The organism is Psychrobacter pasteurii (genome assembly GCF_900162815.1).
Classification (GTDB): domain Bacteria; phylum Pseudomonadota; class Gammaproteobacteria; order Pseudomonadales; family Moraxellaceae; genus Psychrobacter; species Psychrobacter pasteurii.
In genome coordinates this window covers 1-47049 of record NZ_FUGD01000089.1, presented here as the reverse complement: position 1 = coordinate 47049, position 47049 = coordinate 1, and the positions used below count along the sequence as shown (strand labels likewise).

Sequence of the window (47049 nt, the reverse complement as noted above, 5' to 3'; positions counted from 1 at the left end):
TTGAACTTAAACGACAACTGGAATATAAATGCAAGTATGCAGGTTGTCAGTTTGAGATCGTAAATGAGAGTTACACTACCCAGACCTGCTCGTGCTGCCACAAAATAAGTGACAGTAGTCCGAAAGGTAGAGCAGGTTTGCGAATAAGAGGATGGAGGTGTGCTGAGTGTGGCACATGGCATGATAGAGATATCAATGCTGCTAAGAACATCCTTGCGGTCGGGCTTGACCGTCTAGCTGTAGGAATCCCCTCGGTTTAGCGAGGGGAGGAAGTCAACAGTGGTTACAGTAGCATCTCAAGCACAAATTTACTGCCAATAAAGCCTATGGCCAATAGCATAAAGGCTAAGATGGCCATATTAGCCGCTCGGCGACCGCGCCATCCGAATTTCCAGTGTCCGAATAATAACCAGCCAAATAATAACCAAGAGATTACGCTAAATACAGTTTTATGAGCAATGTGCTGAGCCATTAAATCATTGACATAGACGAAGCCGATGGCCAAAGCTAAGGTAAGCAGACTAAAGCCTACTAAGATCATGTCAAATAACAACGACTCCATGCTTTGGAGTGAGGGCAGTTTATTAACCCAAACGCGATGTTTGGTCTTGTGTTTGAGCTCTCGAATCTGAATACGTAAGATCAGCGCCTGCACTGCGGCCATTAATAGGACGCAATAGGCGGCGATGGATAGAATGATATGAGCCTCTAAACCTTTGCTAACATCCGTCAACGGCGCATACGGAGCTACCCCAAAATAACCTAAACTTAAGCCAATAATGGCGGTAGGTGCTGCAAAAATTCCCAGACTTAAAACTGGGCGATAAAAGCAAAACATCACATAAAACAGCACAAAATAAAAGCTGATCAGACTTGCGGTGTTGAACACATTAAAGTTAAGGCCATGCAAAGTGAATATATTGGGGTATAACACAATTGCATGAGCCACCAAAGCTACCAGTAACATGCCCAAAGTAAAGCCTTTAGCGATAGGCTTTAGGCGTAGCAAAGCCCAAGCCAAATGACAGCTTACAAGGGTATAAATAATAAGGGCGATGACATAGGCAAGCAACACGGTGTTTGGGTCCTCAAAGAAATCGAGTTAACAAATTAGGTCTGACAATATTTGATATACTAGGTGTGGTATTCTGTGTGTCAATACATTGCAAGATGATGGCAATAAATCATAGAGCCGATTTATCACAAAGCAATCATACCCTAATTTAGCATAGAATGACTCTTATTTGCGATTGCTATACAGTTAACTGACTGCTTTTGCTAAAATTAATGGTTTAACACAAACAATAAAAGAGTTTACAGAGCAATTTTGCTAAACTTGCCAAACATTAGAATTTTTTAACGGTCTAAAATTATTAGACCAAATGATAGTTACCCAATTATACAGCCCCTTTTATTAGGGGTTTAGTGCCCCATTTAATATTTAATATCCCTAATTTAACAGACGTTTTATTGAGAAAACCTTATGTTTGATACTCTAACCGAACGACTCTCTGGTAGCCTACGCAAGATTTCAGGCTCAGGACAGTTAACTGAAGACAACATTAAAGATACGCTGCGTGAAGTTCGCATGGCGTTACTAGAAGCTGACGTGGCTTTGCCGATTACCCGTGACTTTGTAAAGCGTGTTAAAGAGCAAGCGCTAGGTCAAGAGGTGCTAAAAGAGCTAGCACCTGGTCAGGCTTTCGTGAAGATTGTCTATGACGAACTGACTGAGATGATGGGCAGTGCCAATCAGCAGCTAGAGATGACAGGCAAGCCGCCTGTGGTGTATTTGCTAGCGGGTTTGCAAGGTGCGGGTAAAACCACTACTGCTGGTAAATTGGCAAAGTTCTTACAAGAGCGCCATAAGAAAAAAGTTATGCTGGTTTCAGCTGACGTATACCGTCCTGCGGCTATTAAGCAGTTAGAACAAGTGGCGGGTCAGGTGAATGCTAAGTTTGTTAACTCGACCACAGATGAAAACCCAATTGATATTGCCAAGCGTGCCATTGAAGAGGCTAAACTGCAGTATCAAGACATCTTGATTATCGATACTGCGGGCCGCTTGCACGTTGATGAAACGATGATGGATGAGATTAAAGCTTTGACGGCTGCGGTTAATCCGTCAGAGACTTTATTCGTTGTTGACTCTATGACCGGTCAAGATGCCGCCAATACGGCTAAGGCATTTAACGATGCGCTACCGCTAACCGGTGTTATCTTAACCAAGACCGATGGTGATGCCCGTGGTGGTGCCGCTCTTTCTGTGCGCGCAATTACTGGTAAGCCAATCAAGTTCTTGGGCCGTGGTGAGAAATTAGATGCTTTAGAAGCCTTCCATCCAGAGCGTATTGCTCAACGCATCCTAGGTATGGGTGACGTACTGAGTCTGGTAGAAGAAGTTGAGCAGAAAATTGACCGCGAAAAAGCGGAAAAAATGGCGAAGAAAATCCAGAAGGGTGGTGAGTTTGACCTTGAGGATTTATTAACCCAGTTCCAACAAATGAAAAATATGGGCGGCATGACCGGCTTCTTAGATAAGATGCCAGGTATGAGCGGTGCAGGGGTGAAAGAGGCTTTAGAAGAAGCGAAGCCAGAAGAAAAAGTGAAAGAGATGGAAGCCCTTATCAACTCTATGACCCCTTATGAGCGCAAAAACCCAGATAAGATAAACCCAAGCCGTAAGCGCCGTATCGCAGCTGGTTCTGGTAAGCAAATTCAGGACATTAACCGTTTGCTTAAGCAGCACAAGCAGATGGCAAAAATGATGAAGATGTTGTCTAAGCCTGAAGGCCTAAGTAAGATGATGAAAGCGGTTCAAGGCTTAACCGGTATGGGCGGTGGTGCTTCTGGCGGCGGTGGTCCATTATTTGGTGGGGGTGCTAGCAAAGGCGGCAATCCAGCTGCAGGCGGTATGCCTCCGTTTGGTTTAGACCCTAATAATATGCCAAGCAAAGAAGATATGGAACGTCAGATGAAAGATCTTGAGCAAAGTCTGCCTCCTGAGTTCAAAAAACGCTTCTAAGCCAGTAGGCTGTTTCTAGATTGCTTGATAAATAATAAAGAGAAAGGCCGGGTCGATTGACCTGGCCTTTTTTCCTGTGGAGCTCAGTCGTACTTTTATGTTGGCAGTACTTATAGTCTTAGGATTGGTTTTTGTCTTTACCCACAAAGAAGTTTGCGACTAAAGCACCACTAAAGTTATGCCAGACGCTAAATATCGCACTTGGTAGACTCGCTGCTGGGTTAAAGTAAGTGGCTGCTAGTGCGGCACCAAGTCCTGAGTTTTGCATACCCACTTCTACCATAATGGCACGGCGCTGTGCTTCACTAAAGCCACTCAATTTCGCCAATAGATAGCCCAGTAAGTAACCGATACAGTTATGTAAGGCCACTACGATAAACACCAATAAGCCACTGGTCAAAATGGTATCACGGGATACAGCGATGACCGCGGCGATAATAATTGCGATACCGAGGACTGAAACCATTGGCAGGATATCGTTAGCGATTTGTACTTTAGCACCGAGTATCTTGTGGAATGCCAAGCCTAATAAGATAGGTAGAATGACCATTTTAGTTATGGATATCATCATACTTGCAAGCTCAATCTCAATTAATTGTCCAGCGAATATTTTAAGTAAGATGGGCGTTAAGATGGGAGCAAGCAGGGTGGAGATTGAGGTAATGGATACACTCAATGCCACATCACCTTTGGCCAAGAATGTAATGACATTACTCGAGGTGCCACCAGGACAGCAACCGACTAAGATCACCCCAACCGCAATCATTGGATCTAGTTTAAATACGACGGTAAGAACATAAGCTATCAGAGGCATCAAGGTAAATTGTGCTAATAGACCGACCAAGACGAGCTTGGGGCGCTTGATAATTTCAACAAAATCTTCTGTTCTAAGGGTGGTTCCCATACCAAACATGATGATGCCTAAAATGGGCACAATATATTTGGCAAAAGAGGCGAAGAATTCAGGGAAGATAAAGCCTAATACGGCACTTAATAGTGCCCATATTGCAAAGGTTTTTCCTATCCATTGTGATGCTTTGGCGATTGCTTGCACAAAAAACTCCTAACTCAGTCCATAATAATAAGTTACTAAATTATCATGAAACTAAGATAGGAGTGATAAAACAAATCTTCTTTAGTGCGAGAAATAAGTTACCAATTATAGATAGCTTAAATTCAGCTTAACGGATACTAAGCCAAGTTAGGATTTAACCATTTCTCAGCGGTCTTAATATCCCAATCTTTGCGCTGGGCATAATCCTCTAACTGATCACGGTCAATTTTACCCACATTAAAGTAAACACTCTCAGGGTGTGAGTAATAGAAGCCGCTCACAGAGGAGGCTGGCCACATCGCAAAGCTTTCAGTTAAGTACGTACCGATGGCATTGGTAGTATCTAACCAATCAAACAGCTTGCCTTTTTCGGTGTGCTCAGGGCAGGCAGGGTAGCCTGGTGCTGGGCGGATACCGACGTATTTTTCTTTAATCAGCTCTTCATTGGTTAGTTGCTCTTGTGGCTGATAGCCCCAGTACTTAGTACGGATAAGCTCATGTAAATGCTCAGCAAAAGCTTCTGCTAGGCGGTCACATAAGGCTTGTACCATAATGGCGTTATAATCGTCACCAGCTTCTTTGTAGCTGTCTGATAACTCTTGAGCGCCAATGATAGATACTGTAAAGCCACCTAAGTAGTCGGTGTGCTCGTCAGAAGGCGAGATAAAGTCGGCCAAGCTGTAGTTTGGTTTACCACTTGCTTTGTCAGACTGTTGACGCAGATGCTCAAACACATGCGTTGGCTGACCGCCTTCACTTGGCGCTTTATCATACACAGTGATGGTGTCATCACCTGTGCGCTTGGCCGGCATGATTTTAAATACACCTTTAGGCGTGACTAACTTTTCATCAATAAAGCGCTGTAAAAGCTGTTGAGCATTGGCAAATAAGTCTTTAGCTTCTTCGCCTACAACTTCATCATCGAAGATTTTTGGATACTTGCCCACTAAGCCCCAAGAGATGAAGAACGGTGTCCAGTCAATGTAAGGCAGTAAGTTTTCAATCGGATACTCATCAAAGATAACCTGACCTAATTCATTTGGGGTAGGGGGAGTGTAGTTTTCCCAATCAAACTTAAAGCCTTGCTCGATAGATTCTGCATAGCTTAATTTGGCCGCTTTAGGCTTACGATTGGCCAGACGCTGACGTACTTTCTCGTATTCTTCACGAGTCTCACGGATCAGATCAACACGATGCTCTTTTGACAGCAGCTTAGTTACCACACCCACAGAGCGTGAAGCATCGGCCACATAGATAACCGCATCGTTTTGATAATGAGGTTCAATCTTAACGGCAGTATGCGCTTTAGAAGTCGTCGCCCCGCCAATCATAAGTGGCAAGTCCATACCACGCTCTTGCATCTGCTTAGCGACATAGACCATTTCATCAAGACTTGGCGTAATTAGACCAGAAAGGCCAATAATATCGGCTTTTTCAGCAATGGCCGTGTCCAAGATTTTTTCACACGGCACCATGACACCTAAGTCCACCACGTCATAGCCGTTACAGCCAAGTACTACGCCAACGATGTTTTTACCGATATCGTGTACGTCGCCTTTCACGGTGGCCATGACCACTTTACCTTTAACTTCACCCTCAACCTTTTCAGCTTCGATGTAGGGGTTTAATACTGCCACAGCGCGCTTCATAACGCGGGCTGATTTAACCACCTGAGGCAAGAACATTTTACCGGCACCAAATAAGTCGCCGACCACGTTCATACCGTCCATCAAAGGCCCTTCAATAACGTGTAGGGGCTTTGGATATTTTAGACGAGCTTCCTCCGTATCTTCATCAATATAGGTGGTGATACCTTTGACTAAGGCATGTTCAATACGCTTTTCTACAGACTGTTCACGCCAAGATAAGTCCACGCTACCGTCATTCTTCTTACCGCCAGCCACATATTCTTCAGCAATGGTCATTAAACGCTCGGTGGCATCTTGACCACTTTCACCCTGATTGCGGTTGAGCATGACATCTTCAATGGCTTCACGTGCTTCTTTTGGAATCTCGTCATACACTTCAAGCATGGCTGGGTTGACGATACCCATGGTCAGGCCAGCTTTAATGGCATGGTATAAGAACACCGCGTTAATCGCTTCACGAATGGGGTTGCCACGGAAACTGAACGAAACGTTAGAAACGCCGCCCGATACCATAGCGTTGGGTAGGTTCTCCACAATCCACTGGGTGGCATTGATAAAGTCGGCGCCATAATTGTTGTGTTCAGTAATACCTGTGGCTACCGCAAAGATGTTGGGGTCAAAGATAATGTCTTCAGAGGGGAAGCCTACCTCATCGACTAAGATGTCATAACTGCGCTTACAGATTTCAATTTTGCGTTCAAATGAGTCCGCTTGTCCGTCTTCATCAAAAGCCATGACAATGACCGCCGCCCCATAACGCATACACAGCTTGGCATGCTCAACGAAGACATCATAGCCTTCTTTTAGTGAGATGGAGTTGACCACAGCTTTACCTTGGGTGCGCTTTAAGCCTTCTTCGATGATGTCCCACTTTGAGGAGTCAAGCATCAAAGGCACACGGCTAATATCAGGCTCGCCCGCCACTAAGTTTAGGAAGTGAATCATCGCTCCTTTGGAGTCAAGCATCCCCTCATCCATGTTGATGTCAACGATCTGAGCGCCGCCATCTACTTGGTCTCGTGCGACATCTAGAGCTTCTGTAAATTCACCGGTTTTAATCAAACGTAAGAATTTCTTTGAACCGGTCACGTTGGTACGTTCACCTACGTTAACGAATAAGCTGTCTTTGGTGATGGTAAATGGCTCCAACCCCGATAATCGGCAGGCAGGAGCAATGGTTGGAATCTCACGAGGAGGATACTTCTGCATCACATCGGCAATGGCCTTAATGTGCTCAGGACGAGTACCACAGCAGCCACCGACAATGTTTAAAATGCCTGCTCTACCAAAGCCATCAAGCAGAGCAGCGGTTTCTTCTGGTGTCTCATCATATTCACCAAACTCATTAGGCAAGCCAGCGTTTGGGTGAGCCGAGATATAAGTGTCGGCGATGTCTGATAAGGTTTGGATATGCGGTCTTAGAGCGTCAGCGCCTAACGCACAGTTAAAGCCCACTGATAAGGGCTTGGCATGGCGAATAGAGTTGTAGAAAGCTTCAGCAGTTTGACCAGATAGCGTACGGCCAGAGGCATCAGTAATGGTGCCTGAAATCATAATGGGCAGCTCAAAGCCGATGGTGTCAAACACACCCGTAATAGCAAAAATAGCTGCTTTAGCATTTAGCGTATCAAAGATAGTCTCAACCAAAATCAGGTCAACACCACCTTCTATTAACGCGAATAATGCTTCGGTGTAGTTGTCCACCAATTCATCGAAGGTTACGTTACGATAAGCAGGATCGTTCACATCTGGTGACAGCGAGCAGGTGCGAGAGGTCGGACCAATTACCCCAGCCACAAAGCGTGGCTTATCAGGGTTTTGTTTGGTGAACTCATCGGCTGCTTCACGAGCTAGTCGAGCCGCTTCACGGTTAATCTCTGGAACCAAGTGCTCCATGCCATAATCAGACATCGAGATTTGGGTGGCGTTAAACGTGTTGGTTTCAATGATATCTGCACCAGCCGCTAAGTGATCACTGTGAATGCCCTTAATGATTTGCGGCTGTGTTAGTACCAATAGGTCGTTGTTGCCTTGAACATCTCGCTCGAAGTCTGCGAAGCGCTCACCACGATAATCCGCTTCTTGTAATTTATAGGTCTGAATTTGAGTACCCATCGCACCATCAAGCATTAAGATACGTTGATTGAGCTGGTCAGTGATACGCTGGCGAGCAGTTAGTTGCTGCTCTTTATAAGGGAAGGTGGTGGGAGGCACTAAGTTGAAGTTATCAGGGTTGTGCTCTTTTTTTGCAGAATTTTCTGGGAGGTCTTTTTTGGTATTGTGTTCAGGATGTGAGCAATTGGCCATAGCGCTATCTTATATATTGAGTTAATAGGGGATAGAAATCTCTTCTACATCTATATATATTTGGAACTACGGGTTACCAAATAAGATTTCTAAAATCTAGGTTAGTGTAGCATACTGCTTGCGAATATCTAATTCCCTAGAGGGATAAAGCCATAGCAATATGGAGCAAGGAAGTTAAGTAAATGGACTGGATTTTACTCTAATACGGCTAAGGATAATCATAGAAAACGAGTTGTGTTGAGTAGACAAGGCGATAGACATAACAGATTTTTTTTGTTTAAACTAAAGTGATTTATAAATAAGGACGTTCTTTATCATGAAAACTATGCCCGTATGGACACTGGCTGTGGCATTAATGGCAGTCACTACTGGTCAAAGTAATGCACAATCTAGTGCTGTAGTGACTAGCAGCTCAGTTACAGATTCTGCCAGTACCAAACAAACGCTGCGACAGCCTAATGCTACTTATAGCACCTTCAGCCAACCTGCCACTGTTGTCAATCAACACAAGTCAGCGCCAGCACCTAACTCCGCTACGGCAGCTGCTTCCACTTCTGCCGCGACCTCAAAGACCTCAACGACCTCAATAAGTTATGATGCCTCTGAAAACGCTTTACAGCTGGCAAGACGAAATCCCAACCTATCTATTCTGGTAGAGGCCATAGATGCAGCGGGTTTAACGGGTGTGCTTAGATTTGCAGGCAGCAACTATACGATTTTTGCTCCAGACAATGCGGCTTTTGATGCTTGGTTTAATGAAACCACAATGACCAAACAAAAGCTTATGCAAAATAAGCCCTTGTTGCGTATCTTATTGGCATACCATGTGGTGAAAACGCCGCAGCCTCTTACCGTAGATCAAATGCAGCCAAGTCGATTGACTACTTTTAATAAGCATCAATTGACCATTACCAATCAGAAGACGATTAAAGATGGGAAAGGGCGTACAGCGGTTATCAAGGCGGCCGATATCCCTACGCGCAATGGTACGGTTCATGTAATTGATAAAGTGCTTTTCCCAGCAGGCTAATACTTTAAGGGGTTGTAGGATAAATTATCCGTGAGTTATTAAGTGATAGACATGAAAAAACCCGATACTTAGTATCGGGTTTTTTTTGACTTAATTTAACGGTGTGCTTAGTGACTTATTTAAGGTCGTTTTTACGATTTTCTTCAACATTTTTCTCGTAACGCTCTTCCCAGTAAGTGGCATTTTTGATACCGAACTTCTTAGGATCAAACACGAAGCGTTTTGCTGAAGTACCGCCACCCGCTTTCAATTGGGCTTCGTAGTCTTTAAGCATAGTAAGCGTTGGTTTTGCCACAAAGAAGATAATGATAATACCAATGATGTTCAACCATGCCATTAAGCCAACACCAACGTCGCCAAGACCCCAGATGTAGCCTGATGTGTTTAGTGCACCGTATGCAACCATAAACATGATAACCACTTTTACTACAAACAGACCTGTTTTACTCGCGCCTTTACCCATGAAGCGAGTTAAGTATGAGATGTTAACTTCTGCAATATAGTAGTAGGCTAAGATAGTGGTGAATGCGAAGAAGAATACAGCGATTGCGATGAATGAGTCACCGAATGTACCGTAAACTGATTCCATAGCCATCTGAGTGAATGAAGGCGAGCTAATAGCGGTATCAGCAGGAACGTTCTGTACGATGAACTGACCGTCTGGTAAGTTACCTTGAATGTTGTACATGCCAGTAGACAAAATCATGAAGGCCGTTGCAGAACAAACAAATAGAGTATCAACGTATACAGAGAAAGCCTGTACTAGACCCTGCTGTGATGGATGGTCAACGGCAGCAGCTGCGGCAGCGTGAGGACCAGTACCTTGACCTGCTTCGTTAGAGTAAACACCACGTTTAACACCCCAACCAATAGCAGCACCAAAACCGGCTTGAGCGGTGAATGCATCACCAATAATCATGCCGAATACTTCAGGAACTTTACTGAAGTTAGTGAACATAATTAGTACGGCAAGAATGATATAGCCAAGCGCCATGAACGGTACAGCGTATTCAGCGAAGTTTGCAATACGCTTAATACCACCAAAAATAATGAAACCTAGAACCACTAAAATGATACCAAGTGCAATCAGACGGACTGAACCGACTTCCATGCCCATGAAGTTCACGATTGAACCTTCACCGGCAACTTGGGCAACTGCGTTAACAACACCGTTTGCCTGTACACCTGGTAAGAACACACCACACGCAATGATTGAAGAGATGGCGAACAAGATGCCATACCACTTCTGGCCTAGGGCGCGTTCAAAGTAATAAGCTGGACCACCACGGTATTCACCCGTGAGGACGTCGCGTTCTTTATAGATCTGACCAAGCGTTGATTCTACATAGGCTGTTGATGCCCCTAAAAAGGCCACAACCCACATCCAGAATACAGCACCTGGACCACCAAAACCGATGGCAGCAGCAACACCAGCGATGTTACCCATACCAACACGACCCGCTAGAGAAACAGCCAGGGCCTGGAATGATGAAATACCGTCGTTGTCAGGTTTGCCTCTAAATAAAAGACGCAGCATCTCTTTAAACAGGCGAAGCTGAACAAAGCGGGTCATGATTGAATAAAATAAACCGGCTCCTAAACAGAGATAGATTAGAGCGGGACTCCAAATAATATTATTTAAAGCACTTACGATGCCTTCCATAGTGTGTTTCCTAGTGTTAGCAAATTGAGTAACGTACCTGTCGCTCAATTAATTGTAATATTCTAAAAGTGTGTACAGCGCTTATTTAATTAACAGTTCTGTAGAAAAAACTAACCAATACAATTAGATAAACACAAACACATAAGTAAGTTGTACTCTTAGTCACTGTAAGCTAGTTTGGCTAAATGTTACACAAAAGTACCCCTAAGTAACTGCAATTTGCCACAAAAAAAAGTAAATTGCTAGATGATTTTTCAATATTTGCTAAAAAAAATTATAAAAATTAGCCAGTTGATACTTCTTGTTAAGCCTATTACTATCGTGATATTAGGGTAATGCGGTTGTATTTAGGTAACAAAAAATTGTATTAATTGTGCTTTGATATCATTCAACAGTACAATCGCAGTACCTTACTATTAAATTTAAAAAATCTAAAGTGAGATTATGGGTTTACCCTTTTATTAGAATATTTTTTCGGAGTAGTTATGTCACGTAAATCAATCCTTAAGCCGCTTATGTTATCTACTGTTTTAGGCATGTCGGCAGTGAGCTTATCAGGTTGTGGTTATAACAACCTACAAGCACAAGATGAGCAGGTTAATGCTGCTTGGTCAGAAGTGGTCAACCAATATCAGCGCCGCGATGACCTAGTGCCAAACTTAGTTAAAGTGGTTAAGCAGTACGCTGATCAAGAACAAGAGGTATTCACTCAGGTAGCTGAGGCCCGTTCAAGAGCAGGTAGCATTCAACTGACGCCTGAGACACTAAATGACCCACAAGCCATGGAAAACTACCAAGCGGCCCAAGCTGAGATGACGGGTGCCTTATCGCGCTTAATGGCTGTGTCTGAGCGTTATCCTGAGCTGAAATCAGATAAATTATTCCAAGACTTACAAGCCCAGCTTGAAGGCACTGAGAACCGTATTACAGTGGCTCGTAACCGCTATATCCAAGAGGTTCAAGGCTACAATACGACAGTGCGTCAGTTCCCAACCAATATCACTGCAAAAGTATTTGGTATGGATACTAAGCCAAACTTCACTGTTGAAAATGAAAAAGATATTTCAACAGCGCCAGAAGTTGATTTTGGTGAGTAATTAAAGCTTGGCGAAAGCCTAGACGGTAATTTGGTCTAACGAGTCGTTATCTGTAATAAAGTAGCTTATAAGTCCTTGGCCTATAAGCTACCAATTAACCTGTCTTTTCAACACAGATGGTGGTGTGAGAAGGCAGTTTTAAAATAAGTGTATTAAAGTAAAGTGGTGATGATGCGCATGCAAAAGTTGAAACGTAGCTGGTCAATATTGTCAATCATAGGCGCGGCCCTATTGGTAACGCCTGTCAGTTTTGCCGTTGATGGCGAATCTACAAGTGCGACATCATCTCAATCTTCTCAGCAATTGGGTGACCAAAGTGTTGAAGATTTGGTGGCCATTGCCAAAGCAGGTCAGCAGAACGAAGCCATTAATGATGCCATCTTTGGTAACGAGGCGATTACTGATAACCTGCCTAATATAGGTGAAACCGGTAGTGAAGAGAGTTCTCAAGCAGAAGTAGCCACAGCTGAGCCACGTCAATCTACCGCCCAAGGTGTGGATAGCGATAAGCTGATTTTAAACTCACCTGTGGTAGATCAAGCCAATGTCTTTACTCCACAAGAAAAACAGCTACTAACCCAAAGACTACGTCATATTTATGATCAAGGCTTAGCACAAGCTGCCTTAGTCACTGTGCCTACCACCAATGGTATGGATATATTCCAATACAGTTTGCAAGTGGCTGAAAAGTGGCAATTGGGTAATAAAGATACCGATGATGGCTTACTGATATTGGTCTCAGTAAATGACCGTAACATGTATATATTGTCAGGTTACGGTTTAGAAGGGGTGTTACCTGATGCCGCTTTGAACCGAATTATTGATGAAGAGATAACGCCTTCCTTTAAGCAAGGTGATTATGCGGGCGGATTGATCAAAGGCATCAACCGTATCGAAGAGCGTTTGGTTGCTGATCCTGATGTTTTAGCTCAGTCTGATGCCTTAGCAAAAGAGCGGGCGCAAGCACAAAATCAAGCAGCAGGGGATACGCCTTCGTTGTTTGGTACCTTCCTTATCGCGCTAATTTTTGGATTATTTTTAACCTCCGCATTAGGTCGTATTCTTGGCTCCTTTGTTGCAACGGGCGGCTTTGCTTTAATGGCCTTATCAGCAGGCGCCGGCTTATTCACCACTATTTTTATGGCGATATTCCTATGGCTATTCCTAATTTCACGCGGCGGTGGCGGCGGTGGAAAAGGGGGCGGCAAAGGCGGTAGAGGTCGTCGTGGCGGTGTGGTAGTGTTCCCAGGTGGCGGCTTTGGCGGCGGCGGTGGTTTTGGTGGAGGCGGCTTCGGCGGCGGAGGTTTTGGCGGCGGAGGCGGTGGCTTCGGTGGTGGTGGCGCTGGCGGCTCATGGTAAGCTGATAAGCAAAACCAATATTTAGCGGCTTAGATTTCACAATAAACGCCCTTAATATACAACTCTCTATGGCTACAATAGCCGATATAAAAACAAGGTTTGAGGTAAGACTGACATGCAACAAAAAGCAAAGCCCGACTTAACATCTGTGCATCCCAACGCCGCTCAGGGACATACTGTGGTCAGTGAACCAAGCTTTGCAAGATGGTGGCGCCAAGCAGTTTTTATTCCTATATTGCACAATCGCTGGGTATCTGATGCCGTAATGCAGCGTCTCACTAAGAAGGTCACTGAGGTAGAGAAGGGGCACCGTGGTGAGGTGTTCTTAGTAATAGAAAACCATCTGCCCATTAACTTAGCTTATAGCGTGGGCACTCGTGAGCGAGCTATTGATTTGTTTAGCTTATACCGAGTTTGGGACACAGAAGAAAACACTGGGGTGCTGGTCTACGTTAATATTTGCGAGCATACCTTAGAGATTGTGGCTGATAGAGGAATTAACGCCCATGTCAGCCCAACGGTGTGGCGAGCTATGTGTGATAAGGCTATTGCAGGTATGGCCAAAGGTAATATAGAGCAAAGCTTATTAGATTTATTAGATGAAATCGGACTTCTACTCAGACAGCATTATTATTTAGAACACGACCCAGAAGGGAATGAGCTTTCTGATACTGTGGTGTTTCTAAAATAAAAACAGTGCAATAAAAATAGGGCAAAAGTAAAAAAGCTAGGCTTTGTAATAAAGCCTAGCTTTTTTTATGTCAGTTCAAGTTTGTTTTATTAAAGTAGAGCAGCAGAAAGATTAGGTAATACTTCTCCAGCTTTGCCTGCCAACACCACATCAATTAGTGGGTTTTGAGTTGGGTGTAAGTTAATTTCAATTAGCTTGGCGCCCCTGCTTTTTGCCAATTGTGACAAGGCAGCAGCAGGATAAACTAAGCTTGAAGTCCCGATACTAATGAACACGTCACAATCTGCTGAGGCCTGTTCGGCATATTGCCAAGCACCTGCTGGCAACATTTCACCAAACCAGACAATATCAGGTCGAATATAAGCGTCACATTCAGGGCAGTTAATGAGCGTGTCTTGGTCGTAATTGATCTCACCTTGGTATGCCGTCTCACACTGGCTGCACTTATTTTTCCACAAATGACCATGTAGGTGAGTAACTTGACTGCCTGCTTGCTCATGGAGGTCATCTACGTTTTGGGTAATGAGGCTCAGTGTCTTACCTTGAGTCTCTGCCCACTTTTGTAGAGTGGCTAGGGCGTGATGAGCAGGATTAGGCTGCTTGTCTTTAACCAGATTGCGGCGCCATTGATACCAAGACCAGACCATCTTAGGGTCACGTTCAAAAGCATCAATACTGGCTAAGTCTTCTGCTCTATAGTTCTCCCAAAGCCCCGTTTGTTTGTCCCGAAACGTAGGAATACCACTTTCTGCAGAGATACCTGCTCCGGTTAAGATACAGATATGTTTTGCGTTTTGAAGTAGGGAAATGGCTTGTTGTATATCATTGGTCATAAAACACCTATATAAGCTTGGGTTTGTGTATCATAATATACTATTAATAATAGGAGGACGTATGAATCAGACTTTTAGTGGCGCGATGTTGCTTGGAGCAGTGCTCTTATGTGCTCTGGTATTGTTTGGTATTGCCTTGGTTATAAAGCCAAAGACAGCAGGTGCTCGGTCGAATAAAGCTACCAAGAATAAAATGAATTTAAACAAAGCCAAACCGCAGTTTAATAGTAAGGCTGGAGCCTTTGGTAAGGCATCCAACGAACAATTACTCAAGCTAAAAAATCAAATCAGTAAGAACTTCCCAGATTTTACGGCCTTAATGCGTGAGCATCATTTGGTGTTAGAAAGAAATGCCAAAAAGGTCGCTTTACTGACATTAGATGCCAATGCAGCTCTAGGACGTCGCCGTTTAGGTGAGGTGACGGTTATTAATTTTCACAAGCTTCCTAGTGTGGAGGAGCTGAGAATAGAACTCAGCGGTGTCTAGCTAGACTGTTAACCTTTGTAATAATACAGTAAACTGAATGTTTAAAATAATGCGCGGCTCACTTTCTGAGCTTATGCGGGTTCATTGTTATCTAAGTTATTCTAAATTAATTAAACTTACAGGCTCACGTTATTATGCAATGGCAACAAGAGAAAAACTTACAGGATGTTGAGTTAAGGGACCAAAATAGGCCAGATACCGGTTTTTTATCTTGGTCCAACTATATAAAAAAGCACAGGGAGGATCCTAGCCAAAGATACCAAGTAGCCCAAAAGTTCTTGCCTTGGCCTCTTGGATTTAAGGAATCCGTGCTTGCCCTTAGAGCCATCATTCGGGATAAAAAGAAAGCGGATGTGGACTATGAGTCGGATTTATTGTCTCTTTATCATCTTGCGGCTTGGGAATCTTTTTGTCCAAAACAGTGTGAAAGTATAGACGAGCCCGCTTTTAAAGTATTTGATCAAATTCCAGGTGGGGTAGTTGCCGATTTAGAAGTCGACTATCAGCAATTAGGGTATAAGCAGTTAAAGCTGGTTACCAAAACAGATGCTAAAATGTTGGTCAGTTTATATGGTGAGCCAAAGCAGCACAGCACCTTAAACCAATTATATGCAGAAGTTTGGCAACAAGCAGAGCAAGATTATCTTAATCGCTTACAAACGAGCGAACCTGCCGAACAGCTAGAAGAAGCGAGTGAGCCAAAATTAAAGTATGGGCTTAGTACCGCTTCTAGGAAATATGATGCTAACGGGCAGGTGATAGCCTCGCAGAAGTCTCCTTCTCAAGCAGAAAAGCACATCAAGGCTAGAATAAGATCTAGCCAAAAGGCAGCGCAGGAAACGGAGAAGGAAGATAGATATTCAGCTATGGTGGCTCGTGGTAAACAGTTATCTGGGCTGGTTGTTCAAGCTTTAAGAGAAAGAAGACTGATTAAAGAGAGAGTATTAAACGGCTCGTTCAAGAATATTAAACAGACTTTAGCCAACAAAAAAATGGTGACTGTTTTGGGAGCCAGCTGTCTGGTCATGACTAGAAAGTTACGTTCTCATAATCGAAATAAGTAACTTCATCGTAAGAAGTTAGAAGCAAGTAAAATGAGTCTCTTTAATCCTGCGCTATGCAGTGTTTATCGAGGCTCTTTTTCATAATATAGGCTTTGACAAGATATAAGTAATAAGAGGTATTGAGAAAATACGGGGAGTGGTGCGCTTGGCGGGAATCGAACCCACGACCCTCGGCTTCGGAAACCGATACTCTATCCAACTGAGCTACAAGCGCATATTTTTGGAAATGTTAAGCTAATTAAGTCCATTAAAGTGTTGAAGATGGCCGGACTTAAGCTCGCTAGTCTAGCAAAATCCATCAAAAAAAACCAATGTTATCACGCTTAATAAATGACAAAGCCTACGAAAATTTGATACATTAGACACCATTCGTAATAATAGGGTAACTTAATTAGGCCAAAAACAGCCTTTTGTCGTAAAAGTCACCATTGAAACATGGCTTTTAACCCCATTTTCCCATTATAATATTAGGGAAAAGAATTTATTACTGGTTTTATATTAAAAAGTTAAAACAATTCACTCAATCATACACGACGTTTTGGGATGGCTTAGCCATTATTTAGCAATAGCTGCCCAGAGACGTCGCTCTAAAAAGAGATTGTGACGCATGAAAAAAATCGTGATGTTATCCGCCGCCGCCATTCTTGGTCTATCAGGCATTTCTTTAAGCCAAGCTGAAGACGTCATTGATCCAGCTGCGCAAACAACAGAAGCTGCTGCTGAGACTACTGATGCTTCAGCTGAAGCTCCAGCAGATGCTGAGGCTACTGACGCAGAAGCCGGTGCTGAAGCTGAAGCACCTGCCGAGCCAGTAGAAGAAGAGCCTATTCCTGAAGATACCCCTCAAGTTAAGAAGCTAATCGCTTTATATCCAAAGCTTGTTGAACGTATTCAGCCTTACGGTAAAGTTTGCTTTGAAGGTGATGACAACTGTGACATTACTTTAACAGCTTCAAGCGCTGGTGTTGAAGGTGAAGTTCGTGATGGTAAAGCGGTTTATGACGCTATTTGTCAGACTTGTCACGGCAGTGGTGTGTTAGGTTCACCTAAGCTTGGTGACGCAGGTGCTTGGGCTTCACGTATTGGTCAAGGTACTAGCACGCTATATGATCACGCAATCAATGGTTTCAACGCGATGCCAGCCCGTGGTGGTGCAGACATTCCAGATGAAGAAGTTCAAAACGCCGTTGATTATATGATTGAACAGTCTAGCTAATTGCTGAAGACTTAGCTTCTAAAGTACCCAATTTATAACTAAGACGCTTACTGTAAAGTGAGCGTCTTTTGTCGTTTCAATAATTGATTAATATTATCAATGTCTATGTTTCCTTCAAGGTGGGTTTAATAATAGATTTTCGGCACCATATATAGCAATTATCATCCTCACTATAAAAGCTAATAAAGATGTGAATTTATGACTAATACAACGCCTGCATTACAGATTAACAATCTATCCAAAGTCTATGGCAACGGTTTTACTGCCTTAAAGAACGTGAATCTAACTGTACCTCAAGGCGGATTTTTTGCTTTGCTAGGGCCCAATGGTGCCGGTAAGTCAACCATGATCGGTATTATTAGTTCGTTATTTAAGCCGACTGAAGGTAGCGTTCAAATCTTTGGTACTGACTTATTACAAAACCCTTCGATTGCCAAGCAATACTTAGGTATTGTCCCGCAAGAGTTTAACTTTAACCAGTTTGAGAAGGTTCAAGATATCTTAATCACTCAAGCCGGTTACTTTGGCATTCCTGCTAAAGAGGCGAGACCAAGAGCCAAAAAACTGCTGACCGCACTGGGGCTTTGGGACAAACGTAATAATAAAGCCCGTGAATTATCAGGCGGTATGAAACGTCGACTAATGATTGCCCGAGCGCTGATTCATAAACCCAAGCTGCTTATCTTAGATGAGCCAACAGCTGGGGTGGATATTGAGCTGCGACGTTCAATGTGGGAATTCATGCAGCAAATTAATGAAGAAGAAAAAACCACCATTATTCTAACCACGCACTACCTTGAAGAAGCCGAGCAGCTGTGCCGTTATATCGCCATTTTAGATCATGGTGAAATCCGTATTAATACTGAGATGAAAGAGCTGCTGACCCAGCTGTCTATTGAAACCTTTATCTTTGATTTCAAACAGCCAGTCTCTGGTAAAGTGTCTATTAGCGGTATCACCTCTTATACTCAGCCGGACAATCAAACCCTTGAGGTTACCTTAACAGAAGGCGAGTCGCTAAACGGGGTGTTCGAACAGCTAACACAACAAGGCATCGAAGTATCAAGTATGCGCAACAAAGCCAACCGCTTAGAAGAACTATTTATGCGTCTGGTAGAGCAAGGTGTACAAAGCAAAGATAGTATGAAGGAGGCTGGACTATGAGTAATATCAATGAACAATCGGTGAACAACACACCCATTAATAATGATGGCTTAACTTTTGCTCAAAAGTGGGTTGCCTTTCGTACTATTTTAATCAAAGAAGTGCGCCGTATCTTACGTATTTGGCCACAAACTTTGCTGCCCCCTGTGATTACCATGAGCTTGTATTTTATCATCTTCGGTAAAATGATCGGCTCACGTGTGGGAGAGATGGGCGGTGTGCCTTACATGCAGTTCATTGTACCGGGTCTGATTATGATGTCGGTCATTACCAACAGTTACTCTAACGTGGTCTCCAGCTTCTTTAGTGCCAAATTTACCTCTAGTATTGAAGAGCTGTTGGTATCTCCGGTCTCTAAACACTCCATATTAATTGGTTATATTGGGGGTGGGGTGTTTCGTGGATTGATGATTGCGATTATTGTCTCTATTGTGGCCCAGTTCTTTACTAAGTTAGGTATCGAGCATTTCTTTGTTATGGTATTTACGGTACTGGGAACTTCTATTTTATTCTCATTGGGTGGTTTTATTAACGCCGTATTTGCCCGATCATTTGATGATATCTCAATTATTCCAAGCTTTGTGTTGACCCCTTTGACCTACTTGGGTGGGGTGTTTTATTCCCTAGAGAATTTATCACCATTTTGGCAAAACATCTCACTATTAAACCCAATTGTTTATATGGTTAACTCATTCCGCTACGGTATCTTGGGTTATTCTGATGTGAATGTTTGGTACTCGATGGCCGCGATATTTGTCTTCTGTGCGATATTTTATGCCATTGCTTATCGCTTATTGGATAACGGCTCACGCTTGAGACTGTAAGACGTAACACTTCAAATTTATATTTAGGATAGGACTTACTTATGAGTATTCATGGTGTATTAGGGGAGAGTACCAGCTACCCAAAAACTTATCAGCCAGATACCTTATATGCAATCCCACGCTCAATGGGCCGCAATGAAATTAATTGGCAAGATGATAAGTTACAGGTTGGGGTAGATTGGTGGCATGCCTTTGAAGTGTCTTGGCTTAATCCTCAAGGTATTTCACAGATGGCGATTGCTCGCTTTGGTATCCCTGCAAGCTCACCGAATATCGTTGAATCTAAGTCGCTTAAGCTGTACCTAAATAGCTTAAACTTTACTGAGTTTGAAAGCTGGGAGGCTGTGCAGCAAACCATAGCAAAAGACCTTGCCGCTTGTGTTGGAGCTGACGTTGAAGTATCGCTGTTTGAGCTTGACGCTATTAGCTCTGGCAGTGAAGCAGACACAGGGTTTTTGATTGCTCACCCTAAAGGTAAGTGTATTGATAAAGCACTAGATAACTCAGAAATTAAGGTTGAGTTGGTTGAGCATCCAGATGCTAAGTTTTTAGCAGAAGAGGGTCAGTCGGAGTCTGTGTCAAATGAAGCTGAGAAAGAGTATCAGCTGTACTCAAATCTACTGCGCAGTAATTGTCCGGTGACCAATCAGCCAGACTGGGGTACTTTGGCGATAGATATCACCACATCACAATACATTGATGAGGCAAAACTACTAAGCTATATTCTTAGCTTCCGTCAGCACAACGGCTTTCATGAGCAGTGTGTAGAGCAAATATTTGCGGATCTAAGCCAAAGATATAGCCCTTCAAAGTTAATGGTCCGCGCTTGGTATACTCGTCGAGGCGGGATTGATATTAACCCTTGCCGAGTTAGTGACAGCAGCTTACTGCCTAAGCCAAGCCGCTTGGTGCGTCAATAATGCTTGGTATGTTAATAATATAGGCATACGCGGTATTCAATTAAATTGCATATTGTTAAACCTTAAACCCAAGAGTGATTCGCTCTTGGGTTTTTTTGATGTCTAAAAATTTATCATTTAAATTCAATTGATTAATTTAGGTATGGTGTTGTATTAATTTAATTTAGTTGACATGAGTGACAAAACAACGGATTATAGAATTATGATTAGTCGGTTAACCTTCTCTACCGAGTTAGTTAACTAAAAAGTAGCAACTATTGTTGGATTACCATTCACTTTAGGGTGGCTTCTTTTGATGTGATGAGTTAGACAGTGGGGCATTAACTGTTATTAATTCAGGGACTTATCGGTCTACAGCGACTAAGTAATCATTCTAAATGGTAATCATAGCTTTATGATGCCTTTAGTTTGATGGGTATAATTTTTTATACTTTTTAACCCGATTTGTATGTTTCAACAGTGGCATTTAACCTTGCAACTTTGAGTCAACAGCACACCAATCTTGTTAAATTCTTAAAAATGGTCTTGCTTGTCTAGTAAGATATTGCTTTGTTAAGCGTCGTTTCGTCACCGTATTTTTAAGCTCCCATATCACATGGCTAATGCCTGTTGGTATTTTTTGTCGTGTCTGTAGGGTTATTTAATTTTATGGATATGAGTTGTAAATTATGAATAAAATGAAAGTTTGAATAGAGTTAAAAGTAAGTCAAGAAACTTTTAATAGACTATTTAAAGTATTAGGTGCATACCAAAAGTATGCTTTGCTAACCAGCAACTTTTATTACAAAAGCCTTATCACATCCCGCAATAAAATAGGTGATGACAGTGACTCAAACAACCCAAAGCCCTAATATGACAGGGCATACCCAAACCGCACACGCTGCCATTAACTTCGGCAAGAAGCGTGAACTTTTAGAAAATGGCGATGGGCCAATCATGCTCTCTGGCGGCGAAATGCTGGTCCAGTCTTTAATTGACGAGGGCGTCGAGTATATTTTCGGTTATCCAGGTGGTGCCGTTCTACATATTTATGATGCTATCTTTAAACAAGATGCTATTGAGCATATTTTAGTACGTCATGAGCAGGCGGCGGGTCACATGGCGGATGCCTATTCGCGTCGCACTGGCAAAACGGGTGTGGTACTAGCGACTTCAGGTCCTGGTGCAACCAACACCGTAACTGCCATCGCTACTGCGTTTATGGATTCAATTCCAATGGTTGTTATTTCAGGTCAGGTACCTAAGCATCTAATCGGTGATGATGCTTTCCAAGAAACAGATATGGTTGGGGTGTCTCGTCCTATCGTTAAACACAGTTTCCAAGTGCGCCATGCTAGCGAAATTCCTGAAATTATCAAAAAAGCATTTTATATCGCTCAGTCTGGTCGTCCAGGCCCTGTAGTTATTGATATTCCAAAAGACACGACAGCACCACACGAGAAGTTTGAATACAATTATCCAGAGTCTGTAAATCTGCGTTCTTATCAGCCTTCAGTAAAAGGCCATAGTGGTCAAATTAAAAAGGCGATTGAAACTTTATTGGCAGCCAAGCGTCCTATCTTATATTCAGGTGGTGGCGTTATCTTGGGTAATGCTCATGAAGAGTTAACCAAGCTGGCCCGTCAATTAAATCTACCCGTTACCAATACGCTAATGGGATTAGGGGCTTTCCCAGGCTCTGACCGTCAGTTCGTGGGTATGCTAGGTATGCACGGTACTTATGAAGCGAATATGACCATGCACCATGCCGATGTGATCTTGGCAGTGGGCGCTCGCTTTGATGACCGCGTTACCAATGACGTAAAAAAATTCTGTCCAAGTGCGACGATCATTCATATCGATATTGACCCTGCGTCTATTTCAAAAACCATCAACGCCGATATTCCAATTGTAGGTGATGTGAAGTCAGTATTGACTGATATGCTTGAGCTATTAGAAGGTGATGATAAGCAGTTAGATCAGCCTGCGCTATTAGATTGGTGGTCACAGATTAATGAGTGGCGCAAGCGTCATGGTCTACGTTATGACACCAGTACTGAACATGGCATGAAGCCGCAATCTGTGGTAGAAAAGCTATATGAAGTGACCAATGGTAATGCGATTATTACCAGTGATGTGGGTCAGCACCAGATGTTTGCTGCGCTTTATTACAAATACAATGAGCCGCGTCAATGGTTGAACTCAGGGGGGCTAGGCACCATGGGTGTTGGTCTGCCTTATGCCATGGCAGCCAAACTGGTAGAGCCTGAGCGTGATGTGGTCTGTATCACCGGTGAAGGGTCGATTCAGATGAACATTCAAGAGCTATCTACTTGTTTCCAATATGGATTGCCGGTTAAGATTTTATGCCTAAACAATGCTCAATTGGGTATGGTTAAGCAGTGGCAGGATATGCTGTATGAAGGTCGTCATGCCTCTTCTTACATGGAGTCGTTACCAGACTTCGTTAAGCTTGCAGAAAGCTATGGCCATGTTGGTATCAAAATTACTGATCCAGCCAAGCTAGATGAGCAGTTGGCTGAAGCAATGGCAATGAAAGACAAACTTGTATTTATTGATGTTTACGTGGATCGTCATGAGCACGTATATCCAATGCAAGTTGCAGGGCAGTCTATGCGCGATATGTGGTTATCAAAAGGGGAGCGTACCTAATGCAACAACATCTAATCTCTGTACTAATGGAAAACGAAGCTGGGTCGCTATCACGTTTGGTTGGTCTGTTTTCACAGCGTGGCTACAACATCGAAACCCTAAACGTAGCCCCTACGGAAGACGAAACTATTTCGCGTTTGACCCTGACTACCAATGCCAGTGCTGACAAAATTGAGCAAATCACTAAGCATTTGCACAAGCTAATCGAAGTGGTTAAAGTAATCGACTTAACAGATAACGCTCACGTAGAACGTGAACTGATGTTAATTAAAGTACGGGCTACCGGCAGCGCGCGAGCTGAAGTTAAGCGCAGTGCAGATATCTTCCGTGCTCAAATTGTGGATGTCACTTCAAGTCTTTACACCATTCAAATTGTTGGTGACGAAGCTAAGCTTGATGGCTTTATTGAAGTTATTGGCCGTGACCGTATTCTAGAAGTGGTACGCTCAGGTGTGATTGGTATTCTACGTGGTGAGCGCACGCTTAGCTTGTAGTTTTGTTTGATCCAAGTATTTTATAATAACTCAAGCGCTTGTCGGTTTAAGGAATTAGTTGCAAGGGCTTGAGTTAAATTTAAAAGTTGTAATATTAAAGAGTTGAATTTCAACACCACCCTCTATTTTCAACATGACTTGAAAGTATTTAAAAGGACTAAATTATGAACGTTTATTACGATAAAGATTGTGACTTATCTATCATTCAGGGCAAAAAAGTAGCTATTATTGGTTACGGTTCACAAGGTCACGCACACGCGCTTAACCTTCAAGACTCAGGTGTTGACGTAACTGTAGGTCTACGTGCGGGTTCAGGTTCATGGAAAAAAGCTGAAAACGCTGGCCTAAAAGTAGCTGAAGTTGCTGACGCTGTACAGGCAGCTGAAGTAGTAATGATCCTTACTCCAGATGAGTTCCAAAAATCTTTATACGAAGACGTTATCGAGCCAAACATCAAAGAAGGTGCAACGCTTGCATTCGCCCATGGTTTCGCTATTCACTACAACCAAGTAGTGCCACGTAAAGACTTAGACGTCATCATGGTTGCTCCAAAAGCGCCAGGTCACACAGTACGTTCAGAGTTTGTTAAAGGCGGTGGTATCCCAGATCTAATCGCTATCTACCAAGACGCTTCAGGTCAAGCCAAGCAAGTTGCTTTATCTTACGCAGCCGGTGTTGGTGGTGGTCGTTCAGGTATTATCGAAACTACTTTCAAAGATGAAACTGAAACTGACCTATTTGGTGAGCAAGCGGTACTTTGTGGTGGCGCAGTTGAGCTTGTGAAAATGGGCTTTGAAACCCTAACTGAAGCAGGTTATGCTCCAGAAATGGCTTACTTTGAGTGCTTACATGAGCTTAAGCTTATCGTAGACTTAATGTATGAAGGCGGTATCGCTGATATGAACTACTCAATCAGTAACAACGCTGAGTACGGTGAATACGTAACCGGTTCTGAAGTAATTAACGAACAGTCACGTGAAGCGATGCGCAATGCCCTAAAACGCATTCAGTCTGGTGAATATGCGAAAATGTTCATCGCTGAAGGCGCGGCTAACTATCCATCAATGACTGCTCGTCGTCGTAACAATGCCGATCATCAAATCGAAAAAACAGGTGCTAAGCTACGTGCGATGATGCCTTGGATCGGTGGTAACAAAATCATCGATAAAGAAAAGAACTAATTTTAGTTATTAATGCTAAGCCATAATAGCTGTTGTTACACTTTATCTAGGTAAGCTGTGACAAATTAGTTAGGCTGTCATTACTAAAAAGCTCATGTGTCTATAGACACATGGGCTTTTTTGATGTTTGGCTGTGTGCCCCTTGAAGCCGTTAAAAAAGGCGCTATATAGTATTAATACCCAAAACAAAGATAAAGCTATTTTTAAAACAACAGCTATTTTTGGAATAATGAAAATAAAAAAGGACCGATTTAGATTATGGATACCCAGTGGCTTGCACATATTGATCCTCCTTCCATCTACATTGCCCTAAGTGCAGTGGTGGCGCTGCTAATCTGGACAGAAGGGCAGATGCTAAAGAAAACCGAGGGCAAGCTACCGAAGTCTAAGTTTTTTCATATAAGCTCAATAATTGATACTTCCTGGTTGTTTGTTTCTATCGCTGTCTTTTATTTAATGGATTTCAAATCCATTGAGATGGCGGTGCCTGTGGCTTACTGGATTTATACCATAGCAGGCTGGGTTTATGGCAGCCGCTTATTAAAGCGCACTGGGCTGCCAAACAGTCCTGAAGAGTTGGTTATTCCCAAACCCTACATAGCTTTTAGCCAGTCATTTGCGACAACTTACTTTGCTTTATGTGTCTTTGTTCTGCTGTTTTCTAAGCTAATTGGTTAGCTGAAATTTACATTTTTTACATCAAACCAACTAAAACTACAGATATTGTTAGGACAAGCTGTTTAAAGCTGTTATACTATCCCATAGTAAGTAAGTTACTTTTTGAATGAATAGCACAGCTACTGATTCAAACATGACTGCATTTAATCGTAGGAATGTAACCTAAGTGGCTATTTATTAGAGTGAAGATTAGTCAACATTCTAATCAATACTACTCGATTTACGTTTTCTACTGACTTGATATCTACCTACCTAGAGTAGAGCAGGTCTGTTAAAAGCATCATGACTATAGTTAAATCAATTTTATATTAGGAAAAGTTATGTCAGAACGTGTACAAGGTACTGTTAAGTGGTTCAACGAAGCTAAAGGTTTTGGTTTCATCGCACAAGACGATGGTGGTCAAGACGTATTTGCTCACTACAGTGCTATTCAAGGCAGCGGTTTCAAAACCCTAGCCGAAGGTCAAAAAGTTACTTTCGTATTAGGCCAAGGCCAAAAAGGTCCACAAGCTGAACAAATCGAATCAGCTGAATAATTTATTGTAGGCTTTGACCTACAAAAAGGCAGGAATCATCTATAAAGGTGATCCTGCTATAAAAAGACAACCTTTTGGTTGTCTTTTTTTTGGCCAGAAATTACTATTAGGTACCCAGGAGTCCAAAATTACAAATAATATCAGGGCCACTAGCGACGAAAAATAAAAATTCTAGGTGAAAACTAAGAAATATCGAAAAAATTTATGACCCTTTATTCACGGCAACGGCTTGACCTAATTGGGTTGGTCACGCAATATAAGAGTCGTTTGATAATAAATGTTTATTTGTAGCATGCTGAAACCAAAAAAAAGGTTGTCCAAAACTATTTTTGGTTTAGTAGAATAGATAAGGGATAGGTTAACTGGCCTATAGATGGAATAATATCTGTTAATTAAATCCTACAAATTGTTATATATATTAGTCCCCATATTGGCTAAGATGTATAAGAATTAATTTTTTAGTGCAAGATAAGATATACTTTGCACTTGGTTTGAAATCGTAAGTTTAATTATTCATAACATTAATAAACGAGGAACGTATGAAAGCATTAGTCGCTGTTAAGCGTGTGATTGACTATAACGTAAAAGTTCGCGTTAAAGCTGATAACTCTGGCGTTGATCTGAGCAACACTAAAATGTCAATCAACCCATTTTGTGAAATCGCTGTTGAAGAAGCGGTACGTCTAAAAGAAGCGGGCGTAGTTGATGAAGTTATCGTTGCTTCAATTGGTCCTAAAGAAGCTCAAGAGCAGATTCGTGCTGCTTTAGCACTAGGCGCTGACCGTGGTATCTTAGTTCAGACTGATGAAAAAGCATATCCTCTACAAGTTGCTAAAATCCTTAAAGGTATCGCTGAACAAGAAGGTACGGATGTAATCCTTCTTGGTAAACAAGCTATTGATGATGACAACAACCAAACTGGTCAGATGCTTGCTGCATTAATGGGTATCGGTCAAGGTACGTTCGCATCAGAAGTTAAAGTTGAAGGCGATAAAGTAAACGTTACTCGTGAAATTGACGGTGGTTTACAGACTGTTGCGCTACCACTGCCTGCAGTAATCACTACTGACTTGCGTCTAAACGAACCACGTTATGCAAAACTTCCAAACATCATGAAAGCTAAGAAGAAACCACTTGACGAAAAAACACCAGCTGATTTCGGTGTAGAAATGGTTTCTAAGCAAGAAATTGTGAAAGTAACTCCACCAGCTGAGCGTTCTGCAGGTGTTAAAGTTGGTTCAGTGGATGAGCTAATCGACAAACTAAAAAATGAAGCAAAAGTTCTTTAATTGTTGAACTAACTTCTTATAAATTTGATTAGTTTTGTTGGTTATCAGCCTGTCATAAGGCAAATTAAAGTAAGTTAGACCTAAGATGACAGGCGATAAGGAACAGTTACCAAATCACAATCTTCTATAATTATTTGAAAGGATAATAATCTCATGGCAATTTTAGTATATGCAGAACATGATAATGCCGAGCTAAAAAAGGCAACTCTAAGCACAGTTACCGCTGCAACTCAAATGGGCGACGACGTTCATGTATTAGTAGCAGGTTCTGGTTGTAAGCCAGTAGCTGAACAAGCAGCAAAAGTAGCTGGCGTAAGCAAAGTAATCTGTGTTGATAGCCCAGCATATGAATACCAATTGGCTGAAAACGTATCTTTATTAGTTAAAGATTTAGCTGGCGATTACAGCCACATCGTTGCTCCAGCAACCACTAACGGTAAAAACTTTATGCCACGTGTTGCTGCGTTATTAGACGTGAGCATGATCACTGACGTAATGCAAGTTATCGATGCCAATACTTTTGAGCGTCCTATCTACGCAGGTAACGCATTAGCGACTGTTAAGACTTCTGAAGACAAAGTACTAGTTACTGTACGTACTACTGCGTTTGATGCTGCAGCTGCTGAAGGTGGTTCAGCTTCCATCGAAGAGCTAGACAATGCTCAAGACGCTGGCAAATCAAGCTTCGTTGGCGAAGAGCTAGCTAAGTCTGACCGTCCAGAGCTAACTTCTGCTGAAATCGTTGTATCTGGTGGCCGTGCATTAGCAAACGGTGAAAACTTCACTAAATACATCGAGCCACTAGCTGACAAGCTAGGCGCTGCTATCGGTGCATCACGTGCTGCCGTTGACGCAGGCTATGTACCTAACGATATGCAGGTTGGTCAAACTGGTAAAATCGTTGCACCAAGCCTATACATCGCAGCCGGCATCTCTGGTGCTATCCAGCATTTAGCAGGTATGAAAGACTCTAAAGTTATCGTTGCTATCAACAACGATCCAGAAGCACCAATTGCAACTGTTGCTGATTACTTCTTAGAAGCGGACTTATTTGACGCTTTACCAGAGTTAACTAGCAAGCTGTAAGTTATTGCCGCAAGGTAATTGCAGTTAGCTTCTTATTATCTGAAGAGATAATAAGTAGTTAATAATAGATAGTTAAAAGCCTTCAACTTAGGGTTGAGGGCTTTTTTAATTTTATTGAGTCTAGGGTATGAATTTAATCTCCAAAGCGAATATTATTCAGATTACAGCGGATCAACAGGATCAAAGTTTGCTGCAGCAAGTTGCTGATATTGAGCACAGAGTGCAGTTTGACAGTTGGGATAAGCTACAGATTGAAGAGTTATTACAGCAAGATATCAATCAGTGCTGGGCTATATTGAGCTCTGAAGATAATCAGCCACAGGTTGCGGCATACTGTATTATCAGCAGTGTATTTGAGGTGGCTGAGGTGTTACGTATAGGCACACACCCTCAGTTTCAGCGCCGCGGTTTGGCGCAGTCTTTGTTACAAGCGTTAATCCAGTCCATGCCGGAGAAAAAGTTAGAAAGAGTCTTATTAGAAGTAAGACAGGATAATACACCAGCTATCGCTTTGTATAAAAAAATGGGGTTTGAAGTGATCCATATCCGTAAAGATTATTACTCCATACCAATAGATGAGGCAGGGGGTGAAAGCAAGTGTGATGCGCTAATTATGCAGTATGAGCTAGCCCATCATTAATAGGTTTACTTTCATAGTCTTATACTTCTATCGTCTCACAAAGTTTACGGCTGAAGTACTGATTAGACTTAGTACCTCATCATGATCAGGAGTTTGGGAGAAATAAACCCAATGATTATTTATTAATAATTCAATGGGGGTGTAATCCGTTTTATAACTCATCTTTTTGACCGTAGGAATCCAAAAGCCCAAATAAACATACTCTAGACCTAGGTTTTTTGCCGCTTCAATTTGATTCAAGATACAAAATACCCCCAGGCTGCGAGAATTATAACTGGGGTCAGGGTCAAAGAAAGTGTAGATGCTAGATAAGCCGTCGTTTAGTTGGTCGGTAACAGCCACAGCAATGAGCTTGTTATTGGGCTCTCTGACTTCCATAAATAAAGTGTCTGTTGGACTGTCTACCAAGAACTGCTCAAAAGTATGCAGGCTAGGGGGATACATATCACCATCGGCATGACGTACAGAGATATACTTTTGGTATAAAGCATAGTGCTCTTGAGTGGCCTGGGTCGCAGGAACAAATTTGACGCTCACTTCTTTATTGCGATTGATCACTTTTCGATAGCGCCGAGAAGGGGTAAATTCGTTGACGACCACTCGGCTAGAGATGCACTGAGCACAGTGTTGGCAGCTGGGTCGATAAAAAGCATTGCCACTGCGTCTAAAGCCTTGACTGCTTAGCTGAGTATATAGCTTTGAATCAATGCTTTGAGTGGGCTGTAACAGCAAAAAAGTCAGCTGAGAAATCTGGTTGGACAGATAGCTGCACAGGCTAGGAGGAGAGAGGTTGAAGCTGCTTTGCTTCTCTACATTTTCCCGATGTACTATGCTTTCACGGTTCATAATATTGTCTGCATAAGGATGCATCTAACTTAATCCTTGCGGTTAGGTTGGGTAATGCTGGGGGAGGGCGCGTTAAGTGTCGGCTCAATCGTATGTGCTAATTGATTAACCAAATATCGAGTGTCAGAGAATAAATGCCAATCTAAGCTTGGTTGGGATACCCAGCCACTCAATTCAGCCAAAAACAGCTGTCTTGGCATAATCCCTGCTCCTAAGCTTTGTAAATGTGGATTGGGTAACTGACAATCTATCAGCTCAACGCCTGTATGCTGGCAAAAATTATTTAAGGCCCAAAACGCTACTTTTGAGGCATTACTTTGACGATGAAACATCGACTCACCAAAATAGATTTGGCCGATTTTTAAGCCATATAATCCACCAATCAAGTTATCCTCATCCCAGACTTCAAAGCTGTGTGCGTAACCGAGCTCATGAAGCTCAGTGTAGGCTTGTATCATCTCATCATGAATCCAAGTGTCATCAGCATAGCTACGCGGTAAGCTGCAGGCGTGAATAACCTCTTCAAAGGCTTGGTTGACACTCCAGTGCCAAGAGCTTGATTTGGCTAAGCGCTTTAAGGATTTACTGGGACTAAAGGAGGAGGGATCCAGCACACAACGTGGCTCCGGAGACCACCAGGCAATGGGCTCATCTTCATTAAACCAAGGAAATAACCCTTGTGAGTAAGCCGATAGTAGGGTTTGGGGTGCTAAATCAGCACCAATAGCGATCAAGCCTAATCCTTCAGGGTCTGCCACATCAGGCTTTGGAAACAGGTAGTTGCAGTCAAATAAAGCGGAGGCAGCGTATGACTCTTGCTGACTTTGTGAAAAGGCATTTGACTGGCTCTGATTGTCTGAGGTCACAAAGTTTATCCTCCATTAAAAAAATAAATTAAGCTCCGTAATATGGCACAAGAAGCCTGTTATTTATCAAGTATATCAATTGCATAGGCGTTAGCAATAATTGCGGTTTATTAACATCAAAAAAAGTGCCAATCAATATTTGATCAGCACTTTTATCATGTTAGCTCTTATTTATTATAGAGATAAACGTATTATAGAGATCAGCTTACGCTTGCTTATCTGCTGTCACAGTGGAAGCGTAAGTATGATCTTTGGCGTTAGCTTCACCAATTGAATCCAGATATTTTTCTGCATCTAAGGCAGCCATACAGCCGGTACCTGCAGAAGTAATGGCCTGACGATAGACGTGATCTGCTACGTCACCGGCAGCAAACACCCCTTCAATACTGGTTTGGGTGGCATTACCTTTGGTACCACTGTTCACGGTTAGGTAGCCATCTTTCATGTCTAACTGACCAGCAAACATGTCTGTATTTGGCTTATGACCAATGGCCACAAACATACCCATAACGTCTAGCTGCTTGGTGCTGCCATCTTGAGTTGACTCAATAATCACACCGTTAACACCCATCTCATCACCAACCACTTCTTTTACTTGGTGGTTCCATTCAATGGTGATGTTGCCGTTTTTCTCTTTTTCAAACAGCTTGTCTTGTAAGATCTTCTCAGAGCGTAAGCTATCACGGCGGTGAACTAGAATCACTTCTTTAGCAATATTTGATAGGTATAAAGCTTCTTCGACGGCTGTGTTACCACCACCGATAACTGCAACTTTTTGGTCTTTATAGAAGAACCCATCACAGGTAGCACAAGCAGAAACGCCTAAGCCTTTAAACTTCTCCTCTGATTCAAGCTGTAGGTACTGAGCAGAAGCACCCGTTGCGATGATTAGCGCATCACAGGTATAAGTGCCCGCATTGCCTTCAAGTTTAAAGGGACGTTCAGTTAGAGTCACTGAGTTGATATGGTCGTTGACGATTTCAGTACCAAAGCGTTCGGCGTGCTCTTTCATACGAACCATTAGGTCAGGACCGGTTAAACCATGAGCATCACCTGGCCAGTTATCAACGTCTGTTGTGGTTGTTAGCTGTCCACCTACTTGCATGCCAGAGATGATAACTGGCTTTAAGTTGGCTCGTGCTGCATAAACGGCTGCTGAATATCCAGCAGGGCCTGAACCTAAAATGATTAGTTTTTCGTGGCGAGCAGCATTGGTGTCTTGTGTCATGGTTTTTCCTTATAGTTTGGCGTGTTTTAATAAGAGGGCGTCAGTTGGATAAGGGCGCATATAGCTAGGTCAGTGACCTATATAGCTGGGTTAATGGCCCTTTTTATCGACGTCTGTATTTATAAGAATGGGGGCATTTGTTTACAATAGCAAATGAGTTTAAGTTATCATGTTTATTTATATGATAAATAAGCCAGTCAAGGCTCGAAAATAGAGCGCAATTTGCTATTATAGAGGATTATACAGGCTAGGCTAATACTTTTGCCAAATGCCCATAATCACAAACTACGAACGTCTATTTGCTACCATAGTTAAGTTTCAAATGTTGGGAAAAATTAATGATAACGGCACATCATCTTTATACGCTTAAAAAAATCGTTTTTACCTTGCTTGCCGTCCTTTTGTCTGCATTCTTGTTCGTTATCTTGGTAACTTATACCCCTAATGATCCAAGCTGGTCACGTATCAGCAGCGATATGGGGCAGGTGAGCAATATGGGCGGCTCTGTGGGCGCTTGGTTGTCGGATTTGTTATATACCTTCTTGGGCTGGCCAGCCTGGTGGTTAATGGCATTTTTGTCTTACGAGGCGATATGCCTTTGGTGGAGCCGTGATCAAGCTTTTGGTCCATTACGAGCTATTGCTTATGTGTTTTTGGTATTGGCCAGCTGTGGCCTTACCGCTGTCACGCCACAGCTATTAGGCTTCAGCACTGACAATGGCGCTCGTTTTGGCGGTATCTTAGGGGCCGAAGTGGCTACCCGTTTGTCTAGCCTGTTGACGGTCTACGGGGCAGCGGCATTTTTATTGGTATTTAGCTTAATTACTGTAACCTTTGCCTTTGATATTCATTGGAAGCGAGTGTTTAAGCAGATTTTCAGCCTGTCTTGGCTTGGCAGTGGCATACGACGCAGCTCTGCAGAACGACAAGAAGCTATTGAAGATGGCCATGATTTAACAGAAGCAGAGCAGCTGGCCTCACAAGAAGTGCTTGATGACGCAGAGCAGCCTCAGACGGAATCTCCTTTATTCCAACAGCTAAAGCTATCTTTGCCTGAAAGCTCCGAAGAGCAAGAAGGGGAGGCTCACTTACAGCAGCCACAAACTACGCAGAAGTCGGATCCAGCATTAAGCAATGTATTGGATGATTTCTTGGTAAATTCAGGACTTACCGAGAGTATCTTGGCGCTACGTGAGCAAGAAGCGCAGCAGCAACAAGCGGATTCACAAACACAGCAACAATCGGCGCAGCAGCCAGTTAAGACCGAGGCTGTGGTCAAGAAGCAAGAGCCAAGCTTTGCTTGGAATGACCAAGATGTGATTAATGAGCTGCTAGATGAGCAAGCTTTGCCAGTGGCTGTGGCCAATAGTCCTGAGACACCTTCAACTTCACAACCACAAGAAGCAACAGCACAATCAGAAGTAGAAGAGCCACAAACAGAGGCTGCTGAGACGGTTGATCAGACCAGTGCTCAAGATGAGGCTGAGGTTGAGAGTGAATCAGTAGAAGTGGAAGCAGTTACAAAAGACGTTGAAGAGATTAACGAGCGTGATAAGGTTGAAGCTACAGAGACTCAGCCGGCTGAAGTAGAAATAGAGCAACCACAGCCTGCCGCAGTGGATACGGATACTGATTTTGAACCAGATAATTTTGAAGTTGAAGCGTCTGATGAATCACAGCCTGAACCAGAGGCAGTAGCAGAAGAGTGGGGCAGTGAAGAGACTGAAGCTCAGCTTGATGAGGAGTTAGACTTAACCCCCACCAACACGCCACCTTCAAATCCAAAAAAGCCGCATGAGCCTAGCAGTGATAAGGAAGAAGCTCCAACGCGAGCGATGCCAACCATACGCTTTGCCACGCCAGAGGGGGGTGCTAGCAACCATATTGAAGATATGGTTCCTGACAGTGATGAGGCAGACGAAGCAGAAGTTAGCTTGCCTGAAATTCATGATGACTCAGCTTTTGCCTCTAGCAGTCGTGCGATGCAGACCGCTAAGTATCGTGAAAGCTTGACGCCAATTCCAGAGCTTTCTATTTTGGATAAACCAGATCCAGATCGTAAGCCAAGCTATACTGAAGCGGAGCTAAAGCAGTTGTCTGAGCTGCTAGAGATTAAATTGCAAGAGTTTAATGTTAAAGCAGAAGTGGTTAATGCCATTCCTGGGCCAGTAGTTACTCGTTTTGAAGTTGATTTAGCGGCAGGGGTTAAGGCCAGTAAGGTCACAGGTATTTCACGAGATTTAGCACGCTCACTCTCTATGGCTTCATTACGTGTGGTGGAGGTTATCCCAGGTAAGCCTTATATTGGTATTGAAGTGCCCAATAAGAAGCGTGAGATGGTGCGTTTGATTGAGCTGCTGCAAACTGAGGATTACAAAAATCCAAAAGCCCAGATCAGTATGGCCATGGGTAAAGATATTGGCGGTAAGCCCATTATTACTGACTTGGCACGTGCCCCGCACATGCTAGTGGCGGGTACCACAGGCTCCGGTAAATCAGTATTGGTTAACGCCATGCTGTTATCTATGCTTCTAAAATACAAGCCATCAGAGTTGCGTTTAATTCTAATTGACCCCAAACAGTTAGAATTAGCCAACTATAATGACATCCCTCATCTGTTGACCCCAGTGGTAACCGATATGAATGAAGCGGCCAGTAGCCTAGCTTGGTGTGTGGCTGAGATGGAGCGCCGTTATCAGTTAATGAGCTTGCTTAAAGTCCGTAAGTTAAGTGAGTTTAACAAAAAAGTCATCGCCGCTGAAAAGGCAGGCAGACCGATGCTAGATCCTCTATGGCGACCTAATGACAGTGTTAGTATCGACAAAGCGCCTAAGCTTAAGACGCTGCCTATGATCGTGATTGTGGCGGACGAGTTCGCTGATATGATTATGCAGGTAGGTAAGCAAGCAGAGGAGCTGATTACCCGCTTGGCCCAGAAATCCCGTGCAGCTGGCATTCACTTAATGCTGGCCACTCAGCGTCCTTCAGTAGACGTTATTACAGGTCTGATTAAAGCCAACATTCCTGTGCGTGCGGCCCTTCGAGTTAACTCAAAGGTGGACTCTCGTACTATCTTGGATGCAGGCGGCGCTGAGGATATGTTAGGAAACGGGGATATGCTGTTCTTAGGCCCAGGTCAAATTGAGCCTGACCGTGTCCATGGTGCGTATGTCAGTGACGAAGAGGTAAACCGAGTTTGTGATGCTTGGCGTGAGCGTGGTGCCCCTGATTATATTGATAATATGGCGAGCAACTTCGACTTAACCAGTCCTAGCAGCAGTGGGGGCGGTAATACCTCGGGTGAAGATGATGCCCTTTATGATGAAGCGGTGGCCTTCGTTATGGAAACCCGCAAAGTATCCGCTTCTAGTATTCAGCGTAAATTTAGTATCGGCTACAACCGTGCCGCCCGTATTGTAGACTCGATGGAAGAGGCCGGCTTGGTCAGCGCTATGGGTAAAAGTGGTAAGCGTGAGCTATTAATGTAGCCCCTTGGTCTAATGTAGATTTATAGTATTTAGACTTATAAAAAAGGTGGCTTAGGCTGCCTTTTTTCTTTATACGAGTGGTTTAAAGTAATCTTAACAGTCAATTTAAAGGCCATTCAATTGTTTACCTAATTAAACCTAAATTAACAATTGCACCTATTGGTTAAGCATATGTTGATGGTATAATAGCCTCGTAAATCGCAATATAGATAAAAAATAAGGATCCACTAAGGATCCACTATGAAAACTATCGTACATAAAGCCAATACTCGCGGTGATGCTAACCACGGCTGGTTAAAAAGTAAACATACTTTTAGCTTCGCTAACTACTACAATCCTGAGCGTATGGGATTTGGTGCATTACGTGTAATTAATGATGACCATGTAGAGGGCGGAAAAGGCTTCGGCACTCACCCTCACCGTGACATGGAAATTACTTCTATTCCAACTTCTGGTAAATTGGTTCACAAAGACACTATTGGTACCAATGGTATCATTGAAAGTGGCGAAATTCAGGTCATGTCAGCAGGAACAGGTATTGCTCATAGTGAAATGAATGGCAATGCTGATGAGCCGGTTAAGTTTTTCCAAATTTGGGTTATGCCAAACAAGCAAGGCGTAGAGCCTCGTTACCAGCAGTTAAAAATCGCTGATATGTTAAAGCCTAACGAATTTGGTCAAATCTTATCTCCACATCCTGATGATGCGGGTGTTTGGATTCACCAAGATGCTTGGTTCCACATGGGTAACTTAGACAAAGGTGTTAGCGCTGGCTATGAGCTAAAAGGCAACCAGCACGGTGTTTATGCCTTTATCATTGAAGGTAAAGTGAAAATCGGTGACGAAGTATTAGAGACTCGTGATGGTATGGGTATTATCGATACCAAAGGCTTTGATGTAGAAGCTTTAGAAGACTCTCGCGTACTACTTATGGAAGTTCCTATGTAATACCATTAGTTAGACATTAGCTATTTAAAAAAAGCCAAACCTTCGGGTTTGGCTTTTTTGTTGGCTTTCGTATAAGCTATCTATTCATGAATCCCCATAACTGAGCAAGGAAGGCTATGTTTAAAGAATATCCACAGTATGACGCCATCGGATTGGCAGAGCTTATCCAATCAGGCGATATCAGTGCCAAAGAGGCATTAGAAGCTGCCATCTATCAAGCCAATAAATTAAATCCTAAATTAAACGCCATTATCCACCGCTTTGATGAGCGGGCATTTAATGCAGCTCAGCAGGGTTTACCGCAAGGAATCTTTACAGGCGTTCCTTATCTATTAAAAGACCTCAACTACTTGTTTGCTGATGAGCCCATTAAAATGGGCAGTCGCAGCGTGCATATTGTACCGGAGGAAGATAGTGAGCTGGTAAGACGTATGCGAGCTACTGGAGTCAACACTTTTGGTAAAACCAATACGCCAGAGTTCGGTTTAATCATTACCACAGAGCCCAAGTCCTTTGGTGCCACCCATAACCCATTTAAAAAAGGTTATAGCAGTGGCGGCTCATCAGGCGGTAGTGCGGCAGCGGTAAGTGCAGGTATCGTGCCTATGGCAGGTGCGGGTGATGGGGGTGGATCTATTCGCTTTCCTTCTGCTTGGTGTGGTGTGTTTGGTCTAAAGCCTAGCCGAGGTCGTAACCCCAGTGGTCCTATTTATGCTGAAGGCTGGGAAGGGGCCGTGGCTGATCATGTAATTACTCGTAGTGTGCGTGACAGCGCTGCCATGTTAGATGCCACAGCAGGAAGTGAAGTGGGTTCTGCTTTTGTGACAGATTCTTCAGATAAGGGTAAGTTTTTACAAGCCACGAAGACCCCTTCTAAACCGTTAAAAATTGCCCTTATGCAGACGCCTTTATTTCCAGGGGTTAAAGTAGACAAAGAGGTATTGGCTGTCCTAGAGAAAACAGGAAGACAGCTAGAGGATATGGGACATAAAGTAGAATACGCTGCCCCAAAAATTGATGTTGATCGTATGTGGCGAGATTTCTTCACGGTAGTTTGTGCTCATACAGCTTACTTTGTGGAAGATTTATCCCTACGCTATGGGCCGGAGCAAGTGGCAAACTTAGAGCCACAAACTCGAAATATGGCAATGATAGGCCGCTCGCTAAGCGTGATGGACCTGCTCAAAGCCAAGCAAGGCTGGCATGATGTTCAGTACCAGACCGGACTTACTCTTGAACAATACGACATGATTTTGTGTCCAACAGTACCTACTGTGGCCGTGAAGCATGGTGTATTACCTCCAAGCCGGATTGATGAGCTGCTGCTGAATGTGACGGGCTTGATTGAAAAGGGGGTTAACCTAGGTAGGTGGATTTATAATTCAAGCCTGGTTGAGAAGCTAAGTGCGCCTGTATTAAGCAAAATGGCCTTTACTACTTTGGGAAATATCACAGGGCTGCCGGCTATGTCGGTGCCGCTGGGCATGAGCAATAAGGGCTTACCGATTGGGATGCAGTTTATTGGGCGTATGAATGATGAAGCGACTTTATTTGCATTGGCAGCAGACTTTGAGCGGGCAGGCTTATTTACCGATCCGGCGATTTAACCTTCTCTAAGTAATCTTCTCTAATTTAATATTTTTTAAGGTAGCCCATATAAAAAGAGCCTATTACGATGACGTATTAGGCTCTTTTGATTCATTATCAGTAGCTTTAATATTCCTAAACCACCTCACCACATGCCTTGCCACTGGCCCAAGCCCATTGGAAATTATAGCCACCAAGCCAGCCTGTCACATCCAACACCTCACCGATAAAGTATAGGTTTGGTTGCAATTTACTCTCAAAAGTTTTAGAGGATACTTCATCGGTTACCACGCCGCCACGAGTTACTTCAGCGGTACGATACCCTTCAGTACCCGAAGGTTTTATGGTCCAATTATTAATTTTGTCACCAATGGCATCTAAAGTCTCGTCTTTAATATTGGCCAACTCTTTATCTTTTAAGTCTGACCAATGTAAATCTTGTAAGGCTAATAACAGCTTTTTAGGGAAGAACTCAGACAACACGCTACGAACCAATTGCTTGGGATGTTCAGCTTTAGCTTGTCGTAATAACTCGCTGATATCCACACTAGGCACCAAGTTGATGTGTATCGATTCACCTACCTGCCAGTAATTGGAAAGCTGTAGCATCGCAGGGCCAGACAAGCCACGGTGCGTGAATAGCATAGGTCTTGGGAAAGAGATACGCTCATTAAAGGCAATCACATCTAGGCTAATGCCAGCCAACGAAGCAATGACTTCACCGACCTTATCGGTAAAGGTGAAAGGGACCAAGCCGGCTGAAGTTTTGATGATCTGGTGCCCGAATTGCTCCGCTACCTCATAGCCAAAGCCAGTCGCACCCATAGTGGGAATAGACAAGCCACCGGTGGCAATAACCAGTGAGCGACAATGAATCGTCTCTTTTGAAGTCTCAACCATAAATCCTGATTTATCACTGTCTTGTGGCAGAGGTTTAATGGCTGTGATGCTTGTTTTTAACTGCACCTTGGCTCCAGCCTCAGCACATTCATCAAGAAGCAGGTTTAAAATATCCTTGGAGGAGTTGTCACAAAACAGCTGGCCATAGTCACGCTCATGATAAGGAACTCTATGCTTTTCAACCAGACCAATAAATTCCCAAGGGTTATAACGGATCAAAGCAGACTTGCAGAAATGTGCATTATTGCCGATAAAGTTCTCAGGCTCGACCACATAGTTGGTAAAGTTACAGCGACCGCCACCTGACATTAGGATTTTTTTGCCAGCTTTATTGGCATGATCAACGACCAATACTGAGCGACCTCGCTGAGCTGCAGTCATGGCGCAGTATAATCCTGATGCTCCGGCGCCTATGATAAGCACATCTACGCTAGACTTTGCCTGAGAAGTAGATGGCTTTTTTCCTGCATCTTGGTGATTGGGCTTAACCGAAGTGCTATTAGGTTCAGAATGATGGGCAGTATTTTGGGTCATGAAATCAGCTTTTGTAATAAGAGTTAAGGATAAATTGAAGGGTGAATAAGTAACTAATGTGGAAAGCTTAACAGACGTACAGTAGGAGAATGTCAGCTTACTGAGGTTATAGTGTAGAGAAAAAAATCATAAATTTTTTAGGAGTTTAGAGTAAATAACAGTTTACAACTGTATCAAAATCTAGTAAAACTATGGGGGTACTACAGTCATAGGGAAAGGACTGAGTGAACTAAAATCATCTCCTATCAGAGGGGTAGATTAAGGCTTTTAAGCAATATTTGCTGGCTATGGTCTTTAATAGACCCCTTCGCACACTTTCTAGGGTGTTTGATCTAACCCCTTTTGTCTTCTTCCCTATCATATTTTATCACGATAACAGCCTATAATTTGCTTGCTGTTATGGTTATCAGTGACTAGCAGTGATTTCTAGGATAGATTCACCATAAAAAAAGGACTTTGTATTATGAAAAAATTTCCAACCAGCTCTGAATTTGCAGCACAGGCCAACACCAACCCAGAGAAATATGCCCAATTATATCAACAGTCAATTGAGTCTGATGAGAGCAATGAAGCTTTTTGGGCCAAGCGGGCAGAGTTAGTTGATTGGATAAAAAAACCCACAAAAATTAAAAATATTAATTACGATCTAGATAACTTTAAAATCAAGTGGTTTGAAGATGGAGAGTTAAACGTTTCGGTTAACTGTCTAGACCGTCACTTGGTCGACAATCCTTATAAGCCAGCCATTATCTGGGAGGGGGATCACCCTTCATTACATAAAATTATCTCTTTTAAAGAGCTGCACTCTGAGGTGTGCCGCTTAGGTAATGCCATGCGTAAAATGGGGGTGGGCAAAGGCGATCGAGTGGTTTTATATCTACCTATGGTACCAGAAGCGGTCGTATCTATGCTGGCCTGTGCGCGTATTGGGGCTGTGCATACCGTTGTATTTGGCGGGTTCTCAGCTGAAAGTTTGGCCAGTCGTATTGTTGATAGTCAGGCAAAATTGGTTATTACTGCTGACGAAGGCGTGCGTGGTGGTCGATACAGTCCACTTAAGACCAATGTTGATAGAGCACTAGATGTCGATGGCACAGAATGTATCGAAAAAGTGATCGTGGTACACCGTACCGGTAATTCAGTACCTATGAGTGGTCGCCGCGATGTTTGGTATCACACGGTCATCGATAACTCAAATGAAGACTGCCCACCTGAGACAATGAATGCTGAAGACCCATTATTTTTATTATATACCTCGGGCTCTACGGGTAAGCCAAAAGGGGTGGTTCACACCACAGGTGGCTATCTAACTTATGCACTGTCTACCTTTAGAGATGTGTTTGATGTCAAAGAAGATGACGTATTTTGGTGTACAGCGGATGTGGGCTGGATTACTGGCCATAGTTATGTAACTTATGCACCTTTGGCCAACGGGACTACCACCATTGTATTCGAGGGGGTGCCTCAATATCCGACTTGGGCACGTATTGGTCAGATTATTGATAAGCATGACGTTAGTATCTTATACACGGCGCCAACAGCCATTCGAGCAATGATGAAAGAAGGCGACGCTTATGTTCGTGAATCAAACCGTGAAAGCCTGCGTCTATTAGGCACTGTGGGTGAGCCGATTAACCCTGAAGCTTGGGACTGGTACCACAATGTGGTAGGTGAGGGTCGTTGTCCTATCGTTGATACCTGGTGGCAAACTGAGACTGGAGGTATCTTAATGGCGCCTCTACCAAACTCAGTAGACATGAAGCCTGGGGCCGCTATGAACCCTTTATATGGTATTAAGCCTGTTATCGTTGATTCCGATGGGGTTGAGCTTGAAGATGCAGCAGCTGGCAACCTAATTATTAAAGATGGTTGGCCAGGTCAAATGCGTACAATTTATGGAGATCACAAGCGTTTCTTAGAGACCTACTATACAACCTACCCAGGTAGCTACTTTACTGGGGATGGGGCGATGCGTGATGAAGATGGGCATTTATGGATTACCGGCCGTGTTGATGATGTATTGAACGTGTCGGGTCACCGTATTGGTACCGCTGAGATCGAAAGCGCTTTAGTATCGCATCCAGCTGCTGCCGAAACTGCCATTGTGGGTATGCCACATGAATTAAAAGGTCAGGGTATCTGTGCTTATATCATCTTAAGAAATGGCGAGGAGGACAGCGAGAGATTACGTGGTGAGTTAAACCGTCATGTGCGCGCTGAAATTGGACCTATTGCTAACCTTGATGCCATTTATATCGTGGATGCTTTACCGAAGACCCGCTCAGGGAAGATTATGCGCCGTATCCTGCGTAAGCTAGCCGCTGGCGAGTTTGATGGTCTAGGCGATACCTCAACTTTGGCTGAAGCCAGCGTGGTTGATGACTTAATCAAAACCGTAAAGTCAGCTTAGTTTTTGACCTATAAGATTAAGACTCTATTAGAGCCTCTACCTAAAACCACTGACTAAGTCAGTGGTTTTTTTTACCCAATTAACAAATTATAGCTGTATCATGAGCCTAGAGCTTGTAGAGTATTATCCAACAAACCCCCTTCTTTCATTTAACATCAATATATTTAACTTATGACTATAAATCACAATTTAGCAGCCACTGAAGGCTTAGTTCATGACAGTGACTCAGCGCCTGTTTCAGCCACAACGATTCAAATTGCCATTATTGGTGCTGGCATGACGGGACTGATGACCGCTCATTTGTTAGAGCAGGCTTTTGATGGTGCTGGGCAAGCAGTAGAGATTTCTATTTTTGAGAAGTCCGCTGGGGTGGGGCGCCTAGCTACCCGTTATAACAAGCCAGAGAGTCATAGTGAGCAGCAGTGGCAATTTGATTTTGGTGCCCAGTTTTTTACTGCCAAATCACAAGCGTTTCAAACTTACCTGCAACCTTGGTTAGAGCAAGGCGTTATTGAGCCTTGGCTTGCCCAAACCGCAACGATTTTTAGCACAGATTCAAAGCCTGATATTCAATTAACTGGGCGCTGGAGTAGTGATCAGCCGAGGTATGTTAGCTGCCCAAAAATGACCAGTTTTGGCCGAAGCTTGGCTACTAAACTTCAGCATACTAAGCTTTATTATAAGACTCGAGTAGCGCCTCTGAGCTCTGATAGCCAAGCCAATAAAGGTAAACAAGGGGTATCTAATGCAGGCGCTAAGACTATGTTACGTGATGATAAAGGCAATGAGCTAGGGGTATTTGACTGGGTGGTCTGTACCGCGCCACAAGCGCAGGCCATAGAATTGTTACAACACACCGACTTTGCCTTATTAAATAAGCTCAAGGCTTCTAAGATGCTGGCTTGTTATAGCTTAATGTTAGGTTGGGAGCAGGCTTCTAGCTTACCGCCAACTTTAACAGGGGCTCAGTGGGAAGTGCTTGAGGTAAAAGCTGAAGGCTCACCTATAAGTCGGATATTTATCGAACAGCGTAAGCCAGGGCGTGAGGATATTTTGCCAAGTGTTACGATTCATGCCAACAATCAGTGGTCTGAGGCACAGGTTGATGAGCCGTTAGAAGACGTGCAGCAGCGTTTAATACAGGCCACACAACATATATTGGGCTGGGAGTCTGCGACAGCGCCGAAGTTAATAGATTGCCATCGCTGGCGTTATGCTGCGACCCAGCAGATAGAGGGCGATGACTCTTCACCAATTAGCTATGTTGATAGCCACAAGCAGTGGATAGTTACTGGAGATTGGTGTGATGAAGGACGGGTAGAAAGCTGTTTTAAAGCAGCAACGACAGTGGTAAAAACCATTATTTATTAAAAAGTAATTTGCTATAAAAAAAGGCGAGGATAGTATGACTGTCATCGCCTTTTTTAGCTGTAGTGGTCGATAACTATTATTTATCTTGGTTATGGCGCCATTCAATCAAGTCTTTAACATCTTGCTGAATACCTGCCTTAAGTGCTTCTAAGCCATCATACTTACGTTCGCCATGTAAGTGATTTAAGAATCTAACTTGTAGCGTTTTTTCATATAAGTTACCAGAAAATTCTGGGAAAAATACTTCAAGACGCCATTCATGAGGCTTGTCTACTGAAGGACGTATACCGATATTAGCGGTACCAAATAAACTGTGTGGACGTAGCCCAGCAATCCCAGTTTTTGTGTCCTTAGCAAGATCTGCAAAAGCATCAGCAACAACTTCACCTGACTCATCGAGTACCACCACATCTACACCATAAACCCCGTGTAGGGCTGGACGTACTCTATTTAGTTCAATATTGGCTGTCGGGAAGTCTAGAGTGCGCCCAATTTTGTCGCCTCCGACTACTTTGCCAGTTATAGCATAGTCACGATCTAGTAGACGACTGACTGTCTTTAAGTCACCTTTGGCCAATAGCTCACGAACTCTAGTTGAGCTGATACGCTTGTCTTCAAGCAAAGAGCTCTCTTGAGTGTCTACGACTTGAGTATCGGTAATGGTGTGCAAGTTGGTGACTGGCAACCCATAATTGCGCAAAAATTCACTGTCCCCAGTACGGTCATGACCGAACTTAAAGTCGTCGCCTAACACCAGAGATTTCACATTTAGGTGATGGACGAGCATGTCAGCAAATTCAGAGGCTGACAAAGAGCGAAACGCCTCATCAAATTTAGCAACAACCACCGTATCTATGCCAAATTCAGCCAGCAAAGTTAGTTTTTCATCTTGAGAAGTTAATCGGGCAGGGGCAGAAGAGGGATCAGATTTTAGCTGGGCAAAATACTCACGCGGCTGTGGCTCAAAAATCATTACCATAGTGTCCAGCTGCTGCTCGCTAGCACTTTGTTTGAGCTGCTTTAGCATGGCTTGATGGCCTAAATGCACCCCATCAAAATTACCAATGGTTAAAACATTGTTAGCGTTTAGACTACTGTGGCTATTGCCAACATGGATTGTGGCCAAATCTAAAAAAATTGTTTTCATAAAGCCTTATCGATAAACACAAGGGTAGTTGTCAGCTACTTTAAAAATAAGTAAAAACCAGATAATTCATTAAACTGGTAACTTAGAAAAAATAGAGTACTAAGGATATTAAAAAGGCGATTAATTTATAGATAATCTGCCTTCATTATAATGTAAAATTAAAGTCACTGAGGCTCAAAATCTTATCAATGCCTTCTAATGAGAAAATAACACTATGGCTAGTCCCCTCAATTCAGCTTCTAAGAGCGTAAACCAAGCTTTGAATCCAGCCGTTAATACTCATAAGATTCGCTTAGCTGAGCCTGCTGATTTGCCTGATATTGTGACCATTTACAATCAAAGTATCGCTGGCAAGGCGTCAACCGCAGACTTAACACCAGTGACCGCTGCCGATAGACAGGCATGGTTCGATGAGCATTTAAGTCAGCCCAGTCGCCCCATCAGCCCAGTCGCCCCATTTATGTGGTCACCAATACTGAAGGTGTCATCATGGCCTGGGGCAGCTTTAGTGATGTTAAAAATCGGATAGCTTACCATATCAGTAGTGAGATTAGTATTTATGTGGCGACACAATACCAAGGCTTGGGTCTAGGAAGGTTACTGCTGCAATGGATGTTGGCCCAAGCCCCACAACTGGGTATCCAAAATATCCTAGCACTTATATTTGGTCATAATAAGCCAAGCTTATCTTTATTTGAAAAGTTTGGCTTTGAGCCTTGGGGTAGATTCCCCCAAGGTCTGTGATATGCAAGATTTTACTGCAGATCTCGTGATACTAGGTAAAGCCTTATAGTCCTTTGCCTCATAGACCTTTAATGATAAGTTCAAGGTCAGTTATCAGTTAAAGACTATAACGCTTGCGTGTAAAGCAAAAGAGCTTAATCCTTATTAGGGTTATCATCCTCAGTAATAATAGGCTCGTCTCTATCATGACTTAGTACGCCAAGCAGACCTCCTCTTTTTTTAGCCTTATGAGTAGAAGTCTCTGCAGTTTTGTCGCTGTTATTATTAGATTTTAAGTCCGCATCGGGTGGCATAACCGCTTCTTTGTTTTGATTGTCTTCTACCACTTTGGCATCAGGGTCATAGGTCTCTGCCTCAAAGTCTTCTTTATCTGACTGTGTTGAGTCGCTATTTTTAGAGTTAGCTTTTTTATCAGCGTCATCAAACATAGACTTATTTGCCTTAACGCCTTCACGAGGTAAGCTATTTTCAAAGATGTCTGAAAGCGGAATGTCTAGCTCATGTTTGGCATGCTTTTCGGTATCTTTAAAACGCTGAGTCAATAGGCTTAACCAAGGGGTATCCATATTGGCCCTGAGATCATCTATCTCATCTTTGATGGGCAGTGGATAAGGAAGCGTACGGTAAAAGTCCCACAAGGTAATATGGTCTAAGTCTCTTTTTAAGACATAGTTTCCTTTTTCAGTAATGGTGATTAAATCGCTGTCTAATAAGTAATTAAGATAGGTAAACCACTTAGGTAGCTCTTTACGGCCCAACACACTGCGCAGCTCCTCTTCACTGGTTGAGCTGCCTTCTTGATAGTGCTCATGAACCAGATTTAACATATCTAACAGGCTTAACAGTGGGTGACGTGGGTAGACTTCCTTGGTCGCAAAGATAGTTAGGCTATAGCTTATCTCAACGCCAAGTAGGATTAAGTTCCAAGACAGATAAATCCAAAGTAAGAAGATAGGTAGAGCGGCAAAGGCACCATAAATCGCTTCATAACTGGTGAAGTTACTCATAATGATACCGAATGAGTACTTAAGTAGCTCAAAGGTAATGGCTACAAAGACACCAGCTATAGCAGCATTTTTTAAGGGAACTTTGGCTTTAGGAATAAACCAGTACATACCAATAAAGCCTGCAATGGTAACGGCAAAGGATACGGCTTGTACCCAAAAGCCCCAATCAATACCATAGCCACCGATTTGTTGGTTTAAGAAGCTTAGACTTTGTACGGTACTTGAAACAATAAAGGCCGTTCCTAATACCAAGGGACCTAAGGTTATAATGGTCCAGTAACGCACAATACTTTTTATACCACCAGAGCGATCTTCTACTCGCCAAATTTGATTAAAGGCCCGTTCAATGGTGGTCAAAGTCATAATACTGGTCACAAATAAGGCCATGGCACCAATAGCCGTTAAATTACTCGACTTTTCGGCGAAGCTATCAAGATACTGTGACACTTGTAGCCCTGATTGTGGCAGCAGGTTGCTATAAATAATATTAGAAATTTGATCACGCACAGATTCTAAAGCAGGTATTGAAGACAAAATCATCAGCAAAACCGTTAAAATAGGCACGATTGATAATAGCGTGGTATAAGTCAAAGAGGCGGCTTTTTGTTGGGCATTGTCCTCAATGAAATTACGAATTAAAAATCGTAAAAAGTTAAACCAAGATTTGTCATAAAATGGCAGCTTTTTTAACAGGTTTTCCATATTAGAATCATTATGTTAGGTTATTGAAATGTATGGGAGTTTCATTAAAGTGGCATAGTTTACCAAATATTCAAAATCAAAATGTGAAGAATATTTGTGTCTTAATGATATGATACTGTTAATCCATTAGCAGCAAAGCAGATTTTTTGTCCGAATTTAGTATTTGCCCTGTAGCTGTGTCAAAATAGCCGCTGTTAACTATATTAATTAACTCTGTACACGACAAAAACAAAAAAGCTGACTAAGGACAAGGCATAATAGTAATTTTTCTTACGAACCACACTATGCCAAACCTTAATCAGCTCATAAATATATTATCGCAAAACCTAACC

Annotated in this window: 38 protein-coding genes and 1 tRNA gene; 27 read left to right on the top strand and 12 right to left on the bottom strand. The window is 42.9% G+C overall.

Annotated features, from left to right (window positions below; all coding sequences use genetic code 11):
* A partial coding sequence (locus tag A1232T_RS08330; RefSeq protein ID WP_077448990.1) for a zinc ribbon domain-containing protein occupies positions 1-260 on the top strand: 260 nt, incomplete at its 5' end.
* 23 nt (positions 261-283) lie between these two features.
* On the opposite strand, the gene A1232T_RS08320 is transcribed toward A1232T_RS08330, so the two are convergent.
* Positions 284-1075, bottom strand: a complete 792-nt coding sequence (locus A1232T_RS08320) for a cytochrome C assembly family protein (protein WP_077448989.1) — start codon at positions 1073-1075, stop codon at positions 284-286.
* A 408-nt stretch (positions 1076-1483) separates the two neighbouring features.
* Between A1232T_RS08320 and ffh the strand changes: the two genes are divergently transcribed.
* Positions 1484-3025, top strand: coding sequence for a signal recognition particle protein (gene ffh, locus A1232T_RS08315; protein ID WP_077448988.1), 1542 nt, complete (start codon positions 1484-1486; stop codon positions 3023-3025).
* Positions 3026-3143: 118 nt separating this feature from the next.
* Here the strand turns inward: ffh and A1232T_RS08310 are convergent, their stop codons facing one another.
* Together A1232T_RS08310 and metH are read right to left on the bottom strand one after the other, a co-directional pair.
* Entirely contained in the window at positions 3144-4079 is a 936-nt protein-coding gene (locus A1232T_RS08310) for a bile acid:sodium symporter family protein (protein WP_077448987.1), read from the bottom strand.
* Between the two features lie 137 nt (positions 4080-4216).
* The gene (gene metH, locus A1232T_RS08305) at positions 4217-8035 is read right to left on the bottom strand and encodes a methionine synthase (protein ID WP_077448986.1); all 3819 of its coding nucleotides are present in this window, start codon (positions 8033-8035) and stop codon (positions 4217-4219) included.
* 316 nt (positions 8036-8351) lie between these two features.
* Here metH and A1232T_RS08300 point away from each other — a divergent pair, with 316 nt between their 5' ends.
* Positions 8352-9065 (top strand): fasciclin domain-containing protein, encoded by a 714-nt coding sequence (locus A1232T_RS08300; protein WP_077448985.1) that lies wholly within the window; start codon positions 8352-8354, stop codon positions 9063-9065.
* Between the two features lie 115 nt (positions 9066-9180).
* Here A1232T_RS08300 and A1232T_RS08295 read toward each other — a convergent pair whose 3' ends face one another.
* On the bottom strand, positions 9181-10728 hold the full coding sequence (locus A1232T_RS08295) for an alanine/glycine:cation symporter family protein (RefSeq protein WP_077448984.1): 1548 nt from the start codon (positions 10726-10728) through the stop codon (positions 9181-9183).
* Positions 10729-11213: 485 nt separating this feature from the next.
* Between A1232T_RS08295 and A1232T_RS08290 the strand changes: the two genes are divergently transcribed.
* The 3 genes from A1232T_RS08290 (at position 11214) to A1232T_RS08280 (ending at position 13875) form a co-directional block, all read left to right on the top strand.
* A complete protein-coding gene (locus A1232T_RS08290) occupies positions 11214-11825 on the top strand; it encodes a LemA family protein (protein ID WP_077448983.1) in 612 nt (203 codons plus the stop codon).
* A gap of 177 nt (positions 11826-12002) precedes the next feature.
* Entirely contained in the window at positions 12003-13184 is a 1182-nt protein-coding gene (locus A1232T_RS08285; protein ID WP_077448991.1) for a TPM domain-containing protein, read from the top strand.
* 115 nt (positions 13185-13299) lie between these two features.
* Entirely contained in the window at positions 13300-13875 is a 576-nt protein-coding gene (locus A1232T_RS08280) for a TPM domain-containing protein (protein ID WP_077448982.1), read from the top strand.
* An 89-nt stretch (positions 13876-13964) separates the two neighbouring features.
* Here the strand turns inward: A1232T_RS08280 and A1232T_RS08275 are convergent, their stop codons facing one another.
* Positions 13965-14708 carry an SIR2 family NAD-dependent protein deacylase gene (locus A1232T_RS08275; RefSeq protein WP_077448981.1) on the bottom strand — a complete coding sequence of 248 codons (744 nt, stop codon included), beginning with the start codon at positions 14706-14708 and terminating at the stop codon, positions 13965-13967.
* Between the two features lie 61 nt (positions 14709-14769).
* On the opposite strand from A1232T_RS08275, the gene A1232T_RS08270 reads away from it, so the two are divergent.
* Together A1232T_RS08270 and A1232T_RS08265 are read left to right on the top strand one after the other, a co-directional pair.
* Complete coding sequence (locus A1232T_RS08270) at positions 14770-15195, top strand: hypothetical protein (protein ID WP_077448980.1); 426 nt, start codon at positions 14770-14772, stop codon at positions 15193-15195.
* A 134-nt stretch (positions 15196-15329) separates the two neighbouring features.
* Positions 15330-16259: a hypothetical protein gene (locus A1232T_RS08265; RefSeq protein WP_077448979.1), complete on the top strand. Its 930-nt coding sequence runs from the start codon at positions 15330-15332 to the stop codon at positions 16257-16259.
* Positions 16260-16396: 137 nt separating this feature from the next.
* Here A1232T_RS08265 and A1232T_RS08260 read toward each other — a convergent pair.
* Positions 16397-16473, bottom strand: a tRNA-Arg gene (locus tag A1232T_RS08260).
* A 393-nt stretch (positions 16474-16866) separates the two neighbouring features.
* On the opposite strand from A1232T_RS08260, the gene A1232T_RS08255 reads away from it, so the two are divergent.
* The 12 genes from A1232T_RS08255 to rimI all read left to right on the top strand — a co-directional run bounded on the left by A1232T_RS08255 (position 16867) and on the right by rimI (position 28939).
* Complete coding sequence (locus A1232T_RS08255) at positions 16867-17475, top strand: c-type cytochrome (RefSeq protein WP_077448978.1); 609 nt, start codon at positions 16867-16869, stop codon at positions 17473-17475.
* Positions 17476-17673: 198 nt separating this feature from the next.
* Entirely contained in the window at positions 17674-18639 is a 966-nt protein-coding gene (locus A1232T_RS08250) for an ABC transporter ATP-binding protein (protein ID WP_077448977.1), read from the top strand.
* Positions 18636-19463, top strand: coding sequence for an ABC transporter permease (locus A1232T_RS08245; protein WP_077448976.1), 828 nt, complete (start codon positions 18636-18638; stop codon positions 19461-19463). The genes A1232T_RS08250 and A1232T_RS08245 overlap by 4 nt, the downstream gene beginning before the upstream one ends.
* A gap of 41 nt (positions 19464-19504) precedes the next feature.
* A complete protein-coding gene (queF, locus tag A1232T_RS08240) occupies positions 19505-20383 on the top strand; it encodes an NADPH-dependent 7-cyano-7-deazaguanine reductase QueF (protein WP_077448975.1) in 879 nt (292 codons plus the stop codon).
* Positions 20384-21319: 936 nt separating this feature from the next.
* Positions 21320-23035 carry an acetolactate synthase 3 large subunit gene (locus A1232T_RS08235; protein WP_208606932.1) on the top strand — a complete coding sequence of 572 codons (1716 nt, stop codon included), beginning with the start codon at positions 21320-21322 and terminating at the stop codon, positions 23033-23035.
* Complete coding sequence (ilvN, locus tag A1232T_RS08230) at positions 23035-23529, top strand: acetolactate synthase small subunit (protein WP_077448973.1); 495 nt, start codon at positions 23035-23037, stop codon at positions 23527-23529. The genes A1232T_RS08235 and ilvN overlap by 1 nt, the downstream gene beginning before the upstream one ends.
* A 164-nt stretch (positions 23530-23693) precedes the next feature.
* The gene (ilvC, locus tag A1232T_RS08225; RefSeq protein ID WP_077448972.1) at positions 23694-24710 is read left to right on the top strand and encodes a ketol-acid reductoisomerase; all 1017 of its coding nucleotides are present in this window, start codon (positions 23694-23696) and stop codon (positions 24708-24710) included.
* 258 nt (positions 24711-24968) lie between these two features.
* Complete coding sequence (locus A1232T_RS08220; RefSeq protein WP_077448971.1) at positions 24969-25388, top strand: hypothetical protein; 420 nt, start codon at positions 24969-24971, stop codon at positions 25386-25388.
* Between the two features lie 320 nt (positions 25389-25708).
* Positions 25709-25924: a cold-shock protein gene (locus tag A1232T_RS08215; protein WP_007394029.1), complete on the top strand. Its 216-nt coding sequence runs from the start codon at positions 25709-25711 to the stop codon at positions 25922-25924.
* Positions 25925-26463: 539 nt separating this feature from the next.
* Positions 26464-27213 (top strand): electron transfer flavoprotein subunit beta/FixA family protein, encoded by a 750-nt coding sequence (locus tag A1232T_RS08210; protein ID WP_077448970.1) that lies wholly within the window; start codon positions 26464-26466, stop codon positions 27211-27213.
* Positions 27214-27366: 153 nt separating this feature from the next.
* Positions 27367-28299, top strand: a complete 933-nt coding sequence (locus A1232T_RS08205) for an electron transfer flavoprotein subunit alpha/FixB family protein (RefSeq protein ID WP_077448969.1) — start codon at positions 27367-27369, stop codon at positions 28297-28299.
* A 127-nt stretch (positions 28300-28426) separates the two neighbouring features.
* Positions 28427-28939 carry a ribosomal protein S18-alanine N-acetyltransferase gene (gene rimI, locus A1232T_RS08200; RefSeq protein WP_077448968.1) on the top strand — a complete coding sequence of 171 codons (513 nt, stop codon included), beginning with the start codon at positions 28427-28429 and terminating at the stop codon, positions 28937-28939.
* A gap of 27 nt (positions 28940-28966) precedes the next feature.
* Here the strand turns inward: rimI and A1232T_RS08195 are convergent, their stop codons facing one another.
* The 3 genes from A1232T_RS08195 to trxB form a co-directional block, all read right to left on the bottom strand.
* On the bottom strand, positions 28967-29809 hold the full coding sequence (locus tag A1232T_RS08195; RefSeq protein WP_077448967.1) for an arginyltransferase: 843 nt from the start codon (positions 29807-29809) through the stop codon (positions 28967-28969).
* 5 nt (positions 29810-29814) lie between these two features.
* A complete protein-coding gene (gene aat, locus A1232T_RS08190; RefSeq protein ID WP_244152427.1) occupies positions 29815-30561 on the bottom strand; it encodes a leucyl/phenylalanyl-tRNA--protein transferase in 747 nt (248 codons plus the stop codon).
* Positions 30562-30856: 295 nt separating this feature from the next.
* Complete coding sequence (gene trxB, locus A1232T_RS08185) at positions 30857-31879, bottom strand: thioredoxin-disulfide reductase (protein ID WP_077448965.1); 1023 nt, start codon at positions 31877-31879, stop codon at positions 30857-30859.
* Positions 31880-32217: 338 nt separating this feature from the next.
* Between trxB and A1232T_RS08180 the strand changes: the two genes are divergently transcribed.
* From A1232T_RS08180 to A1232T_RS08170, 3 genes are all read left to right on the top strand, one after another.
* Positions 32218-35367 carry a DNA translocase FtsK gene (locus A1232T_RS08180; RefSeq protein ID WP_077448964.1) on the top strand — a complete coding sequence of 1050 codons (3150 nt, stop codon included), beginning with the start codon at positions 32218-32220 and terminating at the stop codon, positions 35365-35367.
* A 240-nt stretch (positions 35368-35607) separates the two neighbouring features.
* The gene (locus tag A1232T_RS08175) at positions 35608-36315 is read left to right on the top strand and encodes a pirin family protein (RefSeq protein ID WP_077448963.1); all 708 of its coding nucleotides are present in this window, start codon (positions 35608-35610) and stop codon (positions 36313-36315) included.
* 116 nt (positions 36316-36431) lie between these two features.
* Entirely contained in the window at positions 36432-37922 is a 1491-nt protein-coding gene (locus tag A1232T_RS08170; RefSeq protein ID WP_077448962.1) for an amidase, read from the top strand.
* A 115-nt stretch (positions 37923-38037) separates the two neighbouring features.
* Here A1232T_RS08170 and A1232T_RS08165 read toward each other — a convergent pair whose 3' ends face one another.
* Positions 38038-39183 (bottom strand): BaiN/RdsA family NAD(P)/FAD-dependent oxidoreductase, encoded by a 1146-nt coding sequence (locus A1232T_RS08165; RefSeq protein WP_244152426.1) that lies wholly within the window; start codon positions 39181-39183, stop codon positions 38038-38040.
* Between the two features lie 616 nt (positions 39184-39799).
* Here A1232T_RS08165 and acs point away from each other — a divergent pair.
* Both acs and A1232T_RS08155 read left to right on the top strand, forming a co-directional pair.
* Positions 39800-41746 carry an acetate--CoA ligase gene (gene acs / locus A1232T_RS08160; RefSeq protein WP_077448960.1) on the top strand — a complete coding sequence of 649 codons (1947 nt, stop codon included), beginning with the start codon at positions 39800-39802 and terminating at the stop codon, positions 41744-41746.
* 171 nt (positions 41747-41917) lie between these two features.
* Positions 41918-43117 (top strand): NAD(P)/FAD-dependent oxidoreductase, encoded by a 1200-nt coding sequence (locus tag A1232T_RS08155; RefSeq protein WP_077448959.1) that lies wholly within the window; start codon positions 41918-41920, stop codon positions 43115-43117.
* A 76-nt stretch (positions 43118-43193) separates the two neighbouring features.
* Here A1232T_RS08155 and ribF read toward each other — a convergent pair whose 3' ends face one another.
* Entirely contained in the window at positions 43194-44264 is a 1071-nt protein-coding gene (ribF, locus tag A1232T_RS08150; protein ID WP_077448958.1) for a riboflavin biosynthesis protein RibF, read from the bottom strand.
* A gap of 214 nt (positions 44265-44478) precedes the next feature.
* Here ribF and A1232T_RS14410 point away from each other — a divergent pair, with 214 nt between their 5' ends.
* Both A1232T_RS14410 and A1232T_RS14405 read left to right on the top strand, forming a co-directional pair.
* Positions 44479-44793: a GNAT family N-acetyltransferase gene (locus A1232T_RS14410; protein WP_244152425.1), complete on the top strand. Its 315-nt coding sequence runs from the start codon at positions 44479-44481 to the stop codon at positions 44791-44793.
* Positions 44754-45008 carry a GNAT family N-acetyltransferase gene (locus A1232T_RS14405; protein WP_244152424.1) on the top strand — a complete coding sequence of 85 codons (255 nt, stop codon included), beginning with the start codon at positions 44754-44756 and terminating at the stop codon, positions 45006-45008. The genes A1232T_RS14410 and A1232T_RS14405 overlap by 40 nt, the downstream gene beginning before the upstream one ends.
* Positions 45009-45142: 134 nt before the next feature.
* On the opposite strand, the gene A1232T_RS08140 is transcribed toward A1232T_RS14405, so the two are convergent.
* Positions 45143-46717, bottom strand: a complete 1575-nt coding sequence (locus A1232T_RS08140; RefSeq protein ID WP_077448957.1) for a YihY family inner membrane protein — start codon at positions 46715-46717, stop codon at positions 45143-45145.
* Between the last annotated feature and the right edge of the window lie 332 nt (positions 46718-47049).

Excerpts from the sequence above, each read along its gene's own strand:
- A1232T_RS08265 (WP_077448979.1), top strand. The coding sequence starts at position 15,330 with ATGCAATGGCAACAAGAGAAAAACTTACAGGATGTTGAGTTAAGGGAC.
- ribF (WP_077448958.1), bottom strand. The coding sequence starts at position 44,264 with ATGAAAACAATTTTTTTAGATTTGGCCACAATCCATGTTGGCAATAGC.
- acs (WP_077448960.1), top strand. The coding sequence starts at position 39,800 with ATGAAAAAATTTCCAACCAGCTCTGAATTTGCAGCACAGGCCAACACC.
- A1232T_RS08280 (WP_077448982.1), top strand. The coding sequence starts at position 13,300 with ATGCAACAAAAAGCAAAGCCCGACTTAACATCTGTGCATCCCAACGCC.
- queF (WP_077448975.1), top strand. The coding sequence starts at position 19,505 with ATGAGTATTCATGGTGTATTAGGGGAGAGTACCAGCTACCCAAAAACT.
- A1232T_RS08220 (WP_077448971.1), top strand. The coding sequence starts at position 24,969 with ATGGATACCCAGTGGCTTGCACATATTGATCCTCCTTCCATCTACATT.
- A1232T_RS08165 (WP_244152426.1), bottom strand. The coding sequence starts at position 39,183 with ATGACTGCAGCTCAGCGAGGTCGCTCAGTATTGGTCGTTGATCATGCC.
- A1232T_RS08275 (WP_077448981.1), bottom strand. The coding sequence starts at position 14,708 with ATGACCAATGATATACAACAAGCCATTTCCCTACTTCAAAACGCAAAA.
- A1232T_RS08215 (WP_007394029.1), top strand. The coding sequence starts at position 25,709 with ATGTCAGAACGTGTACAAGGTACTGTTAAGTGGTTCAACGAAGCTAAA.
- A1232T_RS08270 (WP_077448980.1), top strand. The coding sequence starts at position 14,770 with ATGAATCAGACTTTTAGTGGCGCGATGTTGCTTGGAGCAGTGCTCTTA.
- A1232T_RS08295 (WP_077448984.1), bottom strand. The coding sequence starts at position 10,728 with ATGGAAGGCATCGTAAGTGCTTTAAATAATATTATTTGGAGTCCCGCT.
- A1232T_RS08285 (WP_077448991.1), top strand. The coding sequence starts at position 12,003 with ATGCAAAAGTTGAAACGTAGCTGGTCAATATTGTCAATCATAGGCGCG.
- ilvC (WP_077448972.1), top strand. The coding sequence starts at position 23,694 with ATGAACGTTTATTACGATAAAGATTGTGACTTATCTATCATTCAGGGC.
- ffh (WP_077448988.1), top strand. The coding sequence starts at position 1,484 with ATGTTTGATACTCTAACCGAACGACTCTCTGGTAGCCTACGCAAGATT.
- A1232T_RS08210 (WP_077448970.1), top strand. The coding sequence starts at position 26,464 with ATGAAAGCATTAGTCGCTGTTAAGCGTGTGATTGACTATAACGTAAAA.
- A1232T_RS08175 (WP_077448963.1), top strand. The coding sequence starts at position 35,608 with ATGAAAACTATCGTACATAAAGCCAATACTCGCGGTGATGCTAACCAC.
- A1232T_RS08205 (WP_077448969.1), top strand. The coding sequence starts at position 27,367 with ATGGCAATTTTAGTATATGCAGAACATGATAATGCCGAGCTAAAAAAG.
- A1232T_RS08195 (WP_077448967.1), bottom strand. The coding sequence starts at position 29,809 with ATGCATCCTTATGCAGACAATATTATGAACCGTGAAAGCATAGTACAT.
- A1232T_RS08245 (WP_077448976.1), top strand. The coding sequence starts at position 18,636 with ATGAGTAATATCAATGAACAATCGGTGAACAACACACCCATTAATAAT.
- A1232T_RS08290 (WP_077448983.1), top strand. The coding sequence starts at position 11,214 with ATGTCACGTAAATCAATCCTTAAGCCGCTTATGTTATCTACTGTTTTA.
- A1232T_RS08170 (WP_077448962.1), top strand. The coding sequence starts at position 36,432 with ATGTTTAAAGAATATCCACAGTATGACGCCATCGGATTGGCAGAGCTT.
- A1232T_RS08255 (WP_077448978.1), top strand. The coding sequence starts at position 16,867 with ATGAAAAAAATCGTGATGTTATCCGCCGCCGCCATTCTTGGTCTATCA.
- ilvN (WP_077448973.1), top strand. The coding sequence starts at position 23,035 with ATGCAACAACATCTAATCTCTGTACTAATGGAAAACGAAGCTGGGTCG.
- A1232T_RS14405 (WP_244152424.1), top strand. The coding sequence starts at position 44,754 with ATGGCCTGGGGCAGCTTTAGTGATGTTAAAAATCGGATAGCTTACCAT.
- A1232T_RS14410 (WP_244152425.1), top strand. The coding sequence starts at position 44,479 with ATGGCTAGTCCCCTCAATTCAGCTTCTAAGAGCGTAAACCAAGCTTTG.
- A1232T_RS08235 (WP_208606932.1), top strand. The coding sequence starts at position 21,320 with ATGCTCTCTGGCGGCGAAATGCTGGTCCAGTCTTTAATTGACGAGGGC.
- A1232T_RS08155 (WP_077448959.1), top strand. The coding sequence starts at position 41,918 with ATGACTATAAATCACAATTTAGCAGCCACTGAAGGCTTAGTTCATGAC.
- A1232T_RS08300 (WP_077448985.1), top strand. The coding sequence starts at position 8,352 with ATGAAAACTATGCCCGTATGGACACTGGCTGTGGCATTAATGGCAGTC.
- A1232T_RS08180 (WP_077448964.1), top strand. The coding sequence starts at position 32,218 with ATGATAACGGCACATCATCTTTATACGCTTAAAAAAATCGTTTTTACC.
- A1232T_RS08140 (WP_077448957.1), bottom strand. The coding sequence starts at position 46,717 with ATGGAAAACCTGTTAAAAAAGCTGCCATTTTATGACAAATCTTGGTTT.
- metH (WP_077448986.1), bottom strand. The coding sequence starts at position 8,035 with ATGGCCAATTGCTCACATCCTGAACACAATACCAAAAAAGACCTCCCA.
- trxB (WP_077448965.1), bottom strand. The coding sequence starts at position 31,879 with ATGACACAAGACACCAATGCTGCTCGCCACGAAAAACTAATCATTTTA.
- rimI (WP_077448968.1), top strand. The coding sequence starts at position 28,427 with ATGAATTTAATCTCCAAAGCGAATATTATTCAGATTACAGCGGATCAA.
- A1232T_RS08250 (WP_077448977.1), top strand. The coding sequence starts at position 17,674 with ATGACTAATACAACGCCTGCATTACAGATTAACAATCTATCCAAAGTC.